Origin of the sequence: Streptomyces pallidus (ex Mingjun et al. 2026) (assembly GCF_051550185.1) — a bacterium.
Lineage (GTDB): Bacteria > Actinomycetota > Actinomycetes > Streptomycetales > Streptomycetaceae > Streptomyces.
Map to the genome: position 1 here is coordinate 687627 of NZ_CP196182.1, position 57671 is coordinate 745297.

The 57671-nt window shown below is 71.1% G+C and carries 42 protein-coding genes and 9 pseudogenes (2 of these 51 cut by a window edge); 22 read left to right on the top strand and 29 right to left on the bottom strand.

Annotated elements, in window-relative coordinates:
• On the bottom strand, nt 1–43 hold the 5' end (the start) of the coding sequence (locus ACSHWO_RS37865; protein ID WP_438319788.1) for a hypothetical protein. 380 nt of this gene lie to the left of the window's left edge; 43 of the gene's 423 nt are visible here — the first part of the coding sequence; its start codon is at nt 41–43; the stop codon falls past the left edge of the window.
• A 553-nt stretch (nt 44–596) separates the two neighbouring features.
• Between ACSHWO_RS37865 and ACSHWO_RS37870 the strand changes: the two are divergent.
• Nucleotides 597–704, top strand: a pseudogene (locus tag ACSHWO_RS37870) (IS5/IS1182 family transposase); the annotation flags it as partial.
• Between the two features lie 84 nt (nt 705–788).
• Here the strand turns inward: ACSHWO_RS37870 and ACSHWO_RS37875 are convergent.
• The 7 genes from ACSHWO_RS37875 to ACSHWO_RS37905 all read right to left on the bottom strand — a co-directional run bounded on the left by ACSHWO_RS37875 (nt 789) and on the right by ACSHWO_RS37905 (nt 10766).
• Nucleotides 789–4154, bottom strand: a complete 3366-nt coding sequence (locus ACSHWO_RS37875; protein ID WP_438319789.1) for a tetratricopeptide repeat protein — start codon at nt 4152–4154, stop codon at nt 789–791.
• Nucleotides 4155–4241: 87 nt separating this feature from the next.
• Entirely contained in the window at nt 4242–4571 is a 330-nt protein-coding gene (locus ACSHWO_RS37880) for a trypco2 family protein (protein WP_438319790.1), read from the bottom strand.
• Nucleotides 4572–5199: 628 nt separating this feature from the next.
• The gene (gene aspA, locus ACSHWO_RS37885) at nt 5200–6609 is read right to left on the bottom strand and encodes an aspartate ammonia-lyase (protein ID WP_438319791.1); all 1410 of its coding nucleotides are present in this window, start codon (nt 6607–6609) and stop codon (nt 5200–5202) included.
• Between the two features lie 64 nt (nt 6610–6673).
• Nucleotides 6674–7696 (bottom strand): asparaginase, encoded by a 1023-nt coding sequence (locus ACSHWO_RS37890; RefSeq protein ID WP_438319792.1) that lies wholly within the window; start codon nt 7694–7696, stop codon nt 6674–6676.
• Nucleotides 7697–7775: 79 nt separating this feature from the next.
• Nucleotides 7776–9215 (bottom strand): amino acid permease, encoded by a 1440-nt coding sequence (locus ACSHWO_RS37895; protein WP_438319793.1) that lies wholly within the window; start codon nt 9213–9215, stop codon nt 7776–7778.
• Complete coding sequence (locus ACSHWO_RS37900; protein ID WP_361098627.1) at nt 9212–9943, bottom strand: FadR/GntR family transcriptional regulator; 732 nt, start codon at nt 9941–9943, stop codon at nt 9212–9214. Before ACSHWO_RS37900 ends, ACSHWO_RS37895 begins: the two co-directional genes overlap by 4 nt.
• A 31-nt stretch (nt 9944–9974) precedes the next feature.
• Nucleotides 9975–10766, bottom strand: coding sequence for a gamma-glutamyl-gamma-aminobutyrate hydrolase family protein (locus ACSHWO_RS37905; RefSeq protein WP_438319794.1), 792 nt, complete (start codon nt 10764–10766; stop codon nt 9975–9977).
• Between the two features lie 260 nt (nt 10767–11026).
• Between ACSHWO_RS37905 and ACSHWO_RS37910 the strand changes: the two genes are divergently transcribed.
• Nucleotides 11027–11935: a LysR family transcriptional regulator gene (locus ACSHWO_RS37910; RefSeq protein WP_438319795.1), complete on the top strand. Its 909-nt coding sequence runs from the start codon at nt 11027–11029 to the stop codon at nt 11933–11935.
• A 348-nt stretch (nt 11936–12283) separates the two neighbouring features.
• A complete protein-coding gene (locus ACSHWO_RS37915) occupies nt 12284–13549 on the top strand; it encodes a hypothetical protein (RefSeq protein WP_385843476.1) in 1266 nt (421 codons plus the stop codon).
• Between the two features lie 137 nt (nt 13550–13686).
• Here the strand turns inward: ACSHWO_RS37915 and ACSHWO_RS37920 are convergent, their stop codons facing one another.
• Nucleotides 13687–15957, bottom strand: a complete 2271-nt coding sequence (locus ACSHWO_RS37920; RefSeq protein ID WP_438319796.1) for an MMPL family transporter — start codon at nt 15955–15957, stop codon at nt 13687–13689.
• Between the two features lie 175 nt (nt 15958–16132).
• Between ACSHWO_RS37920 and ACSHWO_RS37925 the strand changes: the two genes are divergently transcribed.
• The 3 genes from ACSHWO_RS37925 to ACSHWO_RS37935 all read left to right on the top strand — a co-directional run bounded on the left by ACSHWO_RS37925 (nt 16133) and on the right by ACSHWO_RS37935 (nt 19403).
• Nucleotides 16133–17311: a sensor histidine kinase gene (locus ACSHWO_RS37925; protein ID WP_438319797.1), complete on the top strand. Its 1179-nt coding sequence runs from the start codon at nt 16133–16135 to the stop codon at nt 17309–17311.
• Nucleotides 17286–17948, top strand: coding sequence for a response regulator (locus ACSHWO_RS37930; protein WP_385843461.1), 663 nt, complete (start codon nt 17286–17288; stop codon nt 17946–17948). Before ACSHWO_RS37925 ends, ACSHWO_RS37930 begins: the two co-directional genes overlap by 26 nt.
• A gap of 198 nt (nt 17949–18146) precedes the next feature.
• Entirely contained in the window at nt 18147–19403 is a 1257-nt protein-coding gene (locus ACSHWO_RS37935) for a serpin family protein (protein WP_438319798.1), read from the top strand.
• Between the two features lie 122 nt (nt 19404–19525).
• On the opposite strand, the gene ACSHWO_RS37940 is transcribed toward ACSHWO_RS37935, so the two are convergent.
• The 4 genes and pseudogenes from ACSHWO_RS37940 to ACSHWO_RS37955 all read right to left on the bottom strand — a co-directional run bounded on the left by ACSHWO_RS37940 (nt 19526) and on the right by ACSHWO_RS37955 (nt 25195).
• On the bottom strand, nt 19526–20263 hold the full coding sequence (locus ACSHWO_RS37940; RefSeq protein WP_438319799.1) for a dienelactone hydrolase family protein: 738 nt from the start codon (nt 20261–20263) through the stop codon (nt 19526–19528).
• Between the two features lie 851 nt (nt 20264–21114).
• Entirely contained in the window at nt 21115–22242 is a 1128-nt protein-coding gene (locus ACSHWO_RS37945; protein ID WP_438319800.1) for a hypothetical protein, read from the bottom strand.
• A 533-nt stretch (nt 22243–22775) separates the two neighbouring features.
• A pseudogene (locus tag ACSHWO_RS37950) lies at nt 22776–23605 on the bottom strand (helix-turn-helix domain-containing protein); the annotation flags it as partial.
• A 321-nt stretch (nt 23606–23926) separates the two neighbouring features.
• Nucleotides 23927–25195 (bottom strand): cation:proton antiporter, encoded by a 1269-nt coding sequence (locus ACSHWO_RS37955; protein WP_438319801.1) that lies wholly within the window; start codon nt 25193–25195, stop codon nt 23927–23929.
• Between the two features lie 498 nt (nt 25196–25693).
• Here ACSHWO_RS37955 and ACSHWO_RS37960 point away from each other — a divergent pair, with 498 nt between their 5' ends.
• The 3 genes from ACSHWO_RS37960 (at nt 25694) to ACSHWO_RS37970 (ending at nt 28473) form a co-directional block, all read left to right on the top strand.
• Entirely contained in the window at nt 25694–26014 is a 321-nt protein-coding gene (locus ACSHWO_RS37960; protein WP_438319802.1) for a hypothetical protein, read from the top strand.
• Nucleotides 26015–26167: 153 nt separating this feature from the next.
• Nucleotides 26168–27181 carry a hypothetical protein gene (locus ACSHWO_RS37965; RefSeq protein ID WP_438319803.1) on the top strand — a complete coding sequence of 338 codons (1014 nt, stop codon included), beginning with the start codon at nt 26168–26170 and terminating at the stop codon, nt 27179–27181.
• A complete protein-coding gene (locus tag ACSHWO_RS37970; protein ID WP_438319804.1) occupies nt 27178–28473 on the top strand; it encodes a hypothetical protein in 1296 nt (431 codons plus the stop codon). The genes ACSHWO_RS37965 and ACSHWO_RS37970 overlap by 4 nt, the downstream gene beginning before the upstream one ends.
• Nucleotides 28474–28917: 444 nt before the next feature.
• On the opposite strand, the gene ACSHWO_RS37975 is transcribed toward ACSHWO_RS37970, so the two are convergent.
• From ACSHWO_RS37975 to ACSHWO_RS37985, 3 genes are all read right to left on the bottom strand, one after another.
• The gene (locus ACSHWO_RS37975) at nt 28918–29364 is read right to left on the bottom strand and encodes a hypothetical protein (protein WP_438319805.1); all 447 of its coding nucleotides are present in this window, start codon (nt 29362–29364) and stop codon (nt 28918–28920) included.
• Between the two features lie 151 nt (nt 29365–29515).
• Complete coding sequence (locus tag ACSHWO_RS37980) at nt 29516–31033, bottom strand: SPFH domain-containing protein (protein WP_438319806.1); 1518 nt, start codon at nt 31031–31033, stop codon at nt 29516–29518.
• Nucleotides 31034–31102: 69 nt separating this feature from the next.
• The gene (locus tag ACSHWO_RS37985; protein ID WP_438319807.1) at nt 31103–31612 is read right to left on the bottom strand and encodes a hypothetical protein; all 510 of its coding nucleotides are present in this window, start codon (nt 31610–31612) and stop codon (nt 31103–31105) included.
• A gap of 161 nt (nt 31613–31773) precedes the next feature.
• Between ACSHWO_RS37985 and ACSHWO_RS37990 the strand changes: the two are divergent.
• Together ACSHWO_RS37990 and nhaA are read left to right on the top strand one after the other, a co-directional pair.
• Nucleotides 31774–32062: pseudogene (locus tag ACSHWO_RS37990) on the top strand (D-alanine glycine permease); the annotation flags it as partial.
• Nucleotides 32063–32324: 262 nt separating this feature from the next.
• Nucleotides 32325–33626, top strand: a complete 1302-nt coding sequence (nhaA, locus tag ACSHWO_RS37995; protein WP_438319808.1) for a Na+/H+ antiporter NhaA — start codon at nt 32325–32327, stop codon at nt 33624–33626.
• A gap of 241 nt (nt 33627–33867) precedes the next feature.
• On the opposite strand, the gene ACSHWO_RS38000 is transcribed toward nhaA, so the two are convergent.
• The gene (locus ACSHWO_RS38000) at nt 33868–34926 is read right to left on the bottom strand and encodes a PucR family transcriptional regulator (protein ID WP_438319809.1); all 1059 of its coding nucleotides are present in this window, start codon (nt 34924–34926) and stop codon (nt 33868–33870) included.
• A 360-nt stretch (nt 34927–35286) separates the two neighbouring features.
• Nucleotides 35287–37182, bottom strand: a complete 1896-nt coding sequence (locus ACSHWO_RS38005; protein WP_438319843.1) for an NAD-binding protein — start codon at nt 37180–37182, stop codon at nt 35287–35289.
• 373 nt (nt 37183–37555) lie between these two features.
• Here ACSHWO_RS38005 and ACSHWO_RS38010 point away from each other — a divergent pair, with 373 nt between their 5' ends.
• The 3 genes and pseudogenes from ACSHWO_RS38010 (at nt 37556) to ACSHWO_RS38020 (ending at nt 39519) form a co-directional block, all read left to right on the top strand.
• Nucleotides 37556–38095: a hypothetical protein gene (locus ACSHWO_RS38010; RefSeq protein WP_385843377.1), complete on the top strand. Its 540-nt coding sequence runs from the start codon at nt 37556–37558 to the stop codon at nt 38093–38095.
• 1061 nt (nt 38096–39156) lie between these two features.
• A pseudogene (locus ACSHWO_RS38015) lies at nt 39157–39324 on the top strand (DUF3117 domain-containing protein); the annotation flags it as partial.
• Between the two features lie 36 nt (nt 39325–39360).
• Nucleotides 39361–39519 carry a DUF3117 domain-containing protein gene (locus ACSHWO_RS38020; RefSeq protein WP_361101976.1) on the top strand — a complete coding sequence of 53 codons (159 nt, stop codon included), beginning with the start codon at nt 39361–39363 and terminating at the stop codon, nt 39517–39519.
• A 492-nt stretch (nt 39520–40011) separates the two neighbouring features.
• On the opposite strand, the gene ACSHWO_RS38025 is transcribed toward ACSHWO_RS38020, so the two are convergent.
• Nucleotides 40012–40428 carry a hypothetical protein gene (locus ACSHWO_RS38025; protein WP_385843373.1) on the bottom strand — a complete coding sequence of 139 codons (417 nt, stop codon included), beginning with the start codon at nt 40426–40428 and terminating at the stop codon, nt 40012–40014.
• Between the two features lie 283 nt (nt 40429–40711).
• Entirely contained in the window at nt 40712–40987 is a 276-nt protein-coding gene (locus tag ACSHWO_RS38030; RefSeq protein WP_361101963.1) for an isoamylase early set domain-containing protein, read from the bottom strand.
• Between the two features lie 372 nt (nt 40988–41359).
• Between ACSHWO_RS38030 and ACSHWO_RS38035 the strand changes: the two are divergent.
• Both ACSHWO_RS38035 and ACSHWO_RS38040 read left to right on the top strand, forming a co-directional pair.
• Nucleotides 41360–41808 (top strand): annotated as a pseudogene (locus ACSHWO_RS38035) (SRPBCC family protein).
• A 342-nt stretch (nt 41809–42150) separates the two neighbouring features.
• Nucleotides 42151–42354, top strand: a complete 204-nt coding sequence (locus tag ACSHWO_RS38040; RefSeq protein ID WP_361101968.1) for a cold-shock protein — start codon at nt 42151–42153, stop codon at nt 42352–42354.
• A gap of 307 nt (nt 42355–42661) precedes the next feature.
• On the opposite strand, the gene ACSHWO_RS38045 is transcribed toward ACSHWO_RS38040, so the two are convergent.
• Both ACSHWO_RS38045 and ACSHWO_RS38050 read right to left on the bottom strand, forming a co-directional pair.
• Nucleotides 42662–42973 (bottom strand): STAS domain-containing protein, encoded by a 312-nt coding sequence (locus ACSHWO_RS38045; RefSeq protein WP_438319810.1) that lies wholly within the window; start codon nt 42971–42973, stop codon nt 42662–42664.
• A gap of 233 nt (nt 42974–43206) precedes the next feature.
• A pseudogene (locus tag ACSHWO_RS38050) lies at nt 43207–43614 on the bottom strand (PucR family transcriptional regulator); the annotation flags it as partial.
• A 197-nt stretch (nt 43615–43811) separates the two neighbouring features.
• Here ACSHWO_RS38050 and ACSHWO_RS38055 point away from each other — a divergent pair.
• Nucleotides 43812–44616, top strand: a pseudogene (locus ACSHWO_RS38055) (transposase).
• Entirely contained in the window at nt 44549–44902 is a 354-nt protein-coding gene (locus tag ACSHWO_RS38060; RefSeq protein ID WP_438319811.1) for a relaxase domain-containing protein, read from the top strand. Before ACSHWO_RS38055 ends, ACSHWO_RS38060 begins: the two are co-directional and overlap by 68 nt.
• A 142-nt stretch (nt 44903–45044) precedes the next feature.
• Here ACSHWO_RS38060 and ACSHWO_RS38065 read toward each other — a convergent pair whose 3' ends face one another.
• Together ACSHWO_RS38065 and ACSHWO_RS38070 are read right to left on the bottom strand one after the other, a co-directional pair.
• Nucleotides 45045–46067 (bottom strand): LysR family transcriptional regulator, encoded by a 1023-nt coding sequence (locus tag ACSHWO_RS38065; RefSeq protein ID WP_385849814.1) that lies wholly within the window; start codon nt 46065–46067, stop codon nt 45045–45047.
• Between the two features lie 206 nt (nt 46068–46273).
• Nucleotides 46274–48028, bottom strand: a complete 1755-nt coding sequence (locus tag ACSHWO_RS38070; RefSeq protein WP_438319812.1) for an ABC transporter substrate-binding protein — start codon at nt 48026–48028, stop codon at nt 46274–46276.
• Between the two features lie 213 nt (nt 48029–48241).
• Between ACSHWO_RS38070 and ACSHWO_RS38075 the strand changes: the two genes are divergently transcribed.
• Together ACSHWO_RS38075 and ACSHWO_RS38080 are read left to right on the top strand one after the other, a co-directional pair.
• Complete coding sequence (locus ACSHWO_RS38075) at nt 48242–49516, top strand: alpha/beta fold hydrolase (RefSeq protein ID WP_438319813.1); 1275 nt, start codon at nt 48242–48244, stop codon at nt 49514–49516.
• 66 nt (nt 49517–49582) lie between these two features.
• Nucleotides 49583–50764 carry a M6 family metalloprotease domain-containing protein gene (locus tag ACSHWO_RS38080; protein ID WP_438319814.1) on the top strand — a complete coding sequence of 394 codons (1182 nt, stop codon included), beginning with the start codon at nt 49583–49585 and terminating at the stop codon, nt 50762–50764.
• Between the two features lie 557 nt (nt 50765–51321).
• On the opposite strand, the gene ACSHWO_RS38085 is transcribed toward ACSHWO_RS38080, so the two are convergent.
• Nucleotides 51322–52542 (bottom strand): peptidase M6, encoded by a 1221-nt coding sequence (locus tag ACSHWO_RS38085; RefSeq protein ID WP_385849819.1) that lies wholly within the window; start codon nt 52540–52542, stop codon nt 51322–51324.
• Between the two features lie 272 nt (nt 52543–52814).
• Between ACSHWO_RS38085 and ACSHWO_RS38090 the strand changes: the two genes are divergently transcribed.
• The gene (locus tag ACSHWO_RS38090) at nt 52815–52970 is read left to right on the top strand and encodes a hypothetical protein (RefSeq protein WP_438319815.1); all 156 of its coding nucleotides are present in this window, start codon (nt 52815–52817) and stop codon (nt 52968–52970) included.
• A 107-nt stretch (nt 52971–53077) separates the two neighbouring features.
• Here the strand turns inward: ACSHWO_RS38090 and ACSHWO_RS38095 are convergent.
• From ACSHWO_RS38095 to ACSHWO_RS38105, 3 genes and pseudogenes are all read right to left on the bottom strand, one after another.
• Nucleotides 53078–53392 (bottom strand): annotated as a pseudogene (locus ACSHWO_RS38095) (transposase); the annotation flags it as partial.
• Between the two features lie 707 nt (nt 53393–54099).
• The gene (locus tag ACSHWO_RS38100; RefSeq protein WP_438319816.1) at nt 54100–55761 is read right to left on the bottom strand and encodes a DUF6895 family protein; all 1662 of its coding nucleotides are present in this window, start codon (nt 55759–55761) and stop codon (nt 54100–54102) included.
• A gap of 41 nt (nt 55762–55802) precedes the next feature.
• Complete coding sequence (locus ACSHWO_RS38105) at nt 55803–56009, bottom strand: hypothetical protein (protein WP_179175349.1); 207 nt, start codon at nt 56007–56009, stop codon at nt 55803–55805.
• Between the two features lie 260 nt (nt 56010–56269).
• Between ACSHWO_RS38105 and ACSHWO_RS38110 the strand changes: the two are divergent.
• Nucleotides 56270–56935: pseudogene (locus ACSHWO_RS38110) on the top strand (transposase family protein); the annotation flags it as partial.
• 159 nt (nt 56936–57094) lie between these two features.
• On the opposite strand, the gene ACSHWO_RS38115 reads toward ACSHWO_RS38110, so the two are convergent.
• Nucleotides 57095–57671, bottom strand: partial view of a glycosyltransferase family 2 protein gene (locus ACSHWO_RS38115; protein WP_438319817.1) — the 3' portion only. The gene runs 293 nt beyond the window's last position; 577 of the gene's 870 nt are visible here — the last part of the coding sequence; the start codon falls outside the window, past its right edge — the gene reads right to left on this strand; its stop codon occupies nt 57095–57097.

A 57671-nucleotide genomic window follows, 5' to 3' on the forward strand; every position in this document is an offset into this window, starting at 1 on the left:
GTAAGGCGCCGGCGGCCGCGGCGGCGGCCATGAACTTGCGCATGACGCAACGTCCCTTCGTCGTGTTCGTGCTGCGTTGACGACCGGACGCTAGCGAAGGGGCATATCCCCGCATTATCGGAAACGGCCCGGGCGGAGGGCCCGGCCGGGCTCTCGCCACCCACCGGCGGACCGCGGACGAACCCCGACCGCAACGGCACGCGAACCCCGCCGCTCACCAGGGCAGAGGGCCCGCCGCGTCGAAGCAGCCGCCGGTCGGGCTCCGGGCCCTGCCGAGCCATCCGAACGATCACCTCGGCGCCCTGCTCGACGGTCTGCGTGCCCTCGTGCCGGTTCAGGTCCGTCGCGGTGTAGCCGGGCCGGCCGCACGACCCCGGAACACCGCAGCGCGCACCCGATGCGTCCGACTTCCACCTGCCGGCCACCCGGTGTCCACTGTGCACCGGACGGCATCTCCACTGAGTGAAGGCGACCGGATTGGACGGCGTGCTCCGGTCCCGGGTCATGCACTGCACAGTGCGGGCCCATTCGAGGTGTTCCCTCGGCGACCCTGCTGGTCGCTTACGGAACCCGGCCCGACCCGCTCGTGCGCAGCGCGCAAGATCCGGGCAGTGATCCCGCAGCCGACCGACCAGAACGCCCACCGCAAACGCCTCGGCAGCAAGGGCGGCAGGCCTCCGGCCTTCGACAGGACCGCCTACCAGCTGCTCCCGCCTCGCGCGCAGGACGTGGCGTAGAGCTGCGCCCGCACCCCCGGCTCGCCGGGATCCCGCACGACGCCCGCCGGATCAGCGCCGCTCGTACAGCGCCAGTTCGGGCAGGAGGCGGAACGCCTCGCGGGCCGCGGCCAGCGCCTCGTCCCACCGGTGCAGCCCCTCCAGCCTGCGGGAGAGCGTGTACAGGGCCTTGGCGAGGTCGGGGACGTGGGCGGGGCGGGTGGCGGCCAGGGTGCGGTAGACGGCGACGGCTTCCTCGAGGGCGGCGAGGGCCTCCCCCGGCCGGCCGGACTGCTCCCGCCGGACCGTCACCGCGATCAGGCTGCTCGCCAGGCCTTGAAGGTGGGCGTCCGGGTCGCGGGAGGCGAGGGTGCGGCGGATGCCGAGGGCTTCCTCGAGGGCTGCCAGGGCCTGCTCCGTGCGCCCCACGGCCGCCAGCCGGGTGCCGAGGGTGTGCAGTTGCACCGGCAGGTGGGGCAGGTGGGCCTCGGGGTAGGCGCGCGTCAGGCCGCGGAGGATCCGTACGCACTCCTCGGTGGCGGCGAGAGCCTGCTCGGGCCGATCCAGGGCCGCGTGGAGCGCCGCGACCGTGCTCAGGCTCGCGTTGAGCGCCATCAGGTGGGCGTCGGGATGGATGGCGACCAAGCCCCGGTGAATGGCCAAGGCCTCTTCGGCGGCGGCCAGGGCCTCTTCCTTCCGGCCCGAGTCCTCCAGGGCCCAGGCCAGCCTACCCAGACTCTGGGCCAGCTGGGGCAGGTGGGCGTCGGGGCGGGTCCTGGCCATGGCGCGGCTGAGGTGCACCACGCGTTCGGCCACCGACAGGGCCCCGTTCAGCCAGCCCATCTCCGCACCTTTGACCGCCATCTCGCTCAGCGTCGCGACGTGAGCGGGGGAGTGCGCAGAGCCTGCACCGACCATGCCGTCGTGCAGCCGGGCGGCTTCGATGAGCGCCTCCATGGCCTCCTCCTTCCGGCCCAGGTCCCACAGGCGTTCGGAGTGGACGTTCAGGCTCCGGGCGAGCTGGCGGGCCTCGGCGTCCGACCCTGCCCCGGCCTCGCGACGCAGGCGCACCGCCTCCTCGGACGCGGCCAGCGCCGCCTCCTGCCGCCTGAGATCACCCAGCAGGGTGGCGAGCTTGTTCAGACTCTCGACGAGGTCGGGGGTGCGGCCGCCGCCCAGACCGCGGGAGAGCGCCACGGCCTCTGTGATCGCGGCCAGGGCCTCCTCACGGCTCCCGAGGTCACGCAGCCGGTCGGCGTACGCGTTCAGGCTCGCGATCAGGGGGACGGCGTCCGCCAGGGAGCGGGCGACGGTGACGGCTTCCTCGGCGGGGGCCAGCGCCTCCTCCCGCCGGTCCAGAGCCGCCAGGCGCGAGGAGAGGGAATGCAGGCTCCACACCAGGTCGGGGGTGTGGGGGAGGCCGCGGTGGCGGGCGACCAGGTGCCAGGCCAGCTCGCATGCCCAGACGGCCAGGCGCTGGCTGCGCGGGACCCGGTCGTCGAGCTGCCTGAGGGTGTCCAGCGGGGTCCGGGGATCAGCGGCGATCTGCTGCAGGCCGGCCACGAGCGGGCCGGGGCGCTCCACTTGGGTGGCGACGGCCATCGCCGTGGGTGCCAGGACGGTGCGGTGCCGGACGCACAGCGCGGTCAGCTGGTCGTCGAGCCGCCCCGCGAAGACGGCGTGCGCGGCCGCGCGCCCGTAGAGGGTCAGCAGCCGGCCCGCCTGCTCTTCGGTGATGCCCGGTACGAGGTCGTGGGCGAGCCCGGGGTGCGCTTCCAGGCGGCGGCCGACCAGACGCTCCGTCAGCCGGTCGGGCTGCAGGCTGCCCCACGGACCCGAATCGGCCGACGGGTAGAGGGCGGCGATCCAGGCCAGGACGGCATCGCGGCGGTCGCGCGGCTGGTCGGCCAGCCCGCCGACCTTGCGCAGGACCTCGGCGGCCTGGTCGCGGCCGGCGGCCCCCACCAGCAGGGCGGCGGCGAGCGCGGCATCGAGGGTGGCCGTGCTCAGCGCCGGACTGAGACCGCAGGCGGTCGCGCTCTGCTCCCAGTAGCGGCGCTCGTGCAGGAGCAGGCGGTCCTCGACACCGGCCGCGGGGCCCGCCCCGTCCTCGGCCGGACCGGGGTCGGCGGCGTCCAGCAGATCGGCCAGGGCGGTCATGTGCAGGGTCAGCGCGTTGTCCATGCTCGCCCGGTTCGCCTCGAGGGAGGGGAGGGCGGCGGCCAGCGCCGGCCAGTCGGGCCCCTGCCGGCCGCGCACCTCGGGCAGCGCGGCCGCGAAGGCCTCCGCCGCCCGCCGGTACGCCTCCGGACGCGCGGCCGCATCGCTCTCCAGCGCCGGCAGCGCGGCCACCGGGGTGCCGTCGAGTAGTTCTTCGGCGGTACGGCTCACCGCCTGCGCGCTGGCCCACCAGTCCCCGGCCGTCCGGGCCAGCAGGAAGACCTTGAACGGCGTGGCACCCCCGTGCTCGGCGGCGGCCTCCAGGATCGCGGCGAACTGTGCCGCGCGGGTCTCCGCGTAATCCAGCACCACCAGCAGCGGCTTGGCGGCCCGGCCCACCGCCCGCAGTTCTGCCGGAGTGGCCCCGGCGCGCGGCCACAACACCGCCCAGCCGTCCGGAGCCAGGGTGGCGGCGAGCTGGTGGGCCAGCCGGGTCTTCCCCTGCCCGGCCGGGCCGTGCAGCAGCCAGCTGCCGAACCCCTCCTGCCGGCACCAGCGAGCCAACCGGCCCAGCAGTTCCTCGCGGCCGTGGAACGCCACGACCTGCCGGGCCGCCTGCAGCAGCGCCGCCGCCGAGCCCAGACCGCCGGCCGGCGCCACCGGACCGGCCTCGGCCAGGTCCTGGAACTCGACCGCTTCGAGCACCATCGCACCGGCGCAGTGCTCGGCCAGCACGGCCCGGAACTCCGCGTCGTGGTGCAGCACGTACGCCGGCACCACCGAGAGCGCGGCATGCCCGGATCGGCCCGCGTCGGCCGCGACCACCCCGGTCAGCAGGCGGCCGCAGAACATCGCGGCCCCTGACAGCCCGCCCCACGGCGACGACCCGTCGGTCGGCCAGACCGGCGGACGGGGGCCGAGGTCCATCACGTGCCGGTTGGCCACGAAGCCACTGCCCGGATTCACCGTCCCCGCCAGCTGCGCGGCCTCCACCGCCGCCCCCGGCCGCTGCACCACGTCCGGTACGCCCCAGGTCGCGCAGGGCTGGCCGGGCTGCTCGGTCACCAGGCGGCCCCAGCGCACCCCCGCGCCCGCCGGTGGCCGCCACCCGGCGTCGTCCACTTCCACCAGGGCCGCATCGTCGCGCCCGCCGGGCGTGCCGCACCACACCACGGCCCCGCCGAACACCGCGTCGCCGCCCGGCCGGAACACCTGCACCAGGGTGCCGCGCCGACCGGCCACGTGTGCCGAGGTCAGCACCAGCCGCGGACCGATCACGTACCCCGATCCCGGCCCGCCCGGTCCTCCGACCGCGACCAGACGATCCCGCCTCATCGCATCCCCGTCCCGTACGCCGACGCCCGGTCAGTCCTGGATCCGGGCGCTCACGTCGCCGGGACCGGCCGGCCGGTCGGCGCCCCCGCTGACCAGCAGATCGCCGCCGGCGGGACTCCTCGGGGTGAGGGTGAACGACACCCGGTGCGTCCGGCCGCGGGCCACCCCGGCCTCCGCGTCCGCCGTCACGGCCCACACTCGGAAGCCCGCCTTCGCCCGCGCATCGGCGCGCAGTTCGACCTCGAACTCCATCTCCACCGGCCCGACCACGAACGAGATCTCGTGTCCCGCACCGTGCGCCGCGGCCTGCAGCAGCTCGTCCCGCACCGCCGCCACCGCGTCCGCCAACCCGATCTCCACGCATCCCACCCCGTCCCCGTCGACTGCACGTCTGCCCAGGCCGAGCGTAGAGGCACGGCACCGCCCTGCGCAGGCGGTCATGAACAGTTGTCCGAGTCGGGACGGGGGCGCAGGGCGGTTGCCCGCTACGGCAGTGGGGCGAACGGGGCGAGGATCGCGCGGGCGCCGGGCGGGTCCAGGCGTTACGCGACGTTGGTCGCACAGCAGGCACCGCCCCGCACGGCACCGTTCGCTGCGCCCGGGGGCGGCCCCGCCTCATCCGCGCCCTCTACCGGAGTCCACCCTCCATACGACCACTGACCAGCTCCGCGGGCGGTGTGCGGACCAGTCCGTGACCGTGGCCGTTGCTCCGCCGTCTCACCGGGTGAGGGTGAGGGTGAGGTGAGACGGCAGAGCAACGGTGCCCTGGACGGTGTCGCGGTGTCGCCGTGTCGGCCGAGGCCGCGACGGTCTCAGGGCTTGCGCCGGGCACGGGGGTGGCGTCGGTCGTGCCCGGCGAGGACACCGCCGCCCAGCACCACGGGATCCGCCCACGGCAGGCACCACGGCCAGCCCCCCGGCAGGCCGTTCCCGCCCGCTGCGATCCCCGCGGTGCCGGGCTCTGGTGCCCCGCCCCCGCCAGGGGGTGTCAGGTACGGGCCGGGCCGGTTCCCGCGATCACCTCGGGCCGCAGCAGGGCGGTGAGTTGCTCCGCCGGCAGCAGGCCCCGTTCCAGGACGAGTTCGGCCACACCCCGGCCGGTGACGAGGGCCTCCTTGGCGATGTCGGTGGCGGCGGTGTAACCGATGTGCGGGTTGAGGGCGGTCACCAGGCCGATGGAGTTCTCGACGGTGGCGCGCAGCACTTCGGTGTTGGCGGAGATGCCGCTCACGCAGCGTTCGGCGAGGGTGAGGCAGGCCGCGCGCAGGTGGGTGACGGACTTCGACAGCGAGTGCAGGATGACCGGCTCGAAGGCGTTGAGCTGGAGCTGGCCGGCTTCGGCGGCCATGGTGATGGTGATGTCGTTGCCGATGACCTCGAAGGCGACCTGGTTGACGACTTCGGGGATCACCGGGTTGACCTTGCCGGGCATGATGCTCGAGCCGGCCTGGACCGGCGGCAGGTTGATCTCGCCGAGTCCGGCGCGGGGCCCGGAGGACAGCAGGCGCAGGTCGTTGCAGGTCTTGGACAGCTTGACGGCGATGCGCTTGAGGACGCCGGACAGCTGGACGAAGGCGCCGCAGTCCTGGGTGGCTTCGACCAGGTCGGGCGCGGTGACCAGGGGCAGGCCGGTGATGGCGGCGAGGTGGCGGCGGGAGGCTTCGGCGTATCCGGTCGGGGCGTTGAGGCCGGTGCCGATGGCGGTGGCGCCGAGGTTGATCTCGTGGATGAGGCCGAGGGCTTCCGCGAGCCGGCTGCGGTCCTCGTCCAGCATGACGGCGAAGGCGGAGAACTCCTGCCCGAGCGTCATCGGCACGGCGTCCTGGAGCTGGGTGCGGCCCATCTTCAGGACGTCGTGGAACTCGGCGGCCTTGCGGGCGAAGGCGTCCTGCAGGACGGCCATGGCGTCGAGCAGGCCGCGCACCGCGAAGACGGTCGCGATGCGTACGGCGGTGGGGTAGACGTCGTTGGTGGACTGGCCGAGGTTGACGTCCTCGTTGGGGTGCAGGTGCCCGTACTCGCCCCTGGTGTGGCCCAGCAGCTCCAGCGCCCGGTTGGCGATGACCTCGTTGGCGTTCATGTTGGTCGAGGTGCCGGCGCCGCCCTGGATGACGTCGACGACGAACTGGTCGTGGAGCTTGCCCCCGCGTATCTCCTGGCAGGCGGTGACGATCACGGCCGCTTTCGCGGGCTCCAGCAGGCCGAGTTCCGTGTTGGCGAGGGCCGCGGCCTCCTTGACGGCGGCGAGGGCGTCGATCAGGTGCGGGTAGGTGGAGATCGGCGTGCCGGTGATGGGGAAGTTCTCGGTGGCGCGCAGGGTGTGGACGCCCCAGTAGGCGTCGGCGGGGACGTCGCGGTCTCCGAGCAGGTCGTGTTCACTGCGGCTGGAGGCGGTCATGGGTGTGCGGGTCCTCTTCCTGAGGTGGGCGGATCGAAGGGGTGTGGAAAGGGGGAAGCGGGTGTCAGACGGTCACGGTGGCGGGGGCGCCAGGCGGGTTCAGGGCCGACACCGGGCGGATGCTGCCGACGGGCCGGCCGCCGCCGGTCACCGGCTCGCCCGCGAACCCGGCCAGCAGCCGGGGGTCGACTCCCGCGCAGGCGAGGGCGGCGGCCGTCACCGCGGTACGCGCCCGGTCGGCCCCGTCGGCGATTTTCACGGCGATGGCCCGGCCGTCGGGCAGTGCGGCGACCTGGACGCCCTCGAAACCGTCCTTGGCCAGCAGCCCGGGCACCGCGCGCATCAGCTCGGCCGTGTCCCGCCCTGTGCCGGAGGCCATCTCCGGATGGACGCGCAGCGCGTCCGCGACCCGGTGTTCGGCCGTGTCCGGCCCGGCCGTGGCGATGCGGGCGGCGGCGCGGGCCAGGCCGTGCAAGGACACCGCGAACAGCGGGGATCCGCAGCCGTCGACGGTGACGTTCGCGACGTGCTGGCCGGTGAGTTCCTCAACGGCCTCGGCGATCATCCTCTGGAGCGGGTGGTCCGCATCGAGATACGTCTCCAGGGGCCAGCCGGACAGCTTGCACAAGTACAGCATCGCCGCGTGCTTGCCGGAACAGTTCTGGGCGAGCCGCGACGGCCCGCGGCCCTCACGCACCCAGGCGTCCCGGACGGCCGGGGCGTAGGGAAGGTCGGGGACGTTGCGCAGATCGTCCTCGGCGAGCCCGGCCAGGTCCAGGATGAGCCGGGTGCCCGCGAGGTGGTGCTCCTCGCCGGAGTGGCTGCCCATCGCGAGGGAGAGCAGGACGCCGTCGAGCGGCAGTCCGGCCCGCACCATCGCGACGGCCTGGACCGGTTTGAGGGCCGAGCGCGGGTAGCAGGCGGCTTCGATGTCGCCGATGCCCAACCGGACGCCGCCCCCGCTGTCGAGGACGACGACGGAGCCGTAGTGGACTCCCTCGATCACACCGCCCCGCATGACGTGGGCGACGGGGGCGTGCTGGGGCTCGCGGACCGCGGGAGCGTCCGCGAGGAGAGGGCTGTGCATCACTGCCTCGTTCGGTGGTGGGTTGCTCTGACCGGCTGGCCGGCGAGGGGCCCGCACCGGGGCCGGCCCCTCGCCCGACTCAGCTGTCGCTCTTGGCGGCGGCGCGCGCCACGCGGCCGCGGACCGCGTACCAGCCGGCGACCAGTGCCGCGGCGATCAGCGGCACGCACAGCACGGTGGTGCGCGCGGCTCCTCCGTCGGCGTACATGAGGACCAGGACGGAGGCGAGGAACGCCAGTGTCACCAGTTCGGTCCACGGGGAGCCGGGCAGGCGGTAGGCGGGGCGGGTCAGCTCGCCCCTACGGGTCTTCTGCCAGAACAGGAGGTGGCAGATCATGATCATGCCCCAGGTGGCGAGGATGCCGATCGCGGCGAGGTTGAGGACGATCTCGAACGCGTCCGCGGGGACCACGAAGTTGAGCCCGACGCCCAGGACGCACATGCCGCTGGTGAGGAGGATGCCGCCGTAGGGGACCTGGGTGCGGCTGAGCCGGGCGGTGAAGCTCGGGGCGGAGCCGTTGACGGCCATCGAGCGCAGGATGCGGCCGGTGGAGTAGAGGCCGGAATTGAGCGAGGACATGGCCGCGGTGAGGACGACCAGGTTCATCACGTCGCCGGCCGCCGGGACACCGATGTGGGACAGCACGGTCACGAACGGACTCTGGCCGGCGCTGTAGCTGCTCCACGGCATCAGCATCGACAGCAGGACGACCGAGCCGACGTAGAAGAGGCCCACGCGCCACATGATCGAGTTGATCGCCTTGGGCATGATCTCCTCGGGGTTCTCGGTCTCACCGGCCGTGACGCCGACCAGCTCGACGGAGGCGTAGGCGAAGACGACGCCCTGGATGATCAGCAGCATGGGAAGCAGGCCGTTGGGGAAGATCCCGCCGTTGCCGGTGATCAGGGCCGGCCCGGGGACGGCGCCGTCGACGGGGTGCCGGGTCGCCAGGAGGAAGATCGCGATCGCCATGAAGACGACGAGGGCACTGACCTTGACGATGGCGAACCAGAACTCCAGTTCGCCGAAGATCCGCACCGAGATGAGGTTCACGGTCAGGACCACGGCCAGGGCTATGAGCGCGATCACCCACTGCGGGACATCGGAGAACAGGTGCCAGTAGTGGGTGTAGGTGGCCACGGCGGTGATGTCGGCGATGCCGGTGGTCGCCCAGTTCAGGAAGTACATCCAGCCCGCGGTGTAGGCGCCCTTCTCCCCGAGGAACTCCCGGGCGTAGGAGACGAAGGCGCCGGAGGACGGCCGGTACAGGACCAGTTCGCCGAGCGCGCGCACGACGAGGAACGCGAAGATCCCGCACACGGCGTAGGCGACGGACAGGGAGGGCCCGGCCTCGGCGAGGCGTCCGCCGGCGCCGAGGAAGAGTCCGGTGCCGATCGCACCCCCGATGGCGATCATGTTGACGTGCCGGGGTTTCAAGGACTTGCTGTAGCCGGTGTCCCCGGCGTCGACGTGACGGGTCGTGGGGCGCTTCTCGTCTTTGAGGAACTGCTCGCTCACGCCTGGGGTCTGCCTTCCGTAGGGGCGGTGGTGCGCTGGGGGCGCACGATGTCGGTGAGGGTCGTCTCGACCCGCAGCAGGTGGTGGGACATGGCTTCCACCGCGTCGTGCTCGCTGCCGTCGACCAGCGCCTCGAGGATCGCCCGGTGCTCGCAGTTGGACTGCTCGCGCCGGCCGCCCAGTTCGTTGAGGAAGGTCGACTGACGCGCCAGTGCGTCGCGGATCTCCTCGATGACGCGGCGGAAGACGGGGTTGCGGGAGGCTTCGGCCACCGCCAGGTGGAAGACGGTGTCCATCGCCACCCACGCGGTGGTGTCGGTCTCCTGCTCCATCCGGTCCAGCAGATGGCCCAGGTGGTCCAGGTCCTCGGGGGTGCGGCGCCGCGCGGCGTACCCGGCGACCGGGATCTCGACGTGCCGGCGCACTTCCAGCAGGTCGCTGGCGGCGTAGTCGCCGAAGGTGGGGTCCTCGACCGTGTTCGCCAGGACGAACGTGCCCTTGCCGCTCTTGGAGACGGTCAGCCCCATGGCCTGCAGGGCCCGCAGGGCCTCCCGCAGTACGGGCCGGCTGACCTCGAGGGCGCGGCACAACTCGGCTTCGGAGGGGAGCTTGTCGCCTACGACGTACTCACCGCGCTCGATGGCGCTGCGCAGGTGGCCGAAGACCGCTTCCATGGCGCTGACGCGCCGCGGAAGGGAGCCACCTGTCTGGCTGTCTGACAGGTTCACGCTGTGATCCTGCGGCGTGCACCGCAGGGTGTCAAGACACCTGTGTCGGGAAAATCCCCTCCGGCGAGCTTCGCGCCGTGCGCTCCTTCCGTCCGGCCGCCGAAGCCTCGTCGGTGTCCGCGCTGAAGGCCGCGGCAGCCACCAGGGCCTGCACGAGCGGCATGTCCACGCCCATCTCCGGATGCCACTGGACGCCCACGGCGAAGCGGTGCCGGGTGCTCTCGATCGCCTCCACCGTGCCGTCCGCCGCACGGGCGGCCACGGTCAGCCCCGCCCCGAGGCGGTCCACGGCCTGGTGATGGTGGGTGGCGACCTCGCGGGTCCCCGGCAGGAGGGCGCCGATCCGCGTCCCCGCCACGGTGGTCACCGCGTGGGCGCAGAAATGGCCCCGGTAGGGGTTGTGGCCGTGGTGGCCCACACGGTCGGGCAGGTGCTGGATGAGGGTGCCGCCCGCATGCACGTTCATCAGCTGCATTCCCCGGCACACCCCGAGCACGGGTATGTCGCGGGCGAGGCCGGCGGCCAGCACGGCCTGCTCCCACGCGTCGCGCTCGCGCACCGGCGGCCCCGTACGCGGATGGGGCACCGCCCCGTACAGGGCGGGATCCACGTCCTCGCCCCCCGTCAGGACGATCGCGTCCAGGCGTCCGACCACATCGGCCGCGGCCTCCGGCGCGTCCGGCGGCAGCAGCACGGCGCGCCCGCCCGCCGCATGGACACAGCTCGCGTAGGCCGCGGGCAGCACCGCGGCGGGCAGGTCCCACTCGCCCCACTGCGCGGTGGCGAGGAAGGTGGTGAGTCCGATGAGCGGTTGCTGGGGCATACCACTTCCTTTCGGGGCATGAGGGGTGCCCGTCGACGACGGTTCGATCCGCACCGCCCGCCGCCCTGCCCGGCCACGGCAGGCTGTGGCGGAGGCAGAGGCGGTACCGGTGGAGGGCGCCGTGAGGGCGGGGGAGAGGCGTTCGCGCGGCCCGGGAACACAGGCTTGCGTTTTTCCTGCCGCGAGCAAGAATCCTGCTGGCGTTCATCTCGAATCACAAGAAAACACATCTTCGCGACAGATAAGTGAGCCTTAACTCCGTGCACGGACTCGACCCCCGCCTGCTCGCCACCCTCGAAGCCGTCGTACGGCACGGCTCCTTCAGCGCCGCCGCACGCGAATTCGGCTACAGCCCGCCCGCCGTCTCCCAGCAGATCGCCGAACTCGAACGCCGCGCCGGTCTTCGGGTGCTGGAGCGCCGCCCCGTGCGCGCCACACCGGCCGGCGAGGTCCTCCTCGACGCCGAACAGGGCGTCCGCAGCGCCCTGGCGGCCGCCTCGGCCGAACTCGACGCCATGCGCACCGGAACGGCCGGACGGATCCGCCTCGGAGCCTTCGCCTCCGCCGCCACCAGCATCGTTCCCCAAGCCCTGGCACAGCTTCACGCCGCCTACCCCGACGTCCAGGTCAGCCTCTGCCAACTCGAACCCGAAGCCGGCTACAGCCGGCTCAAGCGCGGCGACATGGACCTGGCCCTCAGCTACGACTACGACTTCATCCCCGTGTCCCCGCCCCGGATGCTGCGCCGGACCCTGGTCGCCCGGGACCCGGTGGTGGCCGTCGTCCCGGCCGACCACCCCCTGGCCGACAGGGAGGTCATCGACCTGGCCAGCCTCGCCTCCGAGACCTGGATCGCCGCCCCGGAGGCCGCACTGCGCCTGGAACTGCTCTCCCAGATGGCCAAGACGCCCGGCTTCCAGGCCCGCCTGCAGTACGAGGGAGACGACTTCAACACCGTGCTCGGCTTCGTGGCCGCAGGCCTGTGCGTGGCCCTCATGCCGCAACTCGCCCTACCCCGCACCAGACCCGAGATCGCGGCCCGCCCGCTGGCCAACCCGCAGCTGACACGCTTCATCTACGCCGTCCGCATCAACACCCGGCACGCCCCACGCGCCGTCCTGGACCTCGAGCAGATACTCACCGCCCAAGCGCGGGCCGCACTCTCCTGACGCGCACGGCGCCCGCAACTACAGGCGGCCGGCCCACAGCCTCAGCACGCATCCGCCCCCGCAGCCCGCAGCCCGGGACGGCGCTGGCTGCGGGAAGGTGGATCGGAGGGCTGCTTCCCCGTCCCCTTCCCGCAGGCCCATTGGACTCCGCAGCCAGAGGCGAACAGGCCATGAAGGCCACATGAAAAACAGCCAACTTGGCGCCGCTTGCACGCGCGTAGACCCCTCCGCGAGGCCAACGTTCCCAGTGCGTCCGACTATCGGACGCGGTGGCTGAAAATTAAACTACTATGGGAGCGGGCGGGCTACGTTGGCCGCGGTTGACGTTCCACCGAGAGGAAACCCCTCATGATCGCAGCCGACAGCGCGCCGAGAACGGCCCGCGTCCTCACCGGCTACCGCCCCGAGGACGCCTTCATCGCCGCAGAGCTGGACCCGCCACCAGCCGAGTACGTGTGGCACGACGAGCACGCCGAACAGCAGGATCAGCGCTACGGCCCCGGAACGCGATACCAGCAGTGGCTGGCCATCGACCCCAACGACGGCGCCGTCTGGTTCGGCGACACCAACTGGCACGCGCCGGGCGACAACCTCACCGGCCAACTCCCCGGGCTCCCCCGCAGGGCACTCGGCGACGGCACCATCCCCGCCCCCGCAACCATGGTGCAACTCCTCAGCCACCTCACCCACGACCAACAGCACGGCTGCACCTGGCGCTTCTTCACCGCCGAAGAGCTCCACACCCTCGCGCAGCGCATACTCCCCGCCGTGCAGCGCCTCGTCGACTCGATCCACCGCATCGGACCGGACGGCGAGCTCGAATGGTCAGCCGAGGCCGCCACCGCCTGGGACGACATCGAACACACCACCACCCACACCCTCGACCCCTCCGGCGACCTCCACTGGCCCAGGCTGCGCACGACGCCGATTCCCGCCTGGCGCGTCGAGGTCGGCGCCTTCCTCGCCGCCAACCCCGAGCTGTGCGAACCCTCCTGGGCCGTGGCCACCGACGCCGAACTCGATGCCTACGCCGCCTACCAGCCCGACACCGGTTACGGGGGAGTGCCGGGCAGGGCCTGCCACACCGCCGGCAGGCAGATCGAGGACGGCTTCACCTTCTACGGCCACCGCGCCGCCCTGTACGCCTACCGCGCGCAGGCGTGCGGCGACCGCACCCCGACAGACGCCCGCACCTGGCTGGAGACGACGGAGACCGGCAAAGGCACCTGGGAAGCGGCCAAACCCCCCGGAGCCACCCTCGCCGACGTCCCCGACTACGTGCTGACCGACCTGACCGACAGGTTCCAGAACGCGGCGCGCGAACACGGGCTCGTCCTGACCGGACTCCACACCTACCTCCGCCACCTGCGCGCCGAGGAACGCGCCGGCGTCGACCAGCAGCTCCTCTTCGAAGGCAAGGAAATCGAACGCCTCGAGAACCTGCTCAAGGACTTCCGCGCCGGACGAAACCGCACCGTGACACGGATCCTGGCCTGGTCCGACGGACGCAGCGACGCCGAGATCGCCCGCCTGGCCTCCCTCCCTGAGGAACACGTCAGCCAGTGGCGAGCCCGCCTGAACGACGAACAGACCACCGCCCCACCCGCACCGTGAAACCACGCGCGCCCACGCCCGCACCCCACAGCCACCGCACCGCGCAGGCACCTACCGCCCCACCCGCCGGCCTCCAGCACGGACGGCATACGCCTGGCGGCTGAGGTGCCGGACGCCAAGGGCGGGCAGGAGTTGAGTCAACGGTCAACCGGCCGTGGACGCGGGGCCTGACCCATGGATTCCGCGTCGGTGTCGTCGGTGCCGACCGGGCCGCGGGGAAGCATCCGGTCCAACCACTTCGGCAGCCACCAGTTGGTCCGGCCGAGGAGTGTCATGGTCGCCGGTACCAGCACCATGCGTACGACCGTGGCGTCGACGAAGATCGCGGTGGCCAGGCCGAGCCCGAACATTTTGGCGGAGGGGTCCTCGGCCACGGCGAAGGACAGGAAGACCGCCACCATGATGAGGGCGGCCGAGGTGATGATCCGGGCGGTGCCCGAGACGCCCTCGACGATCGCCGTGCCGTTGTCGCCGGTGCGCAGGTACTCCTCGCGTACGCGGGAGAGGAGGAACACCTCGTAGTCCATCGACAGGCCGAACAGGATGGCGAAGAGGAACATCGGGATGAACGACACGATCGGAACCGTCGCTTCCAGCCCGATGAGTGCGCCTGCCCAGCCCCACTGGAAGACCGCGACCATGATGCCGTAGGCCGCGCCGATGCTCAGCAGGTTCAGCAGCACCGCCTTGAGCGGTACGAGTATCGAGCGGAAGACCAGCATCAGCAGCAGGAACGACATCGCCAGCACGGCGGCGACGAACACCGGCAGGCGTTGGCTGGTGCGGCGGCCCACATCGGACAGGCTCGCGGCGGCGCCGCCGACGTGGGCCGTGGCCGGGCCGTGCCCGATCGCCGTGGGCAGCACGTCGGTGCGCAGCCGGGCGATGGTGTCGGCCGTGGCCTTGTCCTGAGGGCTGGTGGTCGGGAACACCACCAAGGTCGCGATGCCGGTGGCCCGATCGATGTGCGTCGGCGCGACGGATGCGATGCCCGGATCCGCCGCGACCGCCCCGACGAGTCGGTCCAGCACTCCCGGATCACCGGCGGGGTCCGCGGCGATGACGAGGGGACCGTTGGTGCCCGGGCCGAACCCCTCGGCGACGAGGTCGTAGGCGCGGCGCTCGGTACGGCTGTGGGGCAGTGAGCCGTCGTCGGGCAGGCCGACGCGCAGGCCGAGCACGGGTAGCGTCGCGGTCAGCAGCAGCGCCGCGGCGCCGACCGCGTACGGCACCGGGTGCCGGCCGACGTGCCCGATCCAGCGCCGCCACCCGGCGGCGTGGGCGGCGCCCGCCTCCGTGCCCCGCCGCCGTGAGAGTCGGCCCAGCTTCCCGGTCTGCAGAGCCCGGCCGATCCGGCCGGCCCGGGCCAGTCGCGGGCCCGCCGCGCCGAGGAAGGCCGGCAGCAGCGTGACCGACGCGAGCACCATCGTCAGGACGACGATCGAGACGGCAACCCCGCCCACCGTCATGAACGGCACGTTCGCGACCGCCAGGCCGAGGATCGACACGACGACGGTGCCGCCGGCGAAGACCACGGGCCTCCCCGCCGTTGCCACGGCTCGTCCGGCCGCCGCCTGCGGATCGAGCCCGCACGCGAGGTACTCCCGGTGCCTGGCGAGCACGAACAGCGCGTAGTCGATGCCCACGCCGAGCCCGACCATGCTGCCCAGGACCGGAGCGAAGGCGGGGACGTCTGTCACCCCCGCCAGTACCGTCATCGTGGCGACCCCCACGGTCAGCCCGAAGACCGCCATGCCGATCGGCAGCGCGGCGGCGACGAGCGAACCGAACGCCAGGAACAGGATCGCGGCCGCGGCGAGGAGGCCGATCAGCTCGCTCGCGCCGCCGTCGGGGTCGGAGAAGGCGTAGAAGAGGTTCCCGCCCATCTCGATGCGCAGGGGCAGTTCGGCGCGCAGCCGGTCGCCGAGACCGACGAGGGCGTCGAGGTCTTCGGCCGACAGCCGGCTCTGGTCGGGGTACTGCACCCGGACGACCGCGATCCGCCCGTCCGCCGAGACGAGGCCGCCGCGCACGGCGGTGTCCCCGCCCGCGTCGAGCGCCCCCGCAGGGTCGCTCGTGCCGAGCACGTGCGGCAGCCGCTTCACCTCGGTCTGCAGCCGCGTGAGAGCGGTGCGCGCGCCGTCGTCGTCGAAGAACGTCGCACCGCCGTCGAGGGGAGTGACGACCACTTGGGCGGTCATCCCCTCCTGCCCGGTGCCGGCCCGCTCGATCAGTTCCGCGGCCCGTTGCGAGTCCAGTCCCGGAGCGGTCATCGAGTCCGCGGTCCGCCCCCCGAACGCGACGGCGGCCACGACGACGAGTGTGGCGGCGACCAGCCATGCCGCGATCACCCGCCAGGGATGGCGGGCAGCGCCCCCGCCCAGGCGCAACAGGGCTTTCGAGAGCATGGGGTCCTCCAACCACCTCGTCGGCCGTCCTTGTACGGCCGCCGATGCCGAGGTTCGTCGCCACGGCGCTCCGCGGCATCGGCCCGCGGGCCGCGGATCCGTCGGCCCCAAGTGGGATGGAGAGGCCGTCCTTTCGGCCGATGCGCGGCACGCCGCGGCCCCTACTCTGAGAACCGTGCTCCGAGACGACCTGCGAACCCTGTGGACCGAACCCCGGCCGCCCGGCGCGCCCGCCCGGGTGTGGCGGGACTGGGCGCTGCTCGCCGCGGGCCTGGCCGGTGTGGTGCTGGAGGCCACCCTGCGCGAGAACGTCGCGTGGCGGCCGGTGGCTGTGGTGTTCGCCGTATGGCTGTGCCTGCTGCCCCTGTGGCGCCGGACCCGCCCGCTGGCGGTGGTGACGCTGGCGTTCGGCTCCGTGGCCCTGCTTCCGGTGGCCTCGCTCGTCGCCGCACCGGGCGCGCCCGTCGGCCTGTACACCGGCGCGGTCGTGCTCGTGCTGGTGTACGCGCTGCCACGGTGGGGATCGGGACGCGAGATCGTGCTGGGCGGCGCGGTGATCCTCGCGGTCGGCACGCTGTGTGTCGCCGTGGACGGGACCCCGGTCGTCGAAAAGGTCGTGGGCCTGGTCTTCCTGCTCGTTCCCGGCGTGATCGGGGCCGCCGTGCGGTTCCGGGTGACCGCTCGCGACCGTCAGCTGGACCAGGTGCGCTCCCGCGAGCGCGAGCAGCTCGCCCGGGAACTGCACGACACGGTGGCCCACCACGTGTCGGCCATGGTGATCATCGCCCAGGCGGGCCGGGTGCTCGCGGGCACCGACCCGTCCGCCGCCGTCGAGGCGCTGGAGGGGGTCGAGGAGGAAGGGGCGCGCACGCTGGAGGAGATGCGCGCCATGGTCGCCGCGCTGCGCGACCGCGGGGTCGGCGCCGAGCTGGCGCCGCCTGCCGGAGTCGCGGATCTGGAGCGCCTGGTGCGCACCCCGGGTGGTCGCCTCAGGGTCGACCTGGGGCTCGACGGCGAACTGGGCGCGCTGCCCCCGGCCGTGGACGCGGCCGTCTACCGGATCGTGCAGGAGTCGGTGACCAACGCGCTGCGCCATGCGGTCGACGCGACCGAGCTCGTCGTCCGGGTCGCCGCGGAACGGCACACGGTACGGGTGAGCGTGCGCGACGACGGCCGGCGCACCGGGCGGGGTCGCGACGGATACGGACTCACCGGACTGCGCGAGCGCGCGACCCTGCTCGGCGGCACACTACGGGCCGGCCCGGGTACCGGTACCGACCGGGGCTGGCATGTCGAAGCCGAACTGCCGAGACCGAGGAGCGAGAGCGGTGTCCATTCGCGTCCTCGTCGCTGACGACCAGACGATCATCCGCACCGGGTTGCGGATCATGCTGAACGCCCAGCCCGGCATCGAGGTGGCCGGCGAGGCCGCCGACGGGCGGGAAGCGGTACGTCTGGCCCGCGAACTACGCCCTGACGTCTGCCTGTTCGACATCCGCATGCCCGTACTCGACGGGCTCGAAGCCACCCGGCTGCTCGCCGGCCCGGGCGTCGCCGACCCGCTGGCCGTGGTCGTCATCACCACCTTCGACCTCGACGAGTACGTCTACGGCTCACTGCGTGCCGGCGCCCGCGGATTCCTCCTCAAGGACACGGGACCGGACCTTCTGGCGCAGGCCGTACGGTCGGCGTCCGACGGTGAGGCGCTCATCGCGCCCAGCGTCACCGTCCGTCTGCTCCAGGCATTCGCGGACCTGCCCGCCGGCCGGCCCGTGGCCCAGCCGGTCTCCCCCGTCACCGCCCGCGAGGAGCAGGTGCTCCTCGCCGTCGCTCGCGGGCTGACCAACACCGAGATCGCCGATGCACTGCACATCAGCCTCAGCACGGTGAAGACGCATCTCGCCAGCCTGATGGCCAAACTCGGCGCTCGCAACCGGGTCGAGATCGCGATGTGGGCCTACGAAACGCGCCGTATCCTCCCCGGAACCTGAGCCGGGTGCCGGGCCAAGTCCCAGGCTTTGCCTGGAGATGCCCGGCGATCCAGCCGGGCAGCGGCACCATTGGGACGTCGTGTACGAGCAGGTACGGCAGGCCGCCCACGAGGGAGCCGGAGCCGCCCGTCGGCCGACGGTCCCGGAGGGCGGAAAACCCGTTGCTGGGCGGCGGCGGCCTCCCCGTAGGCTCCGCTCATGAGTACGAGGAATTCCACGGTCCGTGCGGTCAACCGGCTGACCAGCCGCTGGGCCGAAGCCGCGGTCGAGCCCGACGGGCGTACCGGAACCGTGCTGACCGCCGCCGGGGTCTGGCCGCTGCTGGCCCTCCTGGCGGACGGGGCGGCCGGCCCCGCCCGGACAGAACTGGCCGGGGCGCTCGGCATACCCGCGGACGGGGCCTCGGCTGCGGCCCGGGAGCTGCTGGCGGCGCTGGGGCGCGTACGGGGTCTGGAGGCCGCCGCCGGCTTGTGGGCGCGGGCGGACCTGCCGCTCGATCCGGAGTGGGCGGCCCGGCTGCCCGAGGGGGCCCGGGGTCGGCTCACCGGCGACCGGGCCGCCGACCGCAAGCTGCTCGACGAGTGGGCGACCGCGCGGACGGGCGGCCTCATCGAGCGGATGCCGGTGGAGCTGACCGAGCACACCAGGCTGGTCCTGGCGTCCGCCCTGGCGCTGCGGCTCCGCTGGATACGGCCGTTCCAGGAGTGGCCGGGAACCTTCCCGGAGGGTCCGTGGGCCGGCCGGGAGGTCCTGCGGCTGCTCCGTACGACCTCGCTGCTGCACCGCGTCCGGGTGGCGGGGACGCCTGCCGGGCCCGTCACCGTGCTGGAGGTGGTCGGCGACACAGGGGTGGACGTCCACCTCGTTCTCGGCGCCCCGGACGCCGCGGCCGGGCGGGTGCTGGCCGGCGGCATCGCCGCCGCGACCCGCGCCGTGCCGTGGGTGGACGGCTTCTCCCTGCCCGAGGGGACGCCCGGACCTGGACTCCGGGTCGGCGTCGGGGCGGCGTACCGGCCCGAGCCGCGGCTGAGCGTCGACACCGTCGCCTTCTCCGTCGACGCAGAGCACGACCTCCTGGAGCACGCCGGGCTGTTCGGCCTGGAGACGGCCCGCACGCGCGCGGCCGCCGGACACTTCCCCGGGGTCAGCCGCGACCCGCTCCGCATCGAGTCGGGCAGCCAGTCGGCCAAGGCGCGGTTCCACGCGAAGGGCTTCGAGGCGGCCGCCGTCACCGCCTTCGGCGCGGCGGTGGGCAGCTCGCCGGCGCCGCCTCCGTACCGTGTACGGACCGTCGACGTCCGGTTCGACCGGCCGTTCGGCTTTCTCGCCGTGCACCGGTCCTCCCGGCTCGTGCTCGCCGCGGGGTGGGTGGCCGAGCCGCTCGCCTACGCCGAGGCGGAGTACGAGGAGGAGCACTGGGACGACGAGGACTGGGAGGACGAGGAGCGGGCGTAGGCGGGGGATGAGCGGGCTGCGAGGACCGCACTGTCCGAATGCGGGTCTGCTGTGAGGGCTTGAGGGGAGGGGCTGTCAGTGCGCGACGCCGACCAGGCCTGGCACCAGCTTGTGTGTCTGGGTCATGCCCCTACGTCCTCCGTCACGGGCAGGCACTCGGCGAGCAGGTCGACGACGTCGCGCCAGGCTCGCTGCGCGTGCTGTCGGTGGTAGCCGACGCCGGGGACCACGGGGTGGTCGACCGGCGGGTGGTGGAAGGCGTGCAAGGCGCCGCCGTAGACCACGAGGCGCCAGTCGACGCCCGCGGCCTGCATCTCAGCGGTAAACGCGTCCCGTTGCGCGGGCGGCATGATCGGGTCTTCCGACCCGACCCCGGCCCACACCGGGCAGCGAATGCGCGCCGCCTCGCCCGGTCGGCCCGTGGTCAGCGCGTTGACCGTCCCGATCGCGCGCAGGTTGACGCCGCCGCGCCCGAGTTCCAGCCCGACGGCGCCCCCGGTGCCGTAGCCGACGGCGGCGATCCGGTCGGGGTCGGTCCGCGGCTCGGCGCGCAACACGTCGAGCGCCGCATGACCGATCCCCCGCATCCGGTCGGGATCAGCGAGCAGCGGCAGGCAACGGGCCAGCATCTCCTCGGGGTCACCCAGGTAGCGCCCGCCATGAAGGTCGAAGGCCAGCGCTACGTATCCCAGCTCGGCGAGAGCATCGGCCCGGCGGCGCTCGACGTCGCTGAGCCCCATGCCCTCTGGTCCGAGCAGCACCGCGGGCCGGCGGGCGACACCGGCCGGGAGCGCGAGGTGCCCGATCATCGTCAAACCGTCGGCCGGGTACTCGACCGTACGCGTCGTAACCGTCGTCATGCGACTGACTGTAGTGATCGCCGAGCCCGGTCCGGCCGCTGTTCTGCCGCTGGCAGAACGGCACGGGTGTCCCTCTCCAATACGGGACGGGCCCGGCGCTCACGGCGAGCCCGCACCGGCTTCCCCCTTCGTCTCGACTGGGCCGCCGGGAAGGTCTTCTGGTGCCGGGGCGACTCCGTCGTTCTCCTGGTCGGTGATGCGCGTGATGAGATGCTCGACCGCGGTGGCCAGCCGTGCGTCGACGTCGGCCGCGCGGCAACGGCCAGCGGCGGTGGCTCCCGGCTACTGACTATGGCGGCACAGGCATGTTTTCCCCGCAGGCGCAGGCCGCTCGACGGCATCGGCGAGTGTGCCGAGGTCGGTTGCCGCAACCCTTCGGCCAGGCGAGGCTCAGCGCGGCCCGTACGGGCTCCAGAACCGCGGGAAGCCGTAGTCCCACTTCACGTCCCCTCTTCCTCGGGCCCCGCCCGCGTTCGGTCCGGTCGGCGCGGCAGGGTCGTCATCCCGGGTCGTGCTTCCTGGCTGCACCGGGGTCACGGTGTAAAGCAGACGGCTGTACCGGATCGGGGGCCAGAGCCTCTCGTCGTGTTCCGGCGCGTCGTCCCAGGAGTGGGCGAACAGGCGCAGACGGCTCCACGTCTCGCCGAAGTCGACCTCGACGTCTTCCTCGCCGCGGTGGAGGAAGACGTAGCAGCCCGTCCGGTATGACGGACGCGGAGTGGGCGGCCATCCGCCCGAGCCGGCCGGCCCGGTCCGTCAGGCGTCGCGCACCTGCTCCACGGCGACGGACCGGCTCCCTTATACCGGGCCGGTCCGCCGCCGTTCCCCTCGTGGGCGGGTGCGACGTGCGGTCAGCGCGCGGCGGGCGCGGCCAGGCGTTGGAGGTGGTAGGTCAGGCCTCCGAACACGCTGTCCCAGCCGCTGGTACCGGCCAGGTAGAGCGAGCCGTCGGGCGTGGTGGCCAGCATGCCCACTCCGTTCATACCCTCCTGGATGCCGCTGACGGCCTCCCATGCGCTGCCGGTCCAGCGGACCAGGTTCGCACGGCCCCCCGAGACCCCCAGGTGGACCTGGCCGCCGTACACGGCGAAGGAGTTGGCGAAGCCGGCACCCGGGACGTCACGGCGGGTCCAGGCGGTGCCGTCCCAGTGGATGACGTACGCCCCGGTGTGCGGCTCGCCCAGGCCCTTCTCGTCCAGGATGTGCCCCGCCACCCAGACGTCGTTGGGGCCGTTGCTCTTGACCTCCTTCAGCAGGGTGCTGACCTTGGCCGTCGCCGGAACCGGCACCTCCGTCCACCGGGTACCGTCGTAGTGGAGGGCGAGCGCCTGGAGACGGTCGTTGGCGGTACCGCCCGCGCTGCGGTAGCCGACGGCCCAGATGTCGTTCTCCGCCCGTACGTCGATGCTGTCGAGACCGCCGTCGATCTGGTCGAACTTGGTGGTGTTCCAGGACGTCCCGTTCCAGTGCGTCACCGTCGGGGTCGAGCCGGGGTCCTTGCGGGAGTTGCCGACCGCCCACAGGCTGTTGCGGCTGACGGCCTCGGCCGCCTTGAGTTCGAGGCGCTGGGTGTCCGGGCTGAGGTTCCCCGACCACTTGGTCCCGTCATAGTGGTTGACCCGGAAGACACCGGTGCTCGTGTCCACGCGGCCGATGGCCCAGAGATCGTTGGGGGCGGTGCCGGTCAGCGTGGTGATGCTCGCGTCAGCCGGAGGTGTCAGCGCCTTCCAGGTGCTCCCGGCCTTCTGCCACAGCTTTTCCGACATCCTGCAGCCGACACAGGTGCCCCGGCGCATCTTGACGAAAGCGTTCTCCGCATCGAACGGGAGTATGTACGCGGCCCCCCTGTCGCCGTCGACGGGCTGGGGCAGCGTCTCCCAGACCGGTGCCGCAGCGTTCGCCGGCGCCGCTGCCAGCGCGATGCCGACGAGGGCGGTCACCGCAGCCGCACGCAAGGTGCGGCCGACGTTCCTGATCATCTTCTTCTCCAGGTTCACAGTGGTACGAATGGGCCGGTTCCGGTGCCGGGTCACGGCAGGAAGCCCTCGAATCGCACGCCGGGGTCCCTCGCGCAGCCTCCGGCCCGACGGGGCTCAGCCCACGGCACGGTGTCGGAGGTGGGCGTGACCACGCCCTCGGCAACGGGAGTTCAACTCATCGGAAATCAGGTAGCGCAGCGAGGCGTGCGGCACCGTGCCGGGCACGGCTGTGTGCCGCTCGACTGCGCCGCCCGGTGGCCGAGGCGCGGGCGCCCGCGCAGCGGTGTCATCGGCCGACCCGCCCACCGGGGCGGAGCCGGCGGCGTACTGTCACCCCCGCACCTTGGTCGCGCCGAACCCTCGACATTCCGGTACGAATTCTGATTGCGCAACCTATCCGGCAGCTATGCCGAAAACATCCCGGCGCTTTCGCCCCCGTATCGGACCGGGGGTTGAGGCGTGCGAGCACTGGGCCGTCTCTTGCGGATCTTGCCGGGCGCGCGCCGCCCGGCACCGCGCCTCGCCGCGTCGTCGGAGCGCCGCAGTACGTCCAGGGAACGGCACTCCTCCGCCCGACGCGGACGTGTTCGGGCAGCCGCGGGCAGCAGGGCTCCCGCGATCTGGCGGGCGACGGCTGTGTGGCCGTTCATCAGGAGGTGCAGCACCGCTTCCCGGTTGCGGGCCTCGGCGGTGTTGTCGGTCAGGGCTCGCTCGATGCGGGTGATGCCGTGTGCGGTGAAGAAGGCCGCGGCTCTGCGCAGGAAGTCCGCGCGGGTGGCGGCCTTCTCGTCGGGGTGGATCTCGCTGTAGGCCAGACGGGTGTGGTCGTCGACGGCGGAGTGGATGTAGTCGAAGCCGATCGGGCGGTGGCGGTCGCGGCAGCCTGCGTCACGGCCGTGGACGCGCCAGCCGCCGCCGTCCGGGATCCGGCCGAGCTTTTTGACGTCGACGTGGATCAGCTCGCCCGGCCGTTCTCGTTCGTAGCGGCGGATGACCTGGCCGGTGAGCCGGTCCAGGAACGCGAGCCGGTTCAGGCCGTGCCGGGTCAGGATGCGATGCACGGTCGAGACGGGCAGCCCCAGGATCGGCCCGATCCGGGCCGGCCGAGCTTGCGGTCCCGGCGTAGTCGGCATCCCCGCGCCTCGGTGGCGGCCGGGGTCCGGTGCGGCGTGGCATGCGGACGGCTGGAACGGTCGTGCAGGCCCGACTCGTTCTCCGCGCGCCAGCGACGGACCCACTTGTGTGCGGTGGAGCGGGAGATGCCCATCTCCGCCGCGACGTGGGCGACTGGGCGGCCGGAAAGGACGCGATCGACAGGCAGTTGTCTGCCATGAACGGTCAGCCGGGCGTTACGGTGGGACACGAAGACCTCCGTGCGGTGCAGTCCTAGACAGCTCCACCACAGCGGAGGTCTTCGTCATGATCAAGACCCACCCGTGTCAACAACGTCCGTGATCAATACAGCTAGCGGTGTACCGGCGGAAGGCTGCGCAAGCCTGCGCGGGCTGGGCAGCCGGGCCCTGGTCCGCAAGCGCTGCTTCCTAGCCGCCGCGCGGGGAACCTGGACCAGGAGCACACCTGCAGCCGGCAGAGCCCCTGCTGCGGTGAGCATGGCAAGCACCGCCGCGCCGCCCCTGCGGAGGAACCCCACACGCGTCGGCGCACCGGCTGTGACGGGTCCGGCTCACTGGATCACCGCTGTCCCCGGCCGGGGGGCGGGCGCGGACGGGCTGCCCACCGCCCCCGGTCCCGCCGTCTGCGGCCCGGTGGCCGAGGGCACGTCGGTCTCGTCCACGTGGAACAGGCGGGCGATGGGGACGTCGGTGCTGCTGTGGGCGATGATCGAGAAGGCGATGCACACGGCGATCAACGTGTACGCCTGCTGGCCCTGGGGGATGCCGGCCTGCAGGACGAGCAGTCCGTAGACGACGGAGGCGAAGCCCTTGGGGCCGAACCAGGCCGCCACCAGCTTCTGCCGGCGCTCGAAGCCGGTGCCGATCAGCGACACCAGCAGGGAAGCGGGGCGGATCAGCACGATCGCCAGGATGACCGCCACGTACCCGCCCAGCGGCAGGGCCCCGAACAGCTGCGGGGTCAGGAGCGCGCCGAAGACCAGCAGGGCGGCGAATTTGGCCAGCTCCGCCAGCGACTCGCCCAGCGGCTCGAAGGCGGTCTTGTCCTGCGGTGAGACCGAAGCGAGGACCGCGCCGGCGGAGAACGCCGCCAGGTAGGGATTGGCGTGGGTGAGGTGGCACAGCCCGTACAGGATGATCCCGGTGGCCAGCGCGAGCAGCGGCTGGAGCTTCGGCTCGGCACCCAGCAGCCGCAACCGCACCAGAGCGGCGACCGCCAGCGGCAGCGCCACGCCGAAAACCAGACCGAGCGCCAGTTCCAGGCTGATCATGCTCAGGGATGCTTCGGCGTGCTTCGACGTTGGTCCGGCGGCGGCGATGAGGAGCAGAACCACCGGCAGGGCGAGGCCGTCGTTGATGCCGCTCTCGACGTTCAGCAGCTGCCGCAGCCTGGCCGGCACTTCTTTGCGGCCCACGATCGCGGAGGCGAACACCGGGTCTGTGGGCGCGAGGACCGCGCCCACGAGGAAGGACGTCGTCCAGTCCAGGCCCGCCAAGTAGTGGGTGATCAGCGCCATGCCGGCCATGGCGAGCGGCATGCCCAGACCCAGAGCGCGGGCCGGGTTCTTCCAGTTCTCGCGCAGTTTGGGGAACGAGACGTGCATGCCGTCGGTGAACAGGACGGCGAACAGCGCCAGATCCGCGGTGACCGCGACGATCTCGCTGTCGGCGGTGATGTGGACCAGCCCGAGAAACCCGTCGCTGACCAGCGCTCCGCCGAGCAGGAACAACAGCGAGGTGGACAGCACGGTCCGGGCGGCGAGACCGGACATGAGCACCGCGATGAGCAGCGCGACACCGAAGACGGCGACGAGTACCACAGGAAGCCCCGATCTGCGAAGAGAGTTGTCCCCTTTTCGCCGACCAGACTTCCCGGCACGCCGGGACGGACTTTACACCTTCCTTACGCGACGTTGACGGGCTGGGTACGGCAATCTGGCGGCGGCCCTCTTTGCCGGGCTTTGACCTGGCGGAATCAGCTGCCACCGGGTAGCTTCCTGGAGCGCGTCGGGATCGACGCTGGTGTGCCGGGAAGTCTGGTCGGCGAGCAGGGCCCCTGTGCCCGTGTCCACCCCAGGCACCCGGAAGGACCCGCAATGCGCCGACGTCTCACGCCGCTCACCGAAAGACGTGCGGGGATTCTCCTCAGCGCGATCGGCGCACCGGTGACCCTCGCAGGTGTCGTCTTCTACCTCCTGCCCGGGCCGGGTTTCCCTCTCCTGGTCATCGGGATGGCACTCCTGATCACCGGACTTGTCATGATTGCCGCAGAGCACGGCCGTCACCGCTGACCTCGACCTGCACAGGGAACCTACGCAATGAATTGGCAGTGGATCCTTCTGATCCTGTTCTCGCTGACCCTGCTGCCCGCGGGCATCGCCCTGCTGGCTGGGTGGGCGCCGCGCGGCCTGCGCAGCGACCGCATGCCCCTGCGGTCACAAGGGGCGGCCTTGCTGCTGATCTACGCCACCGTCCCCGTCAACACTGCCCCCCGCCTGGCCGGCGCGTCCGCCGCCACGGTCCTGGGATGCACCGCGGGCGGCGGAGCGCTCGCCCTCACCGGCGCCCTGGTGCTGGCCTTCGCCGGCCGCCGACAGCATGGCCGGACGGGGCATCCGGCTTCAGGAAGTGCCGCCTGACGGCTGGCGCCAAAGCGAGTCGATTCCGAGCCGGTCGTTGTCGGCGGGGCGACCACGGCTTTCAGTGTGTTTCCACGAGGGGGAATGTGCATGCGTGCGAAGATGCGGTGGAGTACGAGGACCGCGGCCCTGGCGGCCGGCGGTGCCCTGCTGGTGGCAGGTGCCGGCCTGTACGGTCTGCACACGGCCGGCACGTGGCCGTTTCCCTCCACCTACTGCTGGGGGGCTTGGCAGGAGGACAGTGGTGCTTCCTTCCTCGGGAAGGAAGCACTCGGCAAATCCGGCTCCAAGCGCCGGGCCACCGAGTCAGCCCCGCCCTCGACCACCAGCCCCGAAGCCACCTGCACGGTCGCCATCGCCTCGTCCCTCGCCGACAGCCACTCCGACAAACCGCTCACCTTCGACGACCGCGTCATCGTCGAATACGGCCCCGCACCGCAGGAGGTCGAGGAACGCCGCGCCTGGATCGCGCATTACCTCGACGGTTCGACGTCGCCACTTCCCGACGGCCTGAACGGGCTGGTGGCCGGCGACAGAGCCATGCTCGTCCTCCCGGAAACCTGCAACGTGGGCAGCAGGCCCTCCACGGTCACGATCCGCAGCGAGAGCTGGGGCGACGGACACCTGGGCAAGAAGGCCATGCCCTTCGCCGTCGGCAACCGGATGGACGTCGCCCGCATGCTGCTCGACGTGGCCAACACGACCATGGCGAAAGCCGGCTGCGCGCCGACCGAACCTCTGCGCCTGTCGTCACCCATGGCGGTCGTCGCAGAGAAGGACGACGGCGCCACCAGCCCGCTCTGCCGGATACCGGGGCTGACGTTCGAGTTCGGGAAGGACACGAACTACCAGCAGCACGTGGGGGCAGTGGAGAAGCGGCTCCAAACCTGCTCAACGGTCTCACGAACGCGGGGGAGGCCCGACGAGCCGGCGGCCCAGTTCGTCATGGCCGCCGACCCCCGCCTGGCCGCTCTGTTCGACGGTCTGCCAGAAGGCGTCGACCAGGGCCTGGTAAGGGTCACCTGCGACGGCCAGCAGACCGTCTTCTACGGGAACGTCGCCTCCGCGCTCAAAGGCCGGGCCCGTCCCGATGACCGGGGCGTGTTCACGAGCTTCGTCCAGTCAGTGGGCAAGCGCATCGGATGCCAGACCGGAGGCGTGGCGTGATCGGAGACGGAGCAGAGGAGAAGACAGCGGCGGACAAAGAAGACAGCCTGACCCCGCAGCCGACGGGCAGCACCCCCGTGAACCCGCAGACCGATGCGGAGGACCTCCAGGGCAGCGTGGATGACCAGCCCGAAGACACCAGTGAAGTGGGCCCGGGGCAGGAGCCGGAGCAGGTTCGTCCCCCCACGCCTGCTCCGCCCTCGCGCGTCCGCCGACTCCTGAGGAACCGGACCGTACGCGCCACCACGACGGGGGTGCTCGCAGGCGCCCTGCTCGGTGCAGGGACGGTCGCCTGGCAGACCGACACCCTGCCGCTGCTCACGCCGGCGCCGTGCTGGGACTCCTTGAGCGACAAGACCGTCTCCGCTCTCTTCGCAGACCGCAGGACGGAAGTCGAGGAACAGCGGCTACAGGCTGATCCGCGGGGCAACGGCCTGTCTTATGGCCAGTGCCGCATCACCAGCTACAAGGACGACCGGGCCAGACGCCAGCTGACCGTCAAGGTCCACAGGCTCGACGGCCTCCACGGAAGCGACGCACGCCAGTGGCCCGAGGAGTTCCTCGCAGCCGGCATGACGTCCCTCGGAGAAGGACTGCCCGGCATGGTGTCGCCCTCCCGGGCCTGGCTCGCCGTACCGCAGTCCTGCACCGGCAGGCCCGGATCGTTCGAAGGGCCGGTGGTCGTCGACGCCGCCATGGGGCCTGCCGGCTTCGACACCCCGGCGGAGTACGCGCAGGAGGACCGCACAGCCCTGGCCCGCGCCGTGGTGGAGGCCACCAACGGCGTCATACGCGAGCTTGGCTGCTCCGGCACGTACCGCGGGCCCGACCTTCCCGCGGAGGCCGTCACCTGGCAGGACACGCAAGCCGAGGCCTTCTGCGGGATCAAGGGTCTGACGCTCCCGACGGAGTACCGCGCGGATCTGGCGCGTACACGCGCCAGCGGCGAGGGCACCCCAGCCCGGATCTGCGAGGCCGGCGGCACCTACCCCAAGGCCAGGCTGCGGCTGACGACGGTCGTGGACCCTGCCCTGGCAGACGTCTTCTCCCAGGACGTACTCAAGGGCGGCACACCGTTCAAGGGCGTCAACGGGTACGGGGCGTTCAACGTGACCCGGGCCGTGTACCGCGCTCGCTGCCAGACCGGCGACGTGATCTTCATGGCGGAGCAGAAGGACAACCTCGACAAGGGCGGCGACAGTGTTCTGCGCGCACTGGTTCCCGCGTACATCGAGGCCGAGTCGGAACGCATCGGGTGCGCACCGGACAAGGTGACACTGCCCCGGCCTTGAGCCGATGGACCAGCCGTGAAGCGCTGGGGGTCTCGCGACAGCTCGGCGGAAAGCGGTGCCGCCTCCCCGCGGTGGGGGTCAGCTCGCCCTGAGCTTGGCGGTCAACCTTCGGTGTCCGGTGAAGCCGGTTCGTGCCCGGCGGGAAGGGTGACGTGAGCCGTCCATGACCAGGGCTCCTGGGGCGGGTCCCAACTCACCTCGACGTCGGTGTCGTGGAAGCCGCGGGCGAGTTCGTCACCATCCGGGCTGCGGCGGCCCGCGCGTTGTGTGGGTCGGTGTCGGTCGGGATGTCAAGGCGCCCACAGAGCATGCCGCCTTCCCAGGACTCGCCGGCGGCGGTCCTGCGCCGCTTTCCTGCCCGTCCACGTGTGGGCAGGAGCAGGCTCACGTGCAGTATCACGGGCTGTGTTGGAGGCGGCGTGGACACTGCCCCGCGGGAGCCGCTTATGGGAGGTCGGCGCGACCGAGCCATGCCGGCTTCACCGGTATGCCGTCGTCGTCGCATTCCATGGTTGGCGGAGATGGGACCGGCGGCGCTGCCAGCTCCGCAGTGGAGGGCGGCACGGCTTCTTCCGCGTCGGGCGAGGCACGGTCTTCCGCTTCGGGTGGTTGGGGGCGGTCGCTGTCCTCGATGAGCTCGGCGAGGGTGAAGCGGGTGACGTACGACTGCCAAGCGCCGTTGATGACGAGGAGGAAGCCGTCACCGTGGCGGAAGAGCCGGCGGCGCTTGGGGCTCCGCGGGTGTTCCGGGCAGTAGGCGCGTGCCCGCCCTTCCAGTTCGGCCAGCGCCGCCTCCTTGTCGCCCTCCACCTGTGCCATCACGAAAGCCTCGACGTGCTTGCGCTCGCCGGCCCCCACGGTGGTCTCGAGCACCAGTCCCCACGTCTCCATGGCCGTTCTCCTTCCCCGCTGATCGGGTACCACTACGGTGCTGCACCGGACCCGATGGCAGTACCCCGGACCAACGGGCATGGGTGTGGCCGTGCCCGCCCAAGGCGGCGTACACGGCCACACCCCGTACACACTTCGCTTCGGCGACCGCTCAGTCCGTGATGGTGATCGCGCCGTTCGGCGACTGAGGCGCCGCCTCCACCTTGCCGGCCGTCAGGCCGCGCAACATCGCGTTGAGGTCGATGCCGGTGGTGGAGCCCAGCAGTTCCACGCCTTGGGCGACGTTGTCGGCAACAGTACGGGTGAGCCTGCTGGCGCCGTCCGTGGAGATGACGGTCATCTTGTCGATGGCGCCGAGCGGTTCGGCCGCCTTGGCGACGATCTGCGGCAGTGCCTCGACCAGCATCTGGACCATCGCCGCGTCGCCGTATCGCTCGTATGCATCGGCCTTCTTCTGCATCGCCTCGGCCTCGGCGGCGCCCTTCGCGGCGATCGCGGTGGCCTCCGCGTCGCCTTCCAGGCGGACGGCGTCGGCGATGGCGGCACGCCGGGCACGCTCGGCTTCACCGCGCTTGGCGCCCTCGATGGCCTCGGCCTCTGCCAGCGCGGAGCGGCGCTGCTTTTCGCCCTCACCGGTCAGCCGGGCACGCTCGGCCTCCGCCTCGGCGGCGGCGATCGCGGCAAGCCGCTCGGCCTCGGCCTGCTTGACCCGGGCGATGCGCTGGGCCTCTGCCTGCTGCTCGGCCTCGTAGCGGCGGGCGTCGGCGGGCTTGCGGACCTGGGTGTCGAGCTGGCGGTCGGTCAGGGCGGCCTGTCGTGCGGCGACCTTCTCCTGTTCGGTGAGGATCTGCTGCTGCCGGTCGGCCTCGGCCAGCGGGCCGGCTGCGGCGGCCTGCGCGGCGGCCGCATCGGTCTCGGCCTTGATCTCGGCCTGCCGCAGGTACAGCGTGCGCTGGGCGACCGCGATCTCCTCCTCGGCCTTCAGCCGGGCCTGCTCGGCCGCCCGACGGGCATTGGCCTCGGCGATGTCCGCCTCCTGCTTGGCCCGGGCGGCCTCGGGGCGTCCGAGGTCCTCCAGGTAGGAGCCTTCGGTGGTGATGTCCTGGATCTGGAAGGCGTCCAGGACCAGGCCCTGCCCGGACAGGCTGGCCTCCGCCTCCTCCGCGACCTGGCCGGCGAACGCGGCACGGTCCCGGATCACGTCCTCGACCGACATCCGGCCCACGATCGCCCGCAGCGCACCGGAGAGCACTTCCTGGGTGAACCCGACGATGCCGTCCTGCTGCTGGAGGAACCGCTGGGCGGCGGCCCGGATCGCGTCCTCGTTCCCCCCGACCTTGACGATCGCGACGCCCTCGAGGTTGGCCTTGATACCGCGCAGCGTCACCGCGCCTCGCACGGCGACGGGGATGTGGCGGCTGGACAGGTCGAGGGTGTAGCGCTGCTGGACGAACGGCACGACGAACACGCCGCCGCCGACCACGACCTTCTGGCCGCTGTTGTCGGTGAAGACCTGGCCGGTGGCCGGGTCGGTGGCCTTCTTTCCCCGCCGTCCGGTGATGATGAACGCCTCGCTGGGCCCGGCCACCTTGTAGCGGGTGACGACGACGAGGGCCAGCAGGACGAGGAGTACGAGCACTCCGACGACGGCGACGACAACTGGATTCATGGTGGATTCCCCCTGCCCCCCAGGGGGCAGTTAGATGACGATGGGCGACGAAGGCTGGAAGGCGTCGGGTTAGTGCTCGATCGCGCGGACGGTCACGGACGTCGTGGAAGGGGCCGCTGTCACCCAGACTTCGGCGCCCCGCTCAAGCGGGGCCTCGGCGGTCGCGGCGTACTTCACCGGCTGACCGCCCAAGGACAGCAGCACCTCGCCGTACCCGCCGTCCGGGATGGCGGTGACCACCCTCCCGGCCGAACCGACCACATCCGATCGGTGTGGGGCACGGCCGCTACCGTCGCGGAGCAGGGCGCGGCTGAACCGGTACGTCGTCCAGCCCGCGCACGCTCCGGCGACGGCCCCCGCGGCGGCTGCCGCTCCCGGCCCGAGTCCGGTGGACCCGAGCACGATCGCCCCCGTGAAGCCGAGCATCGAGACGAAGCCCGCGACCACCGGGAGCGACAGCCACCCGTCGAACAGTCCGTCCGGAGCACCGTCGAAGACACCTTCCAGCACCCCGTCGAACACCAGCGAGACGGCCAGCAGCGCGATCCCCCCGATGCCGAGAACCAGAAACAAGCCCATGGGCACCTCCCCCGTCTGACCGCTGTTCCCGCCGGATGCCGACAGGTTGCCAGGGAGGTGACGGTGGAGACATTGCCTGCCGTCGGCAATCTTTACGCTGCTTTAACGCACGGCGCACGGCGCCCGGCGCGACTGTGCGGGTCTCAGGCGGGCTCGGCGAAGGCTTCGACGCCTGGACGTACCTCTTCGGCCGCAGCAAGGGCAGCGAAATCACCGTCAAGGTCCCTTACACCCTCTTCGCGGTCGGATGCTCCCTGCCGACCCTCATCGCCATGGCCGACGCAGTGCTCTTCGTTCTCGCCGTCATCAACATCACCGGCCTGTACCTGCTGGCCCCCGTCGTCAAGCGAGAACCCGGCTCTTCCTCGACTTCGTCCGACGCCGCGACGCCGGCCCGGAACCGAAGCCGACGAGGACGAAGACCAAGAGCCGGTGACGACCACCGTCTGACCGTCCCCCGGCGGCCCGCGGCTCCCCAGCGGGCCCATGAGCACCTTGCGCACTTGGTGCCCACGGGCCCGCTGCCCCTGGTCCGTTGCGTTTCCCCATGTCAAAGGCCCCCTGGCGACATCTCCACACCCCGGATAGGGTGTAAAGAACGCGTCAATACGCTCATCGCAACGATGGGCGGGGCGCGGGGTGTGCCGGGAAGTCTGGTCGGCGTCCTTGGGGCCGTGTGCCCACTCACAGCCGACGCCCCGGAGGTACCACCATGACCGCTGCCCCGCCCCCACAGCGTCCCCCTTTCCTCAGTCTGCTGACCTGGCCCGAGCGCCGTGCCGTGGCCGCGGCCCTGCGGACCGAAACCATCGGCGGTCTGGTGCTCCTGACCGCCGCCGTCATCGCACTCATCTGGGCGAACAGCCCGTGGAGTGACGTCTACGAGCAGATACGCGACTTCCACTTCGGTGTCCCCGCCCTTGGTCTGGACCTCTCGGTCGGGCACTGGACCGCCGACGGCCTGCTCGCGGTGTTCTTCCTCGTGGCAGGAATCGAACTCAAACGCGAGCTCGTCGTCGGCGAGCTCCGCACGCCCGCGACGGCGGCCCTGCCGGTCGTCGCCGCCGTGTGCGGCATGGCCGTCCCCGCCGCCTTGTACGCGCTCACCGTGACAGTCGGCGGCGGCAGCCTCGACGGCTGGGCTGTGCCGATGGCCACCGACATCGCCTTCGCCCTCGCCGTCCTCGCGGTCATCTCCACGCACCTCCCCTCCGCCCTGCGTGCCTTCCTCCTCACCCTGGCCGTCGTCGACGACCTCGGCGCCATCCTCATCATCGCGATCTTCTTCACCAGCAGCCTCAACCTCTGGGCCCTGGGGGGTTCCGTCGTCGGACTGGTCGTCTTCTACCTGCTCCAGCGTTTCCGGGTACGCGGATGGTGGTGGTACGTCCCCCTCGGCCTCGTCATCTGGGCGCTGATGTACAACAGCGGTGTCCACGCCACCGTCGCTGGCGTGGCCATGGGCCTCATCTTGCGCACCACCACCGACGAGGGGGAGGAGACCTCCCCGGGAGCGAGGGTTTCCCACCTCGTGCACCCGTTCTCCGCAGGTGTGGCGGTTCCCCTCTTCGCCCTCTTTGCGGCCGGCGTCTCCGTCTCCGGCGCCGCCCTGGCCCAGGTCGCCACCCGCCCCGAGCCGCTCGGCGTCGTCATCGGCCTGGTGGCGGGAAAGATCCTCGGCGTCTTCCTGGGCACCTACCTGGCCGCCCGCTACACCCGCGCACAGCTCAACCCCGACCTCGCCTGGTCCGACGTCTTCGGGCTCTCGGTGCTCGCCGGCATCGGCTTCACCGTCGCCCTCCTCATTGGCGAACTCGCCTTCTTCGGCCAGGAGGCCGGCGAGCACGTGAAGGCAGCCGTACTCATCGGATCCTTCGCTTCCGCCCTGCTGGCCGCAGTGGTCCTGCGCCTGCGCAACCGGGTCTATCGTCAGCTGTACGAGGCAGAGATGCTCGACGCCGACGGCGACGGTGTACCCGACATCTACCACCGCACTGGCGCAGCAGAACGCTGACGGGGGAGGAACGTGGGACACACCCCGCCGGCCGCCGCCATCGTCGTGGCAGCCTCGGTCATGCGTACCGCGGTCGACGAGCTGAGGGCGCCCGGCCGGGGGCGGTCACCGGCCTGACGCTCGGCCTCCCCGGCTGGCAGCACGGCGGAGGCCGAGGACTGGTCTGGGCCGCCCTGGCAGGCGCCCTGGTTGCCGGAACGGTGGGGACTACCCTCGGCCCGCGTCGAGGTGGAGCCCGAGGTCACCCGGGCGCGCCGGGCCACCCCAGCAGGCGGGCTCCGATGACCGCGGTCTGGAGGGTGTAGCGGTGGCGCGGGTCGGCGGGGTCGTGGCGGGTGAGGGCATGGATGCGCTCCAGCCGGTACGTCAGGGCACGGACGCTGAGCGAGAGCCGCCGGGCTGCGTCGGTGGCCACGCAGCCGGCATCGAAGTAGGCGGTGAGCGTGTCGATGAGCGGCTGCGCGCCACCGCGAGCCTGGCGCAGCGGACCGAGGGTGGAATCGACCAGATCGGCCATGGCCTGCCGGTCGCGGGCGAGGACCGGGTAGACGAGCAGGTCGGCGGCGTGCAGCACCGGCTCGGCCAGCTCCATCCGTTCCGCGAGGTCCAGGGCGTTGAGAGCCTCCTCGTAGGAGTGGACGACCCCGCCCGCCCCGGGATGGGCCCGGCCTATCGCCGCTCGGCCGCCGTCGGTGGCGGCGTACGCCTGTTTGGCGAAGTACGCCAGCACCTCCGGCTGGTCGCCCGGGGCCACGCAGACCAGGCGGCCGTCCTTGGTGGCCAGCAGGATGTGCCGGTTGCCGAAACGGCCCAGGACCGCTGACTCGATGGCACGGGCCACCGCGTAGCCGTCACCGTACGGCTCCCGCCCCTGCGCCACGGCCACAGCATGGGCCTGCGACAGCCGAAGGCCGAAACGCTCGGCGCGCTCGGCCAGACGACCCAAGTCGCTGCCCCCGTACAGCAGGTCGTCGATGAACTCGCGGCGCTCCGCCTCCTGCCGGCGCACGGCGTGCTGCTGCGCGAGTTCGTATCCCTCGGCGAAGGCGTCGACCGCCTGCTCCACAACGGCCAAGAGGCCGCCCGTACCGGAAGCCGGCAACGCGGCCTGCACCTGGCGGGCCGCGGCCAAGTGACCCTGTACGAGGGTGCGCAGCCCCGCGCCCGCCTCCGCCGCCCGCTCACCGTCTGCCCGACGCGACTCCAACTCGTCCCGTGTCAGGCGACGGCCCGTCGTGCACGCCTCCCGCAGCAACTCCGCGAACCCCGCCAGGTCGCCAACCGTCGGCTGCTGCCCCACACTCCACCCCGATTCCCGACGCGCCTGCCTGTTTACGCGCCCATGACATGCCCCAGCCTGTCATGCGGTCCAGCCGGTGCCCCACACAGGCCCGCGCAGCGGCAACCCAGACTGATCGGGAAGGGCCGCAGAGGCCAGTGGCAGGTCAGCCCTGCCGCGAGGCCGGCCAGACGGCAGCCACCACGCCGGTCACCGACAAGCCGATCGCACAGAAGACCGCGCCCCGCCCAGAAGCAACAGCGGCATGTGAGGGCTGCACCGGCGAAGACGCGGCATGAGGCTCCAGTCGATCCGAAGACAAGGTCCGCGAACCGTCATGCAGAGCCGGAGCGGCCCGGCGGTTACCCTTCCACGTCCGGGTCACATGCGGTGTGGGCGGGCCGCTCTGCGGCCGAGCAGCTCGGCAAGGCCCCGGCGTGTGGCGGCCAGCAGAACACGGTCCTGAGATTTGAGTACGTAGCCGGGGTGGAGGTCCCAGACCAGGGCGGGCTGCCCGGTGCCGTCGGGCGTCAGCGGTGCGGAAAGGTCGGGCCGTCGCTCTTCGGGGGCCGCCGTGTCCAGGGCGATCACCCGCCAGGCGCCGGGCCGGAACGATTCGGCGATGGTACGGCCCTCCAACTGCGGGATACCGGCCACGTCAACGGCCGCGAAGAGCAGCACCCGGCGTTCGACAGGTATGGCGCCGAGGATCCGGCGCCCCATCATGGCTCCGGCGAACGCGGGTGCAGCGAGGTGGGTGACACTGCGGCTGCGCGTGAGAGCGGCAGGGTGGGCGACCCGCAGGGTGCGGTACACGGCCGTGGCGAAAGCGTCCTCGTAGAGCCGCAGGACGACACGGAGGTCCGGCCGGATCGAGCGCGCCGACAGCGCCGCTTCCAAATTCGTCGTATCCGAGCTCGTCAGGGCCAGCAGGGCATGCGCGCGATGGGCGCGCGCCGCCTCGAGGACGCCCTCCTCGGTGACGTTGCCCAGGACGACCGGGACGTGGAGTCGGCGGGCGAGCGCCAGGCCGCGAGCCTCGGGATCGGACTCCACACACACCACGGGAATGTCCAGCTCCTGCAGCCGCGCCAGAACGCGTGTACCGATCTTGCCTAGCCCAAGGAGCACCACGTGTCCGGACAGCCGACGTGGGGGACGCCGCAGGGCGGTCGCTGTCCGGAACGCGCCCAGCCCTTCCAGCGCGGCCGCCACGAGCACCGGCAGCAGGAGCAGACCCACGGTGCCGGCCAGGATCTGCAGCACCTTCCGCTGCGGGGTCTCCTCCACGGCGGGGTCGTTGATGGCGAAGATGTCGAGCAGGGTGATGTACGCGGCGTGCAGGGGATGGTCGCCGGTGATCAGCCAGGCCGCCAGGGCAAGGCCGCCCACGGCGCCCAGCAGGCTGGCCAGGGACCAGGACAACCGGCGCGAGAACAAGGACCCCACGGGCAGCGACGTGGCCATCAGGCGCCTTCGGAAGGGCGCCGGATTGATGTGCGATACCGTCTCCAGCGCCACGATGCCCCGACCCGTCGCGGCGGCAACTGCCCGGTCGTCGGGCAACAGCTGGGGACCGTGCACACCGCTGAACTCAGCGCCCTCGGCGCCGGCTGGATCATTGCTGGTCGCCGACAGCAGCGCCAGGGTGCATATACCCGGATCGGCCACTTCCCCCCGGCTCGGAGGCGTACGCTCCACCGCGCGCAACAACAATCCGTCTGCCTGGACGACCTTGCTCGTCCCCGCCACCGCTGACGCGGCGAGGGCTGGAGCGGCGGTGTCCGCATCCGACAGGACGGTGGTGGAGGCATCCAGCGCAGCAAGGTCGATGCCTGGCTCGGCAACGATCGCCGCCTGGTCGAGCAGATCCTCCAGATGTTGCCCCAGCCTGCGGTTGTACAGTCGGATCACCAGCCGCAGCGTCGGGTTCAGCCGCCGGGCCACCAGAGCGGCGCGGAGGTTCGTCTCATCGTCCTCGTAGACCAGCGCCAAAGCGGCCGCTCCAGCCACCCCGGCCGACACCAGAACCTCCTCGTCCGGCTCGACCGCCTCCACCACCCGCATCTCCCGGGCAGGCATGCGATCTCGCACAGCCACTCTCGCCTGCCGGGCGAGCGGCATCCGGCCGAGCAGCCCGAGCCCACGCCCGCTCCGCCGTACGGCAGCCTGCGACTCACGGGCCGCAGGCACCACCAGCGTCACACGTTCCTGGTACACACCCTGCAGCTCATCGGCGAGGCGGCGGGCCAGACCGTCGTCCCCGCAGACAACCATCCGACCCGCAGCATCGACGGGCTGCGCATCCAGAGCATTCGACACGCCCTAAGGATGCCTTCCAGCCGCAGGAATGCAGGATCTGACTCCCATGCTGGCCCGCTCGTTGCCCAGGTCGGCCATGGCACACCCGAGGTCGTCAGCTGTCCAGGGCTGGGCTGCACCCCCGACCCGCGGCCGTCCGGGACCGCGTAGCCAACCTGCGAGGCCCCGGGACCATCGCCATCGCGGCGCGGGGCCTCGCCGCCCGGTGGTCGGCCTACTTCGCCGCGTCCGACCGCGGACGGCTTCACCCTGCCCTCCCCCGCGCGGCGGAGGCGCTCCTCCTTCGGGCCGACGCCCCGTCCGCGCCCCGGCTCGTAGCGTCGAGGTCATGCAAACCGAACCCGGGAAAACTCTCCTCCGCTGGGCATACGCGGCCGTCGCCTGGTTGGTGGTGAGCTTCGTGTGGCACGTCCAGATGGGCGTCATGTACGAGGACTCGATGGGTCCCGACGACGGCACTCCGGTGTGGCTCTTCCTCTCCTACGACGCCCTCATTGTCCTCATGTCGGTCGTCGGGGTGGTGTGCGTGCTGGCCACGGTCAAACCGTGGGGCCGGCGTGCACCTTCCTGGCTGGTGCGCGCGCCCTTGTGGATCGGCTGCGCGGTACTGACGATGCGGGGCGTGCCCGGTCTCGTCGAGAACATCACCACGGCGACGGGACTCACTCCCCACGGCCTGCTCGGGATGGAGAAGGAGGCCGTTGACACAGGGTCACGGGACTTCTGGAAGACCATGGTGATCAACGGCTACTTCTTCCTCGGCGCGGTGCTCCTCGTGCCGGCCACCGTGTTGTCCCGCCGGAGTCGACGTACGGCGGAGGCGACGCGAACGGTGGACCCAGCGCTGCCCACCAAGACGCGCTCCTGAAAGCCGTCGCCAGCCGCTTGTGGTCCGCCGCCACCGCGGCGGTGGAGACCGGGGCACCGGGTGGATGGTTACGCGTCCCGAGGACGCAAGCAACGCGGCGAGGAGCAGAGGCACCATCCGGTGGGGGAGGCACCGGTCAGGGGCTCTCCGCAGGGGTCGGGCGGCGCGGGGCGCGCAGGTCAGCGCCTACCTGCCCGAGACCGCCCTCACTTGGAAGTGGCCAAGGCACGTGCCGGACCGGGGTGTGCCACGGGAGTCCGCGCGTGGAGTGGGCACGGAAGCGGGCGGTGAGCCAGACGTCCAAGGGGCCGGCGGCCTGAGTGCCCGCGACGTGCACTTCAACGCCGCAGCCGCCCCGATGAAGCCCTACGGCGCCGGACGTGGCGGCCGAGTAGGGCGACGCAGACTCCACGCGGGCGGCCTCGGCCACGGAGCACACGGTGATGAGGTGCGAGTTCGAGGCCGCACGCTGCCGGGCTCTGGGCTGGCGAACAAACCGTCCGGCGGCGGTGGTGGCCAAGCATCTGTGAGCGCTGACGCCGCTCACGAGACCGCATGCGGCCTGGCCGACGCGTGGTGAGCTGGTGTCCAGCATGGGCTCGGGGTGATGGCGAGGGGGTAGACATGCAACGAAGCCGAGGCGTCAAGCCGCCTTGTGGCGAGCCGCTGGGCCTGTCCGCGAGGCCGGCTCACACGGCCGTCCGGTCGACATCCGGTTCGGGGAGGAGGAGGATGGATGGAGCGGCGCCCTTCCGATCAGTCCGGCGCTGTGGCGGCGCCAGAGCCGCACATCCGTTGTCGCAGGAGGGCCAGTCCCGGAGCGACGGCGCGGCGAATTGCCCCGATGTTTCCGCGGCTCCCTCCACTCATCGCGAGGGAGGACACCCCTCATGGCCTGGCCCATCCGACGCAATGCCGTCGTCTCGCTCGTCGCCTCCTCGTTCGTTCTGGGGGCAATGGCCGTCCCGGTGCCTGCCGCCAACGCGACACCCGCCCCGGGGACATGCACTGTCAAGACCGTGGGCAACGGGACGCGGGCACTGTCCCTCAACGGCGGTGAATTGCCACGCGGCGCTGTCGGGCCGCGGACGTCAGACGGCCCCCTTGAGGCGACCAAGGAGGGACGGGCCGTCGTCGTGCGCATACCGCTCGAAGGCGGCGGCCGGTTCGTAGTCAAACTGACCCCGGACGAGGCCGATGCCCTCGCCGACGCGCTCCAGAAAGTCGTCGACGACGGCGAATCCACTCCGTGCGTCAGGGCCAGGATGAGGCCGCGGACCGGTGACGGCCCGCTCGAGGTAGCCAAGGAGGGGCCGGACATCATGATGCGCATACCGCTCGAAGGCGGCGGTCGGCTCGTCATGGCACTGACCCCGGCCGGGGCCGGCGCCCTTGCCGACGTACTCACGAACGTCGTCGGCTGACCGGGTCGGTCAGTGGGGCCGAGAAGCAGTTGTCGTACAGCGGTCGTCTCCGTGCGCGCAGTGCACTGGCCCCCGAAGCCGTCGTGGACCTGATGGCCCACCAGACCCGTGCTGCGGCCGCAGATGCGCCGGTAGCCGGCGCCGCGAACGAAGGCCCCTCAGGTGTTGGCGGACAAGAGTGCTCCTGCGCGCCCGCACCCCTGGCGGCGAGCAGCTGCGGAGCCACCGGCTGCCTCCGCAGCGGCACGTGCTCCGACGGTGCCCTTTCGGCGTGGAGGGGAGAGCCGAATACTGCCGGAGCCGGTGTCCGAGAGCCGCAGTGTGCCGTCCCTCCCCGCAGCGGCCAGCCTCGTCTCGGCCGTGGCCGGTACCTGCGGGTTCAACGACGCAGCCCCTGGCGGGCGGTGCGTCGGCGTCGGTCTGGGACGCCCTGGTGTTCCGCGGTGCTGCTTGGGCCCCGCCAGCGGGGTGTCGTGGGGCTGGTGGTGCGGGCTATTGGTCGTGGCCGGTGTGGGCGAGTGCGGTGTGGAGTCGGCGGACGGCTTCCTCGGCGTCGTGGAGTTCGCCGGGGGTGGGGACGGTGGCGCCGAAGGTCTGCCGTGGTCCGGCGGCGGGCAGGACGCGCCAGCTGAGGACGGGCGAGAGCGTGGAGCTGGCGCGGGCGAGGAACCAGGCGAGTGGGCCGTGGGTGCGGGCGAGGGTGATGGCGAGGGCGGCAAGGGCTTCGCGTAGGTGTTCCAGACGTTTGACGGCGGGCAGTGTCTGCTGTTCGGGGGCCGGATGGACGGCTTCGGCGAGACCGGCGGCGGCCTTGCGGGCCAGCGCGGCGTCAGCCGGGGTCAGCTCCCACAGACCGTCCCTCAGCTGCGTTTCGGCTTCCCTGACCAGATCCGCGATCTGCCCGCACATGCCCCTTTCGGCCGACCGCGCGCCGGAGGGTTGTGTGTCGTGCAGGAGCATTCCCTGTGAGGGCGGTTCATCCGCCTGCGGATGGGACACGGCTGCTCCCTTCGTTTTCAAGCAGCACGGACTGGGCGGGCCGGTGCCAGGGCGTGCACATCTCGCTGTGGCTCTTCGATGGTGCGAGCTGAGGCCTGGTGGCTCTTCGGACCGGGCCTAGGAGGATGGGTGGGGCGTTGGCGGGGCGCTGGTGCTGGCCGACCTGTCGGCTGGTGTGGCTTCTGGGGAGGCTTTAGGTGTGGATGCGGCTGTTGGTGCCGTCGTGGTGGTCGGCGGTGGGGTCGTCGAACCAGTAGTCGCCGGCGGCGAGGTAGCGGAAGGCGTGGCTGCTGTGGGCGGGGAGGGTGACGGTCGCGGCACGGGTGCCGTCGCCGCGGGGGGTGAGGGGGTGCGCGGCGGGGTTCCAGTGGTTGAAGTCACCGACCACGCTGACCGGCCCGCCGGGAGTGCTTTCCGGGAGGACGAAGGTGACCTGGCTTCGGCCCTTGACCTGCTTGCGTTCGAGCACCGGAAGTCTCCCGCCGACGTAGGGGTGTAAGGGGCAACCCGGACAGCATGCCTTCCGTCCGCTTCCTGGCGCGGCCGGGACTCGCCTGTGTGGGGGAGGACGGTCACCCGGCCGATGGAGGGTGGTGCGAGCCCTCGGGTGCGCCGGGCGGGTGGCGCAGGGCCGGCCGGCAGGCGGTGGGCCCGTTGCCGGCGAAGCGAGCGTGGTCGGCCAGCCGGTGGTGAAAGTCAGCTCGTTCGGGGAGTGCAGCTGCCGGTCCCGGGGCAGCCGGGGCAAGGAAGGGCACCCGTGGAGGGTCCCCGTGCCGGGGGCCGGCCACCCGAGAGGTCCGGCCCCCGACCCCCGCTCAATCTGACGCCAGGAGGAATCGGCATGTCGCAGGTCAAGGAGTCCATCGAGGTCGACGTCCCGGTCCGCACCCCTACGACCAGTGGACGCAGTTCGAGTCGTTCCCGCAGTTCATGGACGGTGTCGAGCGGATCGAGCAGCGGACCGAAACCCTCACCCACTGGGTGACGAAGGTCGCGGGCGTGAAGCGGGAGTTCGACGCGGAGATCACCGAGCAGATTCCGGACACGAAGATCGCCTGGGTGACGGTCGGAGGTGAGACGGAGCAGTCCGGGCTGGTGACGTTCAGGCCCATCGATCCCGCCCATACCGAGGTGACCTTCATGATGGACTTCGATCCCGACGGGATGGCGGAGAACATCGCGGACAAGTTCGGGTTCGTCGACCGGCAGGTCAAGGGCGACCTGAAGCGGTTCAAGCACTTCATCGAGGACCGCGGCGCCCCGACCGGCCAGTGGCGCGGCCAGGTCTGACCCCCACACGCCAGGTCTGACCCCGCACCGCCCCCCCCACGCCGGGCCTGGGCCGCGCCACGGTGGCGGCCCAGGCCCACGACGGCCCACCGCCGTGAAACCGTCGCGCTCCCCGGACCGGAGCACGAGCTGGCACACGCGGCCGCGCCCCGGCCCTTCTCGGTGCACGGGGCGCGGTCCCGTCCGCGGGTGGTCCGGGCGGCGCCGCGGCAGCGGTCCCCTGTCGGTTCGGAATTCGTCTGTTGTCGGTGTGGCGGTCCGTGGACGGCACGTGCTGTGGGGTAGGTCTGGTGCTGCTGCCCGCGCCGGGCAGCGGCATGAACGGAAGCGGGTGGAGTGCGTATGGCCAGTGGCACGGTGAAGTGGTTCAGCGCGGAGAAGGGTTTCGGGTTCATCGCCCAGGACGACGGAGGCCCGGACGTGTTCGCCCACTACTCCGGGATCGTCGGCGCCGGCTACCGGGAGCTGTGCGAGGGCGAACAGGTCACCTTCGACGTCACCCGCTCCACGCGTGGCCTCCAGGCCGAGAACATCACCCGCCCCTGACCACAGGGCTACCCGCGAGGAACACCCTTTCCGCGGCTCGAGGGACGACGCCCCCCTGCCCGCGACGTGGGGACACACCCGTCGCCACCGGACGGCTCAGCACGGGCACGGCCCATCCCGGTGGTCGTGGGTGGCACGTCAGCCTCAGGCCCGACGAGACGGCCCACTGTGGGTGAATTCCCGCCTGCCCCGTGCGGCCTGGCTGGGGACGGCTCTCCGGCGCCGTGGTCACGGTGGCCCCCAGGGGCGGAGGCGGCCGGAGGCCGTTTCGCCCGGGACGGGGCAGGACCAGCGGCTCGGGGTGTCGTCAGCTGAGTTGGAACAGGCTGCGTGCGCCGGTGATGTCGAGCAGGCGCAGGGCTTGGCGGTTCAGTCCTCGCAGTTCCAGGTTGCCGTTTTCGTGCTGGGCTCTCTGGCGCAGGGAGAGCAGCACGTTCAGGCCGCTGGAGTCCATGAACGGGACTCCGGAGAGGTCCAGGCTGAGGGTGCGGCCGTTCAGGAGGACGGGACCGGCGGCTTCGGTGATGTGGGGGCTGGTGCTGATGTCGAGTTCACCAGCCACCACGATCACCGTGCACTCGGCTTGATTGGTAATGCTGATGTCGAAGGTAGTCCGCATGATCAGTCCTGCCGTCGTGGGTCAAGCCCATCACGGTCGCTTCCGCTCACGGGAAGGAGGCCGTCATACGCGCGGGTCACACGGGTCGCGCGCAGCCGAGCGAGACCACCCGTACCGTCCACCGGCCACGCTGCGGTGACCACCCGGCAGCGCGGGGTCTCCCACCAGACCAGGCTGGTTCACCCTCGAGCCTCGCACGCCCCGGCCGGGAACACCACCACGCCTCCGCGGGGGGCGTTCAGTGCTTCCTCATACGAGTGGACGACCCCGCCCGGCCCCGGGTGGGAGTGGCGGCCGATGGCGGCACGCCCCCCGTCGGTGGCGGCGTGCGCCTGTTCGGCAAAGAAGACGAGCACATCAGGCTGGTCCCCGGGGGCCACGCAGATACCTCGATACGGCGCGCCACCGGGGAGCCGTCACCGTACGGCTCGGTACCGGCGGCCACCGCCACCGTGTGCGCCTGCGAGAGCCGCGGCCCGAACCCTCCGCCCGTTCCGCGGGTCGGCCCAGCCCGCCCCGCCGGTACAGCAGGTCGTCGATGAACTCTCGCCGCGCGGCCTCCTCCTGCGCACGGCCTGACGCTGGGCCCGCCCATCTCCCTCCACGAACGCGTCGACCGCCTGCTCGCCCGCGGCCAGCAGAGGCCCGGACGGCATCGTCCGCGCCACCTTCTGAGCCACCACCAGGTGGTCCCGTATCAGTTCCCGCATCAACAGGTCCGCTTCCGCCGCCCGCTCCGCGGTTCTCCGTGTCACTCCCTGATCCCGATCCCCAACGCTTCCTTGATGCGGCTAAAGGTTGTCCCGTAACTGCTGGTCACAGGTGAGATGATCTTGGTGTGGGTGGTGTGATCACGGCGCCGTGAGGTGTCCTGGATAGCCCCGTTCACCGGGCTGAGCCCGCGCGCGTTCGGGAAGCTGGTGACGGTTCTGCGGCGCGAGGGTGCGGACGCGGTCCGCAAAGGACGGCCGTGGAGCCTGCCACTGGAGGACCGGGCCCTGCTGGTCGCGGCGTACTGGCGCACGAACCTGACCACCCGGCAGCTCGCCCCGCTGTTCGGGGTGTCCAAGTCGGCGGCGGACCGGATCACCGACCAGCTCGGGCCGATGCTCGCGCTCCAGCCACGCAAGCGGTTCGCCAAGAACACCGTGCTGATCGTGGACGGCACACTGGTCCCCACCCGCGACCGCACCGTAGCCGAGCGGTCGGAGAACTACCGGTACTCCACCAGCCACCAGGTCGTCAGCGACGCCGACACCCGCCTGGTCGTCGTGGTCGGCCGGCCGCTCGCCGGAAACCGCAACGACTGCAAGGCGTGGGAGGAGTCCGGCGCCAAGGCCGCCGTCGGCAAGACCCTCACGATCGCCGACGGCGGCTACCCCGGCACCGGACTCGTCATCCCCCACCGCCGCGAGCGCGGCCAGAGCGAACTCCCGGCCTGGAAAGAGGAACACAACAAGTCCCACAAGCAGGTCCGAGCCCGCGTCGAGCACGTCTTCGCGCGCATGAAGACCTGGAAGAACCTCCGCGACTGCCGCCTCAAAGGCGACGGCGTCCACCACGCCATGCTCGCGGGTGACGCGCGTCGACCTCGTCTTCCGGCCGCAGCCGTCGATCTACCTCCTGTGGGTGTTGGGGGATGAGGAGACCCGGCTGGCGGTCGAGGCTGTGCACGAGCGGACGATCAAGCGGATGCTGGAGTGGATCGAGGACGAGGTGGCGTTGATCCGGTACGGCAAGGACGGCATCTACCGAGTGCGGGCCGCCCGGCGGTCTGGTAGCCGCCGCTTCCGTCACTACGAGGCGCGCTCCGAGCGACCCTTGCTCCATGACCATCTGCTGCTGTCGGTGAAGGGGCAGTGCATGGACGGGAAGTGGGGCTCGATCCACACCCTGGCTTTGTACGACGGCGGGCGTGAGGTTGCGTAGGAACATCGGCACTACTTTCAGGCCTCCAGGCCTCCAGGCCGCCTGGGCGTAGGTCCCGGCCCTCGTCCGAGCGGGGGTCGCTCGCGTTCCTGGACGTTTGCGCACGTCGTGATGCGCGCGCGGCGATGCCGACTGCCGCCGACTACCGGTCCCCCCACCACCCCGGGCGGCCTTGGCCAGTCCGACGGTCGTCCGGGGCCCCGGACGGGAGCCGGGCCGCGTCAGGGTGGCGCCGGCGCCATTCTGCGTAGACCGGGCTGGCGGCACAGGTGTCCAGGTAGCCTGCCGCCACCGCGCGTAGGATCTCCTCGCCGCGGTCGGTGAGCGGGCCGTCCCGGTGCCAGGCCAGTACGTGGCGGTACCAGAGCGGGTTTCCCGCGAGGGGTCGGACGGCGACGCCGGGGGTCTGCGAGAACGTGGCCTGGCAGAGGCTGACGGCCAGGCCCGCACGAACCAGTTCGATCAGCTGGCGCCCCTCGGCCTCGTGCGGGGCGGAGGGGCGGCGGCCGGTCAGCGCGCACACGGAGGACCAGTACTCGCGGGTGCGGTCACCGTCGGGCCGGGGCATCGCCCAGTCGTGGTCGGCGAGTTCGGTCAGGCAGACGGCCTCGCGGCCGGCCAGCGGGTGGGTTGAGGGCAGCAGGGCGAAGACGGGTTCGGTGACCAGGGGGGTGAGGACCACCCCGTCGCGCGGAGGGAGGTGCTGCTCGGGGTGGTCGCCGAGGACGGCCGCTTCCAGCCGGCCGGCGGCCAGGTCGTCCAGGAGCGTGACGGGGGAGTGGTGGCAGCGTGATGTCACCTCGGCCCCGGGGAGAAACTTCTGCACGGCCAGGAGGAGGTGGCCGAGCAGGGGAGCACCGACCGATCCCACGCGGACCCGGTCCGGGGACGCCAGATGGCGGGCCGCGCGGGCGGTGTCGGCAAGGAGCGCGTCGATGCCCGGCAGGACGGCGTGGGCTCGGTCCAACACCAGCTCGCCGAAGGCAGTGGGCGTGGCTCCGGCCCGCCGCCGGTCGAAGAGGACACCGCCCAGCATGTTCTCGATGCGGCGCAACTGTGTGCTGAGGCCCGGCTGGGTCATGGACAGCGCGGCGGCGGCCCGGGTGAGGCTGCCGGCCTCGGCGATCGCGCACAGCACACGCAGGTGCCGTACCTCCAGTTCCATACCGCGCATGTTATGGAGCGACGACAGCTGTCGGACAGGAGTGGGCACTCATCAATTTATGTGAAATGTCACATGACATGAGGGGGAGGAGAGCATGAGCGGGAACGCGGCAAGCGCTGCGAGGCGCAGTGGCCGGGCAGTGCCGGGGCAGTGCCCGCGACTTCGTGAACCGAGCCGCGGGCCTGCTGCGGCCCTGTGAGGGGGTCTCAGTTTCCTCCCTGTACAGGGACCTTGAGGCCGATGGTGGCGTAGTCGAGCTGGCCGCCGAAGGACGTGTGGCCGAAGGCTCCGGCGATGTTGGTGCCGAGCAGCAGGGGCAGGCGTTCGATGACGGCGGGCGCCGCCGGGGCCTTGGCGAGGATCTCTCCGTCCAGCTGCTGCCATGCCTTGTTGGCCTCCGCCGTGTCGGTCATGGCGGCGATCTCGTCCATCCTTTTCATCGTCGCCTCGTCGCGGAAGATCGAGTGATTGCCGGAGTTCCCTTTCTCCTTGATGTAGCGGCCGTCGAAGACGAAGGGCAGGAAGGTGGAGCCGGAGGGGTAGTCGGGGCACCAGCCGGTGTAGACCAGGGCGCTGCGCTCCTTGATGTCGCCGATGGTGTCGTAGAAGGCCGCCGGGTCGACCGCCTCGATGACGACCTTGATCCCGGCCCGGCCCAGGGAATGCTGGATCGCCTCGGCCACCCCTTTGTCGCCGTTGGGGACGGTGATGGTGGTGGTGATTCCGTCCGGCTTGCCGGCCTCCTTCAGGAGTTGCTTGGCCTTCTCCGGGTCGCCGGTGGCCGGGATCCCCAACGTGTCGGGCTGCTTGCCGCCGAAGAGCGACCCGGGCATGAGGGCGGTGGCAGGGTCGTTGAGGGCCGGGCCGCCGGAGGCGGTCACCACCGCCTCGCGGTCCAGGGCGTACTGCACGGCCTGCCGCACCTTGACGTTGTCGAAGGGCGCGCGGCCGGTGTGCATCTGCACCATCTCGGTGCAGTTGGTCGACTCGGCGAGCAGCCGCGCCTTGACCGCGGGCTTGGTGAGCACCTTCGGGGTGCTCTCCGGGCGCAGCCTGCCCCAGGAGACCGCCGAGGCGTCCACGCCCTCCGAGGCGATGAGCCGGTCGTCGATCTGGTTGGCCCTCAGCCCCATCACCACGACGAGCCGGTCCGGGTAGGCCTTGCGCACGCTGTCCGTGGCCTGGTCCCAGTGGGGGTTGCGGACCAGTACGAGCTGCTTGTCCCGGTCGTACGACTCGATCTTGTACGGGCCGGAGGAGAACGGGCGGTTGTCGTACTGGGGGCCCTTGTCCTGGGCCCTGGGCACCGGGGCGAAGGTGGGCAGGACGGTGGCGTGGGGGAATTCCGCGAAGGGCTTGCGGAGTTCGAAGACGATCGTGTGGTCGTCGGGAGTCTTGACGGAGTCGAGGTGCCTGCCCTCGGCGGGGCCCCGGTACCCTTCGGCGCCGGCCAGGTAGCGGGCCGCGTAGTCCGGGCCGCCGGGCAGGTCGGGGGAGAAGGACCGCTCCACGTTGTACTTGACGTCCTGGGCGGTGATCGGGGTGCCGTCCTCGTACGTGAGGCCCTTCTTGAGCTTGAAGGTCCACGTCCTGGCGCCGTTGGAGGAGACACCGAGGTCCTCGGCGAGGTCGGGGACCAGCTCTCCGCCCTTCGCGCCCGGTTCCGCCTTGTACGTCACCAGCGTGCGGTAGAGCAGCCGGGTGCCGAAGTCCATGTCGCCGATCACCCAGTTGCGGGCCGGGTCGAGGTGGGTGAAGTCCTGGTTGGACAGGACGGTCAGCGTGCCGCCTTTGCGCGGGGTGCCGCCGACGGTGGCCCCTTCATTGGCCAGGGCCGGGTTCGGCGCGCCGTTTTCCCGCTGGCTTCCGCCGGAGTGCGTGCTGTCGGTGCAGCCGGCCGTGCCGAGTGCGATGGTCGCCGCCAGGGTGGCGGCGACAGCGGGGAGAGTGCGCTTGTTCATCAGTGGTCACTCCGTGAACAGTCGGACAGCCTGGGCGGCTGGAATGTGACCGATAACATAGTAATGTGAAATTCTACTTCACAACTGTCGTACCCCCATAGCGCGGAGTTATGGCCAAGTGGGGGCTCTGCGGACGCAGAGGGGCACGTCATGCTGGCTGTGTAATGTCACATGTCACTACGCGGCCCTTCGGCCGTGAAAGGGCCAGACCCTATGAACCCCGCGTACGCGACCGTCGACCACGTCTTCACCGTGCCGCTGGACCACTCGGACCCGCACGGCCCGACCATCCGAGTCTTCGCCCGGGAGGTCACCGATCAGGGCCGGACGGGCGATGGGGGCCGGCAACTGCCATGGCTGCTCTACCTGCAGGGTGGCCCCGGCGGAAAGTCCCCCCGGCCGTCCGCAGGTTCACCCGGTTGGCTGCCCGAGGCGCTCAAGACCCACCGGGTCCTCCTCCTCGACCAACGCGGCACCGGCCGCTCCACCCCCGTCACCGCCAGAACGGCCGCCCGCTTCGCATCACCGGCCCGGCTCGCCGCCCATCTCGCCCACTTCCGCGCCGACTCGATCGTCGCGGACGCCGAACTGATCCGCCGGCAGCTGTGCGGCGACGAGCCCTGGGAGACGCTGGGCCAGAGCTACGGCGGCTTCATCACCCTCACCTACCTGTCCCGGGCCCCCGAAGGGCTGCGGGCGTGCTACGTGACCGGCGGCCTCCCCGGCCTCTCGGCCACCGCCGACGACGTGTACGCGTGCACCTACCCCCGTGTCCGGGACCGCGTGCTCTCCTGCTATGCCCGCTACCCGGACGATGCCGCCCGGCTGCACGGGATCGCCCGGCTCCTGACGGCGACCGACGTACGCCTGCCCGACGGAGACCGGCTCACCCCCCACCGCTTGCGCACGCTCGGCCTCGTCCTCGGCATGGGCGACGGCTTCGAGCGGATCCACTGGCTCCTCGACGAAGCCTTCGACGAAGACGGGGAGCTGACCGACACGTTCCTGCATCAGGTGATGGCACTGACCGGCTTCACCGACAACCCCCTCTTCGCCGTCATGCAGGAGACCCTGTACGGACAGGGCGCCGGGCCGACCGGCTGGGCGGCGTCCAGGGCCATGGAGGCCATCCCCGAGTTCGACGGGGAGGCCGACCCCCTCCTGCTCACCGGAGAGATGATCTACCCCTGGATGTTCCGCGAGATCAGGAGCCTGCGTCCCTTCGCCGACGCCGCCGAACTGCTCGCCGAACGCCCCGACTGGCCGCCGCTGTACGACCCTCGCCACCTCGCCGCCAACCAGGTCCCGCTCGCCGCGCTCGTCTACCACGACGACATGTACGTCGACGCAGGGCTCTCCCTGCGCACCGCACGCGAAGTCGGCGCCACCCGGGTGTGGGTCACCAACGAATGGGAGCACGACGGTGTCACCGCCTCCGGCGGCCGCGTGCTGTCCCGGCTGATGGACCTCGCCGCGGGCCGCGCGTAGCACGCCGGACACAACACCCGCACCCCTCCACCGCCCACCCACACCACCTGCCTCGACGGGAGAGACATGACCACCAACCAGCTTCACCGCCTGCGTCCCCTCGCCGCCGCAGTCGTCATCATCTCCTGCCTTTCCGTCCCCACCGCGGTCGCCACCCCGGCCGCCCCGGCCCCCGCCGCCGATTGCGCACTCCCTGGCAGGACCGGCTGGACCGACGAGGGCCACGACACCGACCGGAACCGGTTCCAGCCCGCCACGGGAACCCGCCGCGTCCTGACGCTGTTCGTGGACTTCCCCGACGCCCCGGCCACCGACCACACCGAGCCGTACGCCGCCCACCTGGCGCCGGCCGCCGACTGGATGAGCCGCGCGAGCCACGGCCGCCTGCGACTGGAGTACACCACGATGGACCGCTGGATCCGGATGCCCGCCGACTCCACGTCCTACGGCTTTGCGCGCGGCCTCACCTTCGAGGCCCACGAGAAGTACCTCCGCGACGCGGTCACGGCCGCCGACCCGCAGGTGGACTTCTCCCGGTACGACATGGTCCTCGTCGTCCCCGCCAGGACGGCCACCGCCATCCCCTTCTCCCCGACCTACCTCCACGACCCGGCCACACCCGGCATCACCGCCGACGGCACCCGCCTGAAGTGGGCCGTCACCTTCGGCCAGGACATGTGGCGCTGGGGCCACAAGGTCGCAGCCCACGAGACCGCGCACACCTTCGGCTTGCCTGACCTGTACTCCTTCACAGGCGCCACCCATCAGTACGCAGGCGGCTGGGACGTCATGGGCAACATCGCCGGCCACGCCCCGCAGTATCTCGGCTGGCACTCCTGGAAGCTGGGCTGGACCAGCGACGCCCAAGTCGCCTGCCTGCCCGCCGCCGGCCGCCGCACCGTACGCCTCACCCCGGTGGAACGGCCGGGCGGAACCAAGATCGCCGTGCTGCGCACCGGCGAGACGACGGCGTACGTCGCGGAGTCCCGCCGTGCCGAGGGCAACGACGCCACCGCCTGTTCCACCGGCGTGCTCATCTACCGGGTCGACTCCGCCACCCCGACCGGCGAGGGCCCGGTGCGGGTCATGAACGCGAACGCGATCGCCGTACCGCCCACCGGTTGCACCCCGCTGGACCTCGCCGCGTACGCCCCCGGGCAGAGCTTCACCGATCCCGCGACCGGCGTCCGGATCGACGTCATCGCGGGTGGCAGGACGGGAGACATGGTGCGTTTGACGAAGGGGTGAACCCGGCGCGTGCACGCGACACCGCAACCCGGCCGCCCCGCGAGACGGCACGCGGAGTGTTCACGCCGTGCTGATGGTCGCGGCCATGACGTGGTCAGCGACGTCGTGGAAGCGGCAGCGGCGACGTGTTGTGCAAAGGCCAGGCGCCCCCAGAACCAGGGCGCCTGGCCTTCGACGCGAGCGCAAGCAGAACTCCTACTGTCTCGAGGCCGTTGCCCCAGCACGAACAGCGGCCACCTCAACGTCTGACGTGGCGCTGGACCCTGCCCCTCATGCGCCCTCAACGCCGCGGCCGCGCCGGGGCGGCTGCGGACCGGCTGCCTGGACGGGGTCGCCTCCGACTCCACCCACGTCCTGCCGAACGTCGACCTGCTGCCCCGGATCAAGCGCATCAACAAGGTCAAGTACCGGCCGGTGGCCGGCGGACCGGACGCCTGCCCGCGGCTCGCACGGGCCGCTGACTCGCCCGATCCGCCGAGAACTCGCCCAGCAGTACGACCAGATGGCTGCCCGCCGACTTCCGGCGGGCAGCCCAGAGGCATTTCCGCGCTAGGCGGTCACCACTTGTAGGTCCAGACCGTGTCGTTGTACGCGTCGGAGCCGTTCACGTGGATCCGGATGCGGGCAGTGTCGTCTTGGAATGTCTGGCCGGGTTTCCAGGTCTGCATGTCCAGGGTGGTGCAGTTCCCGGTGGGTGCAGCGGCTTTGGGGTTGCTCATCACGCGGACCGGTCCGCTGCCGCTGGCGACCGAGGTGTCGATCTTGTAGATCAGTACGCCGGTGGCACAGGCGTTGGAGTCGTTGTTGGCCGCCTTGCGGGACTCGGCGACGTAGGCCGTGGTGGCGCTGGTCTTGATCACTGCCAGTTTGTAGCCGCTGCCTCCGTATTCCACCCCGTTCAGGTTGGCGGAGTACGTGCCGTTCGCCGACAGGCAGGAGACCTGGCTGTCGGCGATCCACCCGAGCTTCCACGTGTGCCAGCCGAGGAACTGCGGGGCCGGTCCCCTCACGTTGCCCATGACATCCCAGCCCCCGACGTACTGGTGCTGTTCGCCGTTGAAGGCGTAGAGGTCGGGCAGGCCGAAGGTGTGACCGGTCTCGTGGTCGGCGACCTTGTGGCCCCAGTGCCACATGTCCTGTCCGAAGGTCACCGCCCACTTGATCATCACCCAGGCGTTCGTCGCCTTGTTCCAGACCCAGGTCGGGTTGGCGGGGTCCTGAACCCAGGTGGGGGTGTGGGTGATCGCGGCCGCGGTACTGGTCGGCACGACGTAGAACATGTCGTAGTCGCTCAGGTTGACGCCTGCGCCGGCAGCACCGGCGACCGCGTCCTTCAGATACGCCCGGTGCGTTTCCCAGGAGAACCCGCGTGCCCAGTTGTAGTCGGTGGAGTTCTTCGGCATGCGCACCCAGTTGCCGTACGGGGCTCGCATGTCCAGCCACGCTCTGCCAGTGGATGCCTTCCACATCCAGTCGGCGGCGCCGGATATTTGGTTGTAGTAACGATCCAGAGGCGTGGCGGTCCCGACGGCGTCGGGGAAGTCGACGTAAATCACGCCCACGCGCTTGGTGCCCACCGGTCGCTGGAACCGGTTGTAGTCGGTTTGCTGGCCCTCGTCGGTGTAACCGGTCGTCCCCTGGAGCGCACACGCCGAGGTGCTTTCGTTGTACCCATGGGCGGCGGGGACGATGACCAGGGCGAGCAGGGCGAGCAGGGCGGACAGGAGGAGTACGGGTGCCGCGACGCGCTGGCGCCGCGAGGCGAGTGGGGATCTCATGGTGCCTCCGTGGGGAAGAGGTGTGCCGCGCGTGGTGGGGGGCAGCGTCGAGCGACGCGAGCATGACATTCTGTTGGTGGCGCATATGTGGGGGCAGTATGCGGATGCGGCGGCGGTGCCAAAGGCTACTGGATCTGCATAACCGCGCACTACGGGCCCGGAAGTGTGGTGTTCCGGATGCGAGAGGTAATCGAGAATCCGGACGCGAAACGAAACGCCGGTCCGGAGCGACGGGTCCGCGGCTGGCATCTTCAAACTCTTCGGAGAGGACGGTGCGCGCAAGCGGCCGCCTCAACTCCGTCTCGCTGAAGCAGCAGTCGTGGTGGGCTCGTCGGTCGGAGTTGGCCTACGTTGCGGCCGTCGCCGTCGCCGTCGCCGTCGCCGACGCCCTGTTCTCCTCGGCGTGGCGCCCGGGACCTGCCAGCTGAGGATCACTGCGCCTTCGGACCGGGCGGCAGGTCCGACTACGAGCCGGCCGAAGCAGGCTCCGGGCGGCTGCTTCGTGTGGCGGGGTGATGTCCCTTAAGGAGTCATCTCATTTGGTCAGTCTGCGGTAGCAGATGAGGGTGCACGCGATGCTGGTGAAGGCGAGGAAGTGTTCGGCTTTGCGTTCGTAGCGGCGGTGGAGGCGGCGGCAGCCAGCGAGCCAGGCCATGGTCCGTTCGATGGTCCAGCGATGGCGGCCCAGCCGCTGCGAAGACTCGATGCCCTTGCGGGCGATGCGGTGTGTGATGCCGCGTACGCGTAACCATTTTCGCAGGTGGGCGTAGTCGTATCCCTTGTCCGCGTGCACTTTGGCGGGCTTGAGTTGACGGCGCCCGCGCCGCGACCGGATGGGCGGTACGCCCCGGGCGAGGGCCTCGATGCCGTTGCACGCGGGCCGCGCGGACGTCGCGGCCAGCGCCGGGCAGGGCCGGTGAGGGCCGGTGAGGCCCTCAACAGCGGGCCGAAGGGATCGGCCAAGAGGGGTGAGAGCGAGCTGCGTCGGCCGGCCGACAGTCAGGCGCCGCCAGTGGGTACCGATCTCTTGGCGGCGCCGGCGGACAGGAAGCGCAAGACGGAAATGGACACGTCCGACGGTTAGACAAGCACCGGAAGCCCCTGGTGGAGACCGAATTCGTGGTCGAAAAACCGTCTACCGCGTGCTAAAAAAATTGAATCCATGGCGACTGGCCGTATGGTGCATCACGCATTCCGCCGCTCCGTATATCGCTCATCGCCTGCCTCGTGGGTGAACCCGCCCTTGCATGCCTGCGATGTTTTGCCGCGCTCGGGCAAAAAAGGGGGAAGATCCGGCGAGGCGACCGGCGCCATCGAGCTCACTGCCAGGGGCATCCGGTCGCTACATCCTCGACGTGCTCAACGCCTTCCACCGCGACCGCCTCGCCCTGCGCATCCGCGATCAGGCACCACGTCAGCCGCGGCGCCATCCGCCCTGCCGTCGCCGACCTCATGCCCGAGCACACCGCCGATCACCAGGACACCCCGCACCGGAGACCGCGGTCACCCTCGACATCCCGGGCAAGGGCCCCAGCCATCCTCCTTGCACCGTTCGATTCACAGAGCCATCGTGGCGGCGAGGGCGATTACTGCACTTCGGGTCCAGGAGCACTGGGCCTGTTGCCGCGTGGAGGGATCGTCGCTGGCGTGGTAGCCGAATGCTCCGTCGGTGTCTTGCTGGGCGAGGAGGAAGGCAATGGCGTCCTGGGTGATGCGGTGCCGGCCCCATCCTTCCCGGGCGAGGGTACGTACGGTTCCGGCGAGTTGACCGAGGTGGTAGGTCTCTGTGGCTTCGCGCAGGGACGCAGCGGACTGCAGAAGGCGCGACCTCTGCCCATGTGGTGTGGACGCCCGGGGGATGGCTGCGGCAGTCGATGGGCTGAGGAAGCCGAGGCTGATCAGTCGATGAACCCCTTCCGCAACGTCGGCAGGCACGGTGGGAAGTGAACTGACGACATCGGCGGTGTTCGTGAGGAAGGCGTCCAGGGACGGGCAGCCGACTCCCGCTCCGCGCAGAGCCAGGGCGAACTCACCGGCGACTTCCATGCCCTGCTCCTGCCAGAGGCCCGGGTCCGCGTCGGCGAGGAGCGCTGCGCAGTGTTTGAGGGCCGGCCGGGCAAGGTGGTGTTCTCCGATTGCGGCGGCCCCGAGGGCAGCGGCCGTGACTCCGGCAAACCCCACACGGGGGTCCTGCGCCATGCTTCGGTCGCACAACCACACCACGGCGCGCCGCAGGGGCGACACCAGGGGCACGTCTGGAGTCGGGAGAGTCGGGCGGGGGCTGTCCACACGTCGGGGGATTCGTGCCAGTAGGCCGGCGAGGGCGGTGACGATGGTGGTGTGGTAGCCCTCTGCCCAGTGCCGGAACTCCTCGTCACCACTGTTCAGTCCGGGGTGGATGATGCCTTCGGGCCCGTTCACGCGGCCGTTGTCTTCCTGCACCGATTCCAGGAAGGCCCATGCCCGGTCCGCCGCCTCGGAGGCGGTGACGCCAAGGCAGTACAGGCAGCACAGCAGCTCCCCGACGAGGTCCGCGTTGGCACGGGCTTCGGCCAGGACAAGGAGCGCTTCGATGAGTTCGACAGCCCTGCCGGAGTCGTGGCCGCGGGGCCATGCCGGCTTCCGCTGACCGAAGTCGGTTGCGTAGAAGAGCGTGTGGGTGATGGCGTAGATGTCGCGGTCGGCCAGCTTGAGGACGTTCGGGCGCCGACACAGGAGGGTGAACGGCAGAACCGCGTCCATGGGCGGCAGATCGTGTTCGACGCCGCACAGGTACAAGGTGTGGATCAGGTCCAGCTGCCGGTAGGGGACCCGCTCGAACGCTGCTGCGTACCCGCCGTCGACAGCATGTTGGATGATGCGCCGAAACTCCGGGTCCTCACGGCCGCACAGCCGAAGCGCAGCGTATGTTCCCGCGTACAGCAGGAGGGCCTGTTCGTCCCGCGCGATCATCTCGCGGTACGAAGGCTGGGCAGCGATGCCCTCGACCTGCTCGAAGATGGCCGCGAAGTCGCCGGCGAGAGGTGCGTCGTCGAGCCGGGCACGCAACCCCACCAGAAAGGCCGTCTCGATCAGCGCTTTGCGAGTGAACAGCACACGGTCCGGCTGGGTGGTGCGGGGGTCCAGCAGTCCCCGGCGCGCAGCGAGCCAGGCAACAGCCCGGTCTTCCACCGCGCGCCTTCGAGATGACTGGACGCCGGGCGCTTCTGGTTCCATCATCGAATCCTCCCGGCAGTCACCTTTATGAGGGCTGGTCAGGGTCAGCTGTCCGAGGGCGTGGCCGCGTCCGCTACTTCGTTGGCGACGACCAGGACGTAGCGTTCCCAGGCCAGTACGTAGCCCGCGACATCGTCCAGCTGACTGACCTGACCGACCACGCGCTCCAGGGGAACACTGAGATCGACCAGACCACTACTCCTGAGGAAATCAAGCGCTTTACGCGCATCGACCGGCGGCGGACAGGTCATGACGAACCTCCTGCTCGAAGTCCAGCATTTCCCGTCTACCATCCTCCAATTCACCACGATAGGGGAATACGCAGGAAATAACTCATACCATCCCATGTAATGGCGAATCTGCTTGATCGAGCCCGGGAAACAGTGAGCGTTTTCAGCGTGGCCACTGATCGGGTGACGGGGCTGGGGTGAGGGAGGGGTTCGCAACGCACAGGCTCCCGTGCCGTTGAGGGAGGTGTTCGAATTATCAACCCATCTGCGCAGGAGCCCTGTTGGTTCCGTATCCTGCCGCACTCGACCTCCCGCACGCCCTGGTCGAGTGGGTCACGATGCTCATCGTCGCCCGTGAGGGTGACCGACGGTGCAAACTCCCGCCGCACCGGCGTGCGCTCGTCGCTCTGGTGTACTTACGCCGCCACGACACCCTCTCCCGCATCGCATCCGGCTTCGGGATGTCTGTCGGCACTGCTCACGCGTATGTCGCGGCCGTGACCGACCTGCTCGCCGAACGGGCTCCCGGCCTGCTCAAGACTCTGCGCGAGCACGATCCGGAGTTCGTCCTGCTGGACGGGACCCTCACTGAGTGCGACCGCGTCGGCGACAGCCAGGCGGACTACTCGCCCAAGCACCGCCGGCACGGCGTGAACGTCCAGGTCGTCACCGATCCCGACGGCCGGCTGCTGTGACTCTCGCCCGCGCTGCCGGGCCGCACCCACGGCTTGACCGCCGCCCGCACCCACCGCATCATCCGGATCTGCGAGCGTCAGGGCGTCCCGATCCTCGCCGATCGCGCCTACACGGGCGCCGGCCCCTGGGTCACCACCAGCCTCAAACGACCGCCCGGCGGGGAGCTCACTCCCACTCGGCGCACTGTCAACCGCGCCCTCGCGCAGACCCGGGCCCCTGTCGAACGCGGCATGGCACGGCTGAAGTGCTGGTAGAGGTCGCCGAGGGACAGACGGGCTCCAGACACCAGGGCCTCCGGCGCATGGTGCCCGGGACGGGTGGAACTCCCACTCTTGTCCGGCAGCGCGCAGCCCCACGGCTTCGTGGGCGCTCTCCCGAGCCAGCCGGGGTGCCCCGGCTAGCTCGGGGCGTCAGATCACCGGGGGGCGGCCCAGTCGGGTCATCCGCCATACCGTCCGCCATCGCAGGGGCCGCCTCGGCGGGCACGGCACGCGTACTCCTTCGTAGAAGCCGGCCCACCAGGCGGCCAGGCCGGACAGCGGGGGTCGCTGCGCGAGGGTGTACGCGGCCCACGTCGCGAGGTAGACCGGGACGAGGGCGGTGGGCAGGTGCCGTTTGGCCAGCCAGACCCGGTTGCGGCCGGTGTTGCGGTAGTACACCTTGTGCCGGGATGCCTCGGTGCGGGGGTGTTGGAGCACCATGTCGGCCCGGTAGTCGATCTCCCATCCGGCGTCCAGCGCCCGCCAGGCGAAATCGGTTTCCTCGTGGGCGTAGAAGAATGGGGTGGGGAAGTCGCCTACCTGGTCGATCACGCTGATGCGGATGGCGTGGCCGCCGCCGAGGAACGTCGTCACCGGCCCGGACACCAGCGGGTTCTTGCCGCCCAGGCGGGGGACGTGCCTGCGCTGGCTCGCTCCGGTCTCGTCCGTGATGCGGAACCCGGCGATACCCAAACGCGGGTTGTCGGCGAACGCTTCCCGGACCAGC

What these genes read in the sequence shown, in the direction of transcription:
- aspA (WP_438319791.1), bottom strand. Translation starts at nt 6,609, where the DNA reads ATGACCGCCTCCAGCCGCAGTGAACACGACCTGCTCGGAGACCGCGAC.
- ACSHWO_RS37890 (WP_438319792.1), bottom strand. Translation starts at nt 7,696, where the DNA reads ATGCACAGCCCTCTCCTCGCGGACGCTCCCGCGGTCCGCGAGCCCCAG.
- ACSHWO_RS37905 (WP_438319794.1), bottom strand. Translation starts at nt 10,766, where the DNA reads ATGCCCCAGCAACCGCTCATCGGACTCACCACCTTCCTCGCCACCGCG.
- ACSHWO_RS37915 (WP_385843476.1), top strand. Translation starts at nt 12,284, where the DNA reads ATGATCGCAGCCGACAGCGCGCCGAGAACGGCCCGCGTCCTCACCGGC.
- ACSHWO_RS37920 (WP_438319796.1), bottom strand. Translation starts at nt 15,957, where the DNA reads ATGCTCTCGAAAGCCCTGTTGCGCCTGGGCGGGGGCGCTGCCCGCCAT.
- ACSHWO_RS37935 (WP_438319798.1), top strand. Translation starts at nt 18,147, where the DNA reads ATGAGTACGAGGAATTCCACGGTCCGTGCGGTCAACCGGCTGACCAGC.
- ACSHWO_RS37940 (WP_438319799.1), bottom strand. Translation starts at nt 20,263, where the DNA reads ATGACGACGGTTACGACGCGTACGGTCGAGTACCCGGCCGACGGTTTG.
- ACSHWO_RS37945 (WP_438319800.1), bottom strand. Translation starts at nt 22,242, where the DNA reads ATGATCAGGAACGTCGGCCGCACCTTGCGTGCGGCTGCGGTGACCGCC.
- ACSHWO_RS37960 (WP_438319802.1), top strand. Translation starts at nt 25,694, where the DNA reads ATGAATTGGCAGTGGATCCTTCTGATCCTGTTCTCGCTGACCCTGCTG.
- ACSHWO_RS37975 (WP_438319805.1), bottom strand. Translation starts at nt 29,364, where the DNA reads ATGGAGACGTGGGGACTGGTGCTCGAGACCACCGTGGGGGCCGGCGAG.
- ACSHWO_RS37980 (WP_438319806.1), bottom strand. Translation starts at nt 31,033, where the DNA reads ATGAATCCAGTTGTCGTCGCCGTCGTCGGAGTGCTCGTACTCCTCGTC.
- ACSHWO_RS37985 (WP_438319807.1), bottom strand. Translation starts at nt 31,612, where the DNA reads ATGGGCTTGTTTCTGGTTCTCGGCATCGGGGGGATCGCGCTGCTGGCC.
- nhaA (WP_438319808.1), top strand. Translation starts at nt 32,325, where the DNA reads ATGACCGCTGCCCCGCCCCCACAGCGTCCCCCTTTCCTCAGTCTGCTG.
- ACSHWO_RS38005 (WP_438319843.1), bottom strand. Translation starts at nt 37,182, where the DNA reads ATGGTTGTCTGCGGGGACGACGGTCTGGCCCGCCGCCTCGCCGATGAG.
- ACSHWO_RS38010 (WP_385843377.1), top strand. Translation starts at nt 37,556, where the DNA reads ATGCAAACCGAACCCGGGAAAACTCTCCTCCGCTGGGCATACGCGGCC.
- ACSHWO_RS38020 (WP_361101976.1), top strand. Translation starts at nt 39,361, where the DNA reads ATGAGGCCGCGGACCGGTGACGGCCCGCTCGAGGTAGCCAAGGAGGGG.
- ACSHWO_RS38025 (WP_385843373.1), bottom strand. Translation starts at nt 40,428, where the DNA reads ATGTGCGGGCAGATCGCGGATCTGGTCAGGGAAGCCGAAACGCAGCTG.
- ACSHWO_RS38040 (WP_361101968.1), top strand. Translation starts at nt 42,151, where the DNA reads ATGGCCAGTGGCACGGTGAAGTGGTTCAGCGCGGAGAAGGGTTTCGGG.
- ACSHWO_RS38045 (WP_438319810.1), bottom strand. Translation starts at nt 42,973, where the DNA reads ATGCGGACTACCTTCGACATCAGCATTACCAATCAAGCCGAGTGCACG.
- ACSHWO_RS38065 (WP_385849814.1), bottom strand. Translation starts at nt 46,067, where the DNA reads ATGGAACTGGAGGTACGGCACCTGCGTGTGCTGTGCGCGATCGCCGAG.
- ACSHWO_RS38070 (WP_438319812.1), bottom strand. Translation starts at nt 48,028, where the DNA reads ATGAACAAGCGCACTCTCCCCGCTGTCGCCGCCACCCTGGCGGCGACC.
- ACSHWO_RS38075 (WP_438319813.1), top strand. Translation starts at nt 48,242, where the DNA reads ATGAACCCCGCGTACGCGACCGTCGACCACGTCTTCACCGTGCCGCTG.
- ACSHWO_RS38080 (WP_438319814.1), top strand. Translation starts at nt 49,583, where the DNA reads ATGACCACCAACCAGCTTCACCGCCTGCGTCCCCTCGCCGCCGCAGTC.
- ACSHWO_RS38085 (WP_385849819.1), bottom strand. Translation starts at nt 52,542, where the DNA reads ATGAGATCCCCACTCGCCTCGCGGCGCCAGCGCGTCGCGGCACCCGTA.
- ACSHWO_RS38100 (WP_438319816.1), bottom strand. Translation starts at nt 55,761, where the DNA reads ATGATGGAACCAGAAGCGCCCGGCGTCCAGTCATCTCGAAGGCGCGCG.
- ACSHWO_RS38105 (WP_179175349.1), bottom strand. Translation starts at nt 56,009, where the DNA reads ATGACCTGTCCGCCGCCGGTCGATGCGCGTAAAGCGCTTGATTTCCTC.